Here is a 57671-nt window from a genome sequence, read left to right as displayed (position 1 = left end):
CGCTTAAGGGCTCTCACTATCTGTTGCTCTTGTTTAAAGTAAATCAGGGGAATAGCATAAGCAAAAGCCGAAATATAAACCGACATAACGGCAAAAAATAAGATAACGTTGGCTATTGAAATACTGGCTATCATTTGTTCAAGTGCAATATTAGGATCAATATTTGGTTGTTGCATAATGGCTAAAGCATCACCAAATAATGTGCTTGAAAATAGCGCCATTAAAATGCCCGCTCCTGTTTGATATAACGACAAACGTAGTAAGCCTAATCTATTCCCTTTATTCGTAAAGGGTTTAAGAATATCAACCAGCATAATTTTACCGCCTTGCTGTTTAGTCAGCACAGCTTGATAAAACCCAGCCGTTAGAAAAGGAGCCGCCAGCGCAGCAGCAACCTGTAAAAACGGAAAGAATAGCGACATTAAACCCGCAATACCCATCAACAAATGCATAAATATAAATGTCATTGGCTGGGTTTTAAAAATAAGTAATCCTGCTTTGAACCACTTCAGTCCGGCATCAGCTTTAAAAACGCGTATTGGTGTCGACATAGTCACTCTTTAAATAAAACAAACACGCCAAGTATAACTTGGCGCTAGGGAGGATTAATAGATATTAGGTAATTAAATAAGCTGAAAACTAACTTTTTTTAATTTTTTTAATATCAAGCATGTGCGAGCCATGCTTAATTTTGGTTTCTAAATACGCTTTATTTCCCGCAAGCCCCGCCTTGATATGAGCATGCGTTCCAATCACATCATCAACTTGAATACCCGCATCTTTTAACGCATTTATTTTTTTAGGATTATTGGTCATTAATTTCACATGGCTTACATTAAGTGCACTTAACATTAATACCGCATCAGAAAAATCCCGTAAATCGTCGGCAAATCCTAAATGGTTATTTGCTTCGTAGGTGTTCATGCCTTGAGATTGTAAAACATACGCATCAATTTTGTTATACAAACCAATACCACGACCTTCTTGGCGTAAGTATAATAAAACACCACCTTGTTGATGCATCATTTCAATGCATTCATTTAGTTGCTCACCACAATCACAGCGCGATGAATGAAATACATCGCCTGTTAAACATTCTGAGTGCATACGAATCAACGGCACATCTTGCTCGGTATCCGCATTATTAAACACCATAGCAATATGCTCTTGACCATCTTTTAGGTCACTAAATGAAACTATCTCTGCGGGGATATCACTATTTTTACCAACACTAAGTTGGACTCTTGCTCTTACTTGCGCCACGACAAATCCAAAAATTAAATAACTTCAACACGATAAAGTGATACTATCACAAAAGTTTAACGTTAGGTCGAAGTACAGCTGTAATGCCAACTATATGGCGACGGTTTTCTATTTTTTCAACGATTGCGTGTGCGAATTAACACGACTTATTTAAATTTTCTGTAAAATTTTATCACTTGCCGCTTCAATTAAATCAAGTACCTTTTCAAATCCATCACTGCCACCGTAATAAGGATCAGGGATCGCACTTTGCGTTTGCTCACCATACTGTAAAAAAAGTGCCAGCTTGTAGTGAAAATGAGAGGAGCACAATGTTTTTAAATCTGCAAAATTTTGCTCATCTGCAGCTAAAATCAAATCAAATTCGTCAAAATCATGGCTACATACCTTACGCGAAGTAATACCTTTAAAGCTATACCCTCGCTTTTCTCCTGCAGCCATAGAGCGAGAATCGGGCTGATTACCTTCGTGGTAACCAATAGTACCTGCTGAATCAACAACAATAGCAACGCCTAATATATTCGCTCTGGCTTTTAAAACAGCCTCAGCAGTTGGCGAGCGACAAATATTACCCAAACAAACTATTAATATTTTTTTCATTGTTGATTCCAATTTGCGAAAAACAGCGCTAAAACTGTTTTAAAATATTGTCATTATAATCATCGGCATTAAGCGTAAGATTATATTTACTGGCCACACTATCGAGCTCAGTTTGTTTAATCGCCAAATCATCTAATGTAATTGTATTATCGTCTAACTGCCATAAAAGCCTTGAACCGGCATAACTATAATGAATAGCGAGCAATGCATCGGCATGCCCTTCACGCCCTGCTGCTTTTAATTTTGGCATTTTGCGCGTTATTTTATTAAGCGCTTGCTTTAACTCCCATACATACACAACTTCGGTCATAAAGTCGTGATGACGGTATTTATTTAACAACCACGCAATCGCTAAACTACTTATAACCACCCCGGTTAAGTTCCAATGAAAATGACTACCGCTTTCATCTGGAAATAACAAAATAAACGTTTGTGAAATAGCTAAACTGCCTACGGCAAGACCCGCCGCACAGCCTGCAATAACACGATTTAGATGTTTTCGGTAACGCGCTTTATCAATTTGAATCAGTTGCATAACAGCCTAATAAAATTAAACACTAAAATTTATCAATTAACCATTGTAACTAAAGCGAGGAGTTTGTTCTAGCATAAGCAAGTAACACAAATTTATAACATTTCATCTCATATAATTGTTAATGATAGCTATTTACACTATTATGCCGGCGATTTTACACTCAATATAACTGATGACTTTTTATTTAAGGGATCTCATGAATACAGATAATGCAGAAAACTGCATAGCTAAACCTAAAAACAAAAAGCGTCGGTTATACGATATTCATGCTTGGTTGGGCTTTAATCTTGCTTTTTTAATGACCCTATTACTTGCAACAGGGACTATTGCAACACTTTCTCACGAAATAGATTGGCTAATACAAGACGATATGCGGGTGACTCCCGCAACAATAAAAGTGCCTTGGGGTACATTAGAAAAAAACGTTAAAGCAGCGGCAAACCCTGATGACATGTTAACTATTTTCACTGAAGGTGAAAGTGACTACTTTGCATACCGAGCTACTTTTTTAAGAGCCGATGGCACCCGCTACTTTGTTCATATTAATCAATGGACAGGGAAAGTGACTGGCACCACTGATTTTTTAACTGTTCAGCGTTTTTTTAGAGACTTACATCGCTACTTTTTTATGCCTAGCTTTATTGGTTTACCTATAACCGGCTCACTCGCTATTGTACTTTTAATTTCATTATATTCTGGTTTAAAAACCACGGGCAGACTAAAAAAATCAGCGCTGCGCTTTCGTACAAATCAAGGCGCCAGAGTAGTATTAAGTGATTTACATAAAGTATCTGGTATTTGGGCAACTTGGTTTATTATATTAATGGTTGTGACTGCCATTTGGTACTTAGTGGAGTTTGGCTCTTTAGTTGCTAAAAGTAGTTTTGAGCCTGCGCGCCCAGGTCCTAGCATTGAACGAATACAAGAGTTTGGTGATACTTTAGATATTATTCCAGCCAGTGAATTTATAAAAAATGCAAAAGCCGCTTTCCCAAATTGGGAGCCGGTGCAAATTTTATATCCCACTTCGGTATCTCAAGCAATTACTGTACTTGGTAATACTAACGATATATTGGTCCGCTCACGTGCTAACCGTGTATTTATTGACCCCGAAGACGGCTCAATAATTAAGGTTCAAAAATCAACAGACCTGTCTACGGCTGCCTATATTAATGAAACGGCTGACCCTTTGCATTTTGGTAATTTAGGTAAGCTTACTACTAAAGTTATTTGGTTTATTTTTGGCATTATGCTAACAGGGATGTCAATCACCGGTGTGTTAATGACTTATAAACGCTTAAAAAGCGCTCGTTTATCAACTGCCCAAATTAAAACATTTCCCATTTTAATTTTGGTTATGGTTGCCGGTTTTATCTATGTTAAGAAGGAGAATCACAATCCAGAACCGAGCCAATATTTAGCAAAAAGTAACGCGCTTTTTAACGGATTTACGATGATAGGCACCTTAAAAAAAGGTGAAAGTAGTGATACCTTAAAAGTGAATATTACTCACCCCCATGGTTTTCCAATAATAGAGTCGGTCTATGCTATCGATACACTTGGCAATAGCTTTAAACTAAACCCTAAGACGTTTTCCTCTACCACGATTTTTCAAAAAGTATTGCCAAATGAAAGTAGCATGGACTACGACAACCTAAAATTAAAAGTGACATTTCCCTCGGGTGTCGATCATACATTTAAATTAAATAAACCCCCTACAGCTCAAGAAATAACAGAAGTATTGTAAAAAATTGAATTGATAATGACATTGTTCCGGTCTACGCCAAGAACCTTAATGAAAATAACTATCATTACTAAATAGATTTAAAAATAATTACCTTAAGGAATAACATGAAACATAAAAAAAAGGCTTTTCTATTAACTACGCTAATGTGTAGTTGCCAACTTGCCTATGCTCAAAATGCAACTGATAACCAAGCGCAAAATAATGATATTGAAAGAATAAGTGTAACAGGTACTGCTCAATCTCGTTATGTGATCAAAGAATCATCATCTCTAACTGGCTTCTCAGTTGACTTTTTAGAGCTGCCTCGTGTTGTGAGTATTATTCCTGAACAACTTATTTTGGACCAAAAAATTACCGATTTAGCTGAAGCATTACGAAACACCCCAGGTGTTTCACTCGGTGATGGATTTGGTGGCACGAATGATGATTTTTTAATTCGTGGATTTAGACGTAATACCGTATACCGCGATGGTTTTCGCCGTGCGACCAATTTTAAAACGAACCTATCTAATGTTGAATACACCCAAGTGGTAAAAGGTCCGGCATCAATCACTTACGGCCAAGTAGAGCCTGGTGGACTTGTTGATATTGCAACTAAAAAGCCATTAGCTGAAGAGCGCTTTGCCGGTGAGGCTCGCTTGGGTTCATATAATGACCGTTTCGCTTTGCTTGATTGGTCTACGCCAATTAATGAAAATGCAGCTATTCGTGTTGTAGGCTCTATACAAGATGCTGAATCATTTCGTGATTTTACCGATATTGATCGTGACACACTTTCAATCTCAGGTACCTTTGATTTAGCGCCAACAACGCGCCTAAATTTATCATACGAATACCGTGATGAATCAAGACCACTCGATCGAGGCACAATCACTGTTCCAACATTAGATGGTCGAGTTGTCGTAAATGAGTTACTTGATATCCCTCTATCAACTCGTTTTGGTGAAGACTACGAAGTATTCGAAAGTAACTTCAACTTTTTTGACGCAACAGTAGAGCAAGAATTAAGCGACAATTGGAATATGCGCTTTAGTGCAGCTTATGAAGCCAGCTCTGCTAATGATTTACAAGCAAGACCGTTAGCTGTTGCTGTTTTTGATGCCGATGGCCCAATCAGCGATGATGGTTTTATCGAGTTTCAAAGCCCTGCAGATATTGCTACAAATATAAATGAAGGCTTAACGGGTGTATTTGATGATCCAACAGATCAAGTTTTCTTGATTCGTAGAACAGACGGTAACCAAAATGCTGACGTTGATGTTTTATATTTAAACACCATAGTGACAGGTGAAATACAAACGGGTAACGTTACTCATAAAATAGCCATAGGTGGAAGCTACCGCGATTATGAACGCAAAGATAACTTTGTAGAATCAGTTAATTCAGATGGTTTACCTGCCGCATTTGGTTTTAGTGGTATTCCCTTATTCGATATAAGTAACCCTGTATATGGTAATTTACCAACGGATTTAAATGCGGATGACTTTGCAAGGCGTACTTTCACTTCAGAAGATTACGGATTTTTTATTAATGACTACTTAGTATTAACTGATAAGTTAGGCGTATTAATAGGTGGCCGTTTTGATTCAGTTAAAAGTGGTTATAGTGATGGCATTACTGCATTCACTAATGGTGCAAGTACTGGTGTAGATTTTGATTTAGATGCAACATCTGCTTTCTCTCCTCAATTGGCTATAAACTATAAACTAATGCCAAATGCCTCTATATTCGCTAGTTATTCAGAAGCATTTGCACCTAACGATAGCGCTGCTGATACCGACGTTAGCAATACCGAGCAGTTTGACCCTGAAAATTCTGAACAATTTGAATTAGGCGTTAAGGCGGAGTTTTTTGAAGGCCGCTTACAATCTAGTATTTCTGTTTATGACATTCAAAAAACGAACGTGCTCACTTCAGAAAATGGAGTGGCCGTGCTACGAGATGGCCAAACTTCAGAAGGGATTGAGCTCTCTATTTCAGGACAACCCACTGAAGGCATGAATATCATAGCCGGTTATGCATTTACCGATGCAGAACTAGAAGTAGACGGTGTTAAAGGTAATAAGCCACGTAATGTTGCCGAAAATACATTTAACATATGGGCATCATACGAATTTCAAGGAGGTGCTTTAGAAGGTCTAGGCCTAGGTGGCGGTTACTTCTTTGTTGATGATAGATTTGGTGATGATAGCAATACTTACACATTAGACGGCTATAACCTCGTTGATTTATCGGCTTGGTATACACTTGCCACGCCAGGTTTAGGATCGGATGGCACAGTTAGATTGCAGTTAGCTGTAAAAAATGCGTTTGACGAAGAGTATTATTCGGCAAGTGGTGGTGATTTGAGAATCAATATTGGCACCCCACGAACCGTGGTCGCTTCAGTGTCTTTTGCTTTTTAACAAATAACATTAAATATAAGGTAATTATTCTTTTTTATAAAAAGGATAATTACCTGTTTAACGAGCTCTAACTATAATCATCGCTACCGGTGATAATTGCGCTATTATAGCGCCCCGTTTTATACCCAACTAAATAACCGACCTTGATTATCCCCACATTTTAATGAAATTTGCGTTATACGCTGTTAATCCAAAATTATCGCCATGCATAGAATTTTTATTTCACTCTTACGGTCTATTATTTAATACGGTATATAATTTATAAAATAATAGACCCATTATTTTTGTATTTTAATCATAATCAAGTCATTTTTAAGTATTCAATTTAGGAAATAATATGTTCGACAATTTGTCATTAGGGAAGCGTTTAGGAACATCTTACTTTATTCTTATTGCTATTTTATTAATTATGACGGGCTTTGCAGTAAAAGAAATGCAAATGTTGTCGAGCTTTACACAATTACTATATAAGCATCCTTTTACTGTTAGTGTGTCTATTAGCAAAATTGGTAAAAATGTTATCACCATAGACAACCTAATGAAGGATATCACTTCTAAAAATGCATCAAAGCCTATCAACGAAACAACACAACACATTAATGAAATAGAACAAGAAACCTTACAACTTTTTTCAGTACTTGAAGAACGTTACCTTGGTAATAAATCTGAAATACACGCTATTAAACAACAGTTTATTGCTTGGACTCCAATAAGAAACAAAGTCATTACATTAATAAAGCAAGGTGAATACGACAAAGGCATAAACATATCCCAACAAGAAGGCGATAATTATATAACCCAATTAAACGAACAACTCCTTGCGCTTGAGTTATTTGCTGCCAACAAAGCCAACGAATTTACAAATAAATCATTAACTCAGGGTAAATCGGCAATCTTTAATCTGCTGTGTTTAGTGCTTGTTGGTATTATATTGGCCATTATTCTGACATGGCGTATTTCGCTCTCTATTTTAAAGCCCATTGGAGGAGAGCCTAGCGAAATAGAAACACTGACACATAAAATTGCCGAGGGTGACTTAAGCATGCACTTTAATCAGAAAGAACATGCAACAGGCATTTACTCTGCAATGCAACTTATGGTTAAAAAGTTAAAAGTCATGATGGCAGAAATTTCAACCTCGGCTTCATCTCAAGCCAATGCCTCTGAAGCGCTTGCTTTAATATCCACCCAAACAAAAAATAATTTATTAGAACAAGATAAAGCCACTGAGCAAGTTGCTACGGCTATAAATCAAATGCAAGCAACCACTGCCGATGTTGCACGTAGCACCCATATTGCTGCCAACGCGAGTGAATCAGCTCGCACACTTGTTGATGCAGGTGCGTTAAAAGCAGAGCAATCGTTTACTGGCGCCACCAGTCTATCGGATGACCTTGAAAAGGCATCAGCTATTATTACTGAACTTGCACAAAGCACCCAAGATATAACCGGTATATTGGCTGTTATTAAAGGGATTTCGGAGCAAACCAATTTACTGGCACTCAATGCGGCAATAGAGGCTGCACGTGCCGGAGAATTTGGCCGAGGCTTTTCAGTTGTAGCTGGAGAGGTTAGAAACTTAGCATCGAATACGCAAAAATCAACAGCCGAAATAGAAGAAAGAATCACCAAAGCACAAGCGCAAGCGCAAGCATCCGTTGAGGCAATGCTCACAGGGCGCAAACGCGCTGATAATATCGTTACCCAAACCGTTGATGTACAACAATCATTGTCAGAAATAAAAGAAGCGGTCCATCAAATTATCGATATGAATTCGCAAATTGCTTGTGCCAGTGAGCAACAAAATGCCGTTGCCGCTGATGTAAGTAAGCAAGTTATTGAAATAAAAGAATTGTCTCATCAAACTGGTATTGGTGCAGAAAACATGAATATAGCAACAACCGAACTCGCTCAATTTGCTAGCCAACTTAATGCGTTAGTTGCACGTTTTAAAGTGTAATGTTTAATTACTAAAAGTTATGTTTACATCCCCACATAATAAATAAACCCTACATTATTTGTTTCATTAACCACAAAGCCTGCGATTAAGCAGGCTTTGTGGTTTTTTAAATACGTGTATTTATAATTTATAACACGATAATACTTATAACAAAGTAAGCGATAAACGTCAGTGCACCACCAAATAGTGCATAAGGGAGCTGTGTTTTAACATGAGTAAGTAAATCACACCCCGAGGCAAGCGCCGACACCGCGCTCGTATCAGATATAGGCGAACAATGATCGCCAAAGATACCACCGCCTAAAATGGCGCCAACAACAAGCGAGGGGGGTAGCCCTAAGGTTTGAATAAGAGGTACGCCAATGGGGATCAGTATGGCAAATGTGCCCCACGATGTTCCCGTAGTAAACGACATAACCGCCCCGGTTAAAAACAGTACCGGTACAATTAGGTAAATAGGAAGGTAGTCACCCACTAGCGAGGCTACAAATACACCGGTACCCAGCTCTTTTAAACTTGCACCTAAAGTAAGTGATAGCAACACAATACTCACTAATGGTAATAGCTCACCCATGCCTTTAAAGCCGGTTTCAACTAATTCATGGTGGCTAAACTTACGTGAGCTAATCATTAAACAATACGCTACGACAATGGCCAACACGGTTGCATATAATACTGATTTAGAGCCACTCCCCTGTGCCAATTCACCGTTACCAGTGTAAAACATAAAGCCTACCATACTCACTATAAGCGTTAATAATGGCACTAACATAAAGCGGGCTTTAGAACCTTTTACTTCTTCTTTTAATTCGGTTTTTTGTAGCTCTAGCTTTTGCTCGGCGTCTTTCATTGGGCCATGAACTTTGTCAAACGCAATGGTGTAAAATACAATAACGAGGGTGATTATGGCGTAAAAATTATACCCTACACTCCCCCACAATACCGACACAGCGCTTTCATTTAACTCGTAGTTACCTAGTAAGCCTAATACAAAAGCCCCCCAACCATTAAGTAATATTAAAATACACACTGGCGCACTGGTGCTATCAATAATATAAGCAAGACGTGCACGGCTCATTTTAAACTTGTCGAATAAACCGCGTGATACAATCCCTGAAGTTAAGACACTTAAGTTTGACTCGATAAATACCACGATACCGGTAAACATTGTTAAAAAGCCAACTTGACGCTTACTTTTAGCAACCCCTTTATTCATTAAAAAATTAACAGTGGCCGCCACCCCTCCCGATTCACGAATATAGGCAAGTAATGCACCAATCATTATACTAAAAATTAAAATACGGGTATTGCCCGGTGAGCTTGCCACCGAAATGATACGCTCTATGGTATTTAAAAACGTTGCAAATATAGAATTTCCTTCGCCTTGTATGGCTAATAAAAATTCGGATGAAGCAACTGCCACTAATAGCGCCATTATTACTTCTTTGCGCCAAAATACGATAGCAATAGCAATCAACGGCGGTAAAATAGAATACCAAGACATAAATTAACCTTTATTTTTAGCGAACACGTATCGCTTTATATGCGCTATTACGCTCATTTATTAAGCCTAAATAGCTTAAACTGTTTAGTTTTATAAACCACTTAGCTTAAAGTATTGGCATGCTCAAGTCACCTTTAAAAAAGCCCACTAGATATGATTATTTAAGCTATGTGATAGCTTAATGATTTAATAGTGCTTCGTAGACCAGTGCGATAACCGATCCATACTTTGCTGTTTCGTATTGCTTGGCAATAAATTGATACTGTTTTGCATTGCCCGCAATTTCACTATGACGTGCATTAGTCAGTAAAATAATAGCTAAATCGTAGTAAGGATCAATAACTGTTGCGGTGCCTGTCCAGCCTGTATGGCCATAGGCCTGTGGGCTTGCATAAGGGCCAAAATGCCAACGTCTTAATTGTTGAGTCCCTGCTAAACGAAAACCCAAACCATAGGTTTCGTCGCTCACCTGAGGAGTTAAAAACTGTGATAATACTTGCTCAGAGAGTATCGTTTTATTGTTATACCCCCCTTTATTTAATAGCATCTGAGATAATACGGCTAAATCTTTAGCGTTACTAAATAACCCTGCATGACCTGCCACGCCGCCTAATGAATAATAGGCAAGCTCATCATGCACCTGGGCTTGTATAACCTCCGTGCGTATATTTTCAAACTGTACGCGACCATCTCGCGTATTACCTCTTAATTCTGTGGCGGCACATTGCTGGGCGTTAAATCCATTTTTTAACGGATTAAAAACCGTATGCGTTAATCCAAGTGGGCCATATATTTGTTGTTGTAAGTAATCATCTAATGATTGCCCGGTAATATGCTCAATTAGCATCCCTAGCATGACATAGTTAATATCTGAGTAATGATGCGCAGAGTGGTCACTTTTATACGGTAACTTATTTAAAATAAGCTGTTTAGTAAGCGCACTGTCTTGTGAGTAAAACGACGTACCCAATGGGTTATCTTTTTTATAAAAATGAAATACCGAAGGATAACCACTGGTATGAGTAAGTAAGTTTTTTACCGTGAGTAAATCACGCCCTTGGCCTTTGTATTGGGGTAAATAAAATGCAATCGGCTTATTAATATCTAAACGTTGCTCTGTAACAAGTTTCATTAATGCTAAGTTAGTAGCAAATATTTTAGTATTTGAAGCTAAATCAAATAAGGTATCAACTTGCATTTTTGGCGCGGGTGTTAATAATTCCCCTGGCTGTTGATATTTTTTACTATAACCATAAGCCGTTAATTTTATTAGTTCTCCTTTATGTACTACAGCCAGTACCGCCCCTGGAAATCCAGCCTTAATATCGTTATTAATAAGCGTATCAACGTTAGAAAAATCGATTGTGTTATCGTGCTTATGTGCCAAGTTAGGATAATTAAAATGTAGCGACAATTGTGCACTCACTGGGCTGACATGGGCTATATGGAAATTATTACGCCCATCTTTTGTTAGCGTTGAAATATCATATTGATAAACCTGATTTGGTTTTAATACCTGGTTAAACTGTAACTTTTTACCATTAATAAAAATATCGGCGCTGTTCGCATTTTTATTATCTATTATTACCTGTCCACGCTGAGAATAACCATAAAAGCTACCACGGTTATTTATATATTGTCGATCACTTGGGTGTCGTTGTGGAATATTAACAATAACCTGTGCTTGCGTATCCTCTCGCTTCGAAAGCTCAATTAAGTGACTCGTGTTATCGCTGCTACAACCAAACACGACACTACATAAACCAACAACAATAAGTATTAAAATCGATTTTTTCACCTTCTATCCTTATTGATACAGTAAGTAAGGAGTGCGCTGGTGTTTAAATTGATTCAATCCCGCTTGCCAACTTTGTTTAATTTGAACCTCGTTTTGCCCAGCCATAATCGCTAAGCGAAGTTTATCGGTTCCTGCTAGTTTATCCATAAAGTTAGCTCGCTGAAAAAAGTTAACGTTTTGCTTAGATAACTGTTTATACGCATTAATAAAATAACTTAAATTTAAGCCGCCACTTAATGAATGGCGTAAATCAAGACCATAAACAGTTTGGTCTTTAAACTTTGGATTAGCAGCCGCCCCCTTTATACTACGTACCGAAAAACTAAAATCACCCAATTTTTGTGGTGAAAAACCAATAACTTGAAACGCGAAATCGGTACCACGACCAATGCTCACCGGGGTTGCCTCAAAAAAACAAAGCGAAGGGTAAAGTGCAATTGCTTGATCGTTGGGTAAATTAGGGCTTGGCTTTACAGGTAAACTATAACGACTACGGCGGGTATAGTGAGCGACAGGGATCACCGTTAGTTTTAAATCAAAGGCTTGGTTTATCCACTTTTCACCTTTAATCATAAACGCAAGCTCACCGACGGTCATTCCATGCAGCACAGGTATTGGATGCATGCCAACAAACGATTTAAAGTCTGGCTCTAATATTGGGCCATCTACATAAGCTATATTTGGGTTGGGTCTATCAAGTACCATAAACTCAATACCCTGCTCAGCGGCCCCTTCCATCATATAATGCATAGAACTTATATATGTGTAAAAACGCACCCCTACATCTTGAATATCAAAAATAATGATATCAAGCTTGTTAAGCACATCGGGACTTGGCTTTTTATTTTTTCCATAAATTGAAACAAGCGGAATACCCGTTTTATCATCAATCGCATTACTGACAATAGCCCCAGCATCATGATCGCCTCTAAAACCATGCTCTGGTGCAAATATGGTTGCAACATTAATTCCTTTTGCCAGTAAAGCATCAACTAAATGCATATTATTAACGCGTGATGTTTGATTAACCACCAGCCCAACCCGCTTATTTTTTAATTGCGGTAAATAAAGGGGATATTGCTGTGCACCCATTATTGGTAACTGAGCGTGCACATTGGTGATAAACAACACGCTAATTATTAATGCTAGCCAATAAAGTATTACTTTATACATTCGTTATTCCTTCCACCGCACTGTTTTAAAAGTGCAGTCAATCAGTTATTAATTAGTGACTTAGCATTACAGTGTCGAACAAACCCGTTCCAGGTTCAAAAGCACCATGAACAACGCCACTATAAATAGGGCTATGCAGTTCACTTAATGAAAAAATAATATTATTTTCCCCCTGCGCTTTTAACCCATATTGACTCGCGTTTATTTTCATTCCCGCTGCATCAAAACGGCTATTAATCACATCTACGCCATATTTTGCAGTAACGGTCGAATTAGTAATTTGTACGACGGCATTTTCAACATGAAGAGCAACATCGTTACTTTTAATCACTACATTACTCATTTTTACTAAAGAGTCTGTAATAACAATAGAATGGGCAGATAAATCCTCTATCGTTACGTTACTGCAATTTTTAATAACAACGCGATCGTAATGGCCTGAAAAATACCGCGTGTGCTTATCTTCACAGTATAAGGTTTCGTTTATTAATTGTGAAAAAGGCTGCGCGCTTTTGTCCTGAATTGCCGTGTTATTTAATACACTAAACAAGCTATCCATAAACTTTTCGGTGTTATCTTTCATTGGCACGTGCCCGCTATTAGCTAACACAATCAGTTCGCTGTTTACTAACACATGATTAAGTACTTGGCCTGTTCGTAAAGGTGCGATTGCATCGTTTTTACCCCAAATAATACCGCTAGGCATAGTGACATTTTGCACAACCGTACTAAAGTTTTGTTCCACTAAACTCAGTGCAGCATTCATATTTGGTTTTTCACCCATTAATAACCGCCAAGCTCCATCGCTTTGATGTAGTACTTCGGTTATATAAGAGTTGATAGACGTTTCTTCCACTATGCCAGCGGTAAAGTCGTTGAGTTGGGCTAGTTTATTTTTCAAAAAAGCGGTTTGTAAAAACGTAGGTAAAAATGAACTTGGCTTGGGAATGTGTGTAATTGGTTTTATAAATGCAGTTTTTTGCAAAATACCGGCTGCATCTACCAATACCAATTTTTTTACATACTGGGGATATTTACCCGCTAAATATAAACTAACAGCTCCTCCCATTGAGTGCCCAACAACAGTAATGGGCTTGTTATCGGTTTGCTTAATTAAACTTGCAAGCGTTGCTGCATAATTTTCTGGTGAGTATCGCCCTTTCGGGTAATCTGAATGGCCAAAGCCTGGTAAATCGATAGCCATCACATGATATTGCTGTGTTAACTTGTTAATAATTCCAAACCAATCTTGCATGGCTAATGCCCCCAAACCATGTACCAGCAATAATTTAGGTTTATGGCTGTCACCCGCTTCGAGTATTAACATGTTTGAGTTAAACACCGGCTCGTTAAAGTAACTAAATTGCCAATGTGAAGAAGGGGGGTGGCTAAACGATAACTGCGCTAATTGCTTAGCGTTTAATGGGGTAAGAGTTTGAGCATGAACAGCGTATGATGTTATATAAAATGCTAAACATATTAAAAATAGGTACCGAGTAAAACGCAATTTAAATCCCTTGTCGCTGCAAATATCCCTCTCAGTGTACTTAACAAGGCAATAAAGGTAAATACAGCGTATAACGTACTCCAAAGTAATCAAAAACTTGAGCTAACTGATACATATTGTTAGTCTAAATACTTTATTTTTAAGGGTAATTAAAATAATGCTTTCTTTTAAACAGCAGCACCCTATTCATACTGATATCACTGTTGCATGGGGTGATATGGACGCGCTACAACATGTTAATAATGTCGTGTATTTACGTTATTTTGAAACTGCGCGTATTGATTTTTTATCTAAAATAAACCTGTTTGATACCATTAATGCAAATGGTGTTGGACCGGTTATTAGCGAAAATAACATTCGCTATAAACGCCCGGTCACGTTTCCCGATACACTCACCGTCAGTGTCGCTATTAGTGATATCAAGTCCGATAGGTTTACTATGCAATATCAAGTTTTTAGCCATGCGCAGCAAGCTATCACCACGACTGGGCACTCTACTGTGGTTATGTTTGATTTTAAAACCGCTACAAAAACAACCATCACTGAACCATTATTATCAGCTTTGCAACAACACGCTTGTGATTAAGTTAAGGAATTTTCATGCAATATAATTTATTAGGCAGCAGTGCAGTAAAGGTGTCTCGTGTATGCCTAGGCACGATGACTTGGGGCTTACAAAATACTCAAAGTGATGCCGATGAGCAAATTGCCTATGCATTAGATAAAGGCGTTAACTTTATGGATACAGCCGAAATGTATGCTGTACCTCCATCGCCCGACACCTATGGTAAAACAGAGCAAATTATTGGCGATTGGGTTAGCCGAAATAAGCAAAAACGCCAAGATATTATTTTAGCCACAAAAGTAGCTGGTAATGGCATGCCTTGGGTACGTAACGGTGGTGATCTTAATCGTCAAGCGGTTATCAACGCGGTTGATGATTCTTTAAAACGCTTACAAACCGATTATATTGATTTATACCAATTGCATTGGCCTAATCGCTCTACTCCTCATTTTGCTAAGCATTGGCCGGGGAAATTACGTTTTAGCGATACCAACACCAACGAGCATATCGCTGGTATGCTCGATATTTTAGAAGGCTTAAACGACTGTGTAAAAGCAGGAAAAATTAAACACTGTGGCCTATCAGACGATACACCTTGGGGTATCAGCCAATATATAAGTTTAGCAAAAGAGCATAACTTACCGCGTATGGTTGCTATTCAAAACGAATTTAGTTTAGTACACGCTAAAGACTGGCCTTATTTAATAGAGCAATGTATTCACGAAGATATTGCCTATTTACCTTGGTCTCCCTTAGCTGCGGGATTATTAACGGGTAAGTATTTAAATGGAGCGCGCCCAGAGGGCTCACGTTGGAGTTTTTCACAGCGAAATGGACTGTTTCGTGATACACCGCAAGCACAACAAGCTACCCAAAAATACCTTGATTTAGCACACGGAAATAACATGACTGCAGCTCAACTTGCACTGGCGTGGTGTAATCAAGTAGACGGTGTAACATCAACTATTATTGGTGCCACGAAAATGAGCCAACTAAAAGAGAATATTGACGCATTTGATATCACCTTATCGGCTGAAACATTGGCCGCGATAGATGAGATATTTAAAGCCCATCCAATTCCTTTTTAAACATAAACGCTAATTAAACACTGCATATTACCACTACACAGCTTGCCAATGGTGAGTCAATATGCAGTTATTATCGGCAAATAAGCTAACGCTATAGGTATTTCCTTTTACCACTTCGCCAACGCCTGCGGGTGTGCCTGTCATAATTACATCGTGATCATGTAACTGCATAAACGTATTAATTTCGGCTAATATTTGCTGTGGTTGATGTAACATAAATTGACTATCACCGCGCTGAGTAATGACATCATTAATACGCAATTCAAAGGTGATGGTATTCATGTTATGAGTAATGGCGATAAATGGTGTAAACACCACTGACGCATTAAACGCTTTTGCCCGCTCCCATGGCAAGCCTCTATGCTTTAACCGACTTTGAACCGCACGCTTAGTTAAATCTAAACCTAAGCCAATGCCCGCTAATTGATTATTTTTAACCACAAAACAGAGCTCTGTTTCGTAGTGTAAAGTATCGTCATTATGTACTGCATATAATGTGTCGCTAATTGCACTATTAGGTTTATTAAACAACACCATTTCAGTAGGGGTTTCATTATTTAGCTCGGCAATATGCGCAGTATAATTTCGCCCTACACACACCACTTTTTCGGGAGTCACTGCTTGCGCAGCAAATTTAATTGTTTGCATTAAATAAACCTTAAACTGAAATAAAACACTTAAAATCTAGTATATGCTAAACTCTCGCTGTTTTAACGTTAAATTGACTATATTGTGAGTATATCAACACCTAATTATCAACAACTTGCTGAACAAATTAAGCAATGGGGCATAGAGCTTGGCTTTAGTGAAGTGGGGATCACCGATATTGATCTCTCAAAACACGAAAAGCAATTAAAGCGTTGGCTTGATGCCGGGTACCATGGCTCAATGGATTACATGGCTGCGCATGGTATGAAGCGTGCGCGTCCAGATGAACTTGTCCCCGGTACGCAAAGGGTCATTAGCGTTAAAATGAACTACCTTCCTCCCGATGCGCAGTTTGCAAAAAATTTAAAGCAAACCGAAAAGGCATATATCAGTCGATATGCATTAGGTCGCGACTACCACAAGTTAATGCGTAATCGGTTAAAAAAACTGGGACAAAAAATTGCAGAACACGTTGAAGATTTAGGGTTTCGCCCGTTTGTTGATTCTGCGCCTGTACTTGAACGCCAGCTAGCCGAAAAAGCAGGATTAGGTTGGCAAGGTAAACACAGTTTAATAATTAATAAAGAAGCCGGCTCTTGGTTTTTCTTAGGTGAAGTCTTTGTTGATATTCCACTGCCAGTCGATCAACCCAATACGTTTGAAGGCTGTGGGAAATGTGTGGCATGTATTACTTTGTGCCCTACAGGTGCCATTGTTGAACCGTATGTGGTTGATGCGCGTAAATGTATTTCGTATTTAACGATAGAACACCAAGGCCCAATTCCAATTGAGTATCGCTCACTAATGGGTAACAGAGTATACGGCTGTGATGATTGCCAATTAGTGTGCCCATGGAATCGGTATGGACAGATCACCGATGAGCAAGACTTTCACCCTCGTACACAATTAAAAAATAAAGACTTAGTTGAGTTATTTCAATGGGATGAAGCCACGTTTTTAAAACACACTGAAGGCAGCCCAATTCGTCGTATAGGGCATCAACGCTGGCTACGAAATTTAGCCGTAGGCTTAGGGAATGCGACATTTTCTCCGGCAATAATCAGCACCTTGCAAGCGCGCCTTGCAGATGCTGATGAATTAGTCGCAGAGCATATTCAATGGGCTTTAACACAGCAATACAATAAACAACCCAAACAACTAAGAAAAACAGCACGGCTTATCCGCATTGTTGAAAAAGGGTTGCCCAGAGATGCCTAAAAGCGATTATAAGTGCTTACCAAAAATACTTAAACTATAGGAAGCATCGTCCATAATAGCCACATTAGGTAGTTCACCCCATAGACTAAAATCAAAATGTTCAAATAGCTTAACACTCGGTATATTGTGGCTAAATATAAACCCAAGCAGTACTTTTATGTCGAGTAATGTGGCTTGCTCTTGTGCAAACGTCATCAAGCGTTTACCCAAGCCTTTACCTTGCGCATGGGCAGTAATATAAATGCTTATTTCTACTGTACCATCGTAAGCAGGGCGTCCGTAAAAAGACTTGTAGCTAAGCCAAGCAAGCACTTTATTGTTTTCGCAGTAAACATAAATAGGTCGCTTTGTATTATGGCCATTAAACCATGCTAGTTTTTGTTCTACGCTGACCTCTTCGGTATCTGCCGTGACCATTCTGCCTGCAACCGTTTCATTATAAATGGCTACAATCGCTGGTAAATCTTCAATATTTGCTAAACGAATTGTCATAATAACTATTAAAAAATTAATTCAGTATCATCATATTAGCTTATCGATCTTCGCTTTAAAATGGTTAATATTTAAATCATAAAAATGTAATTAAATAAAAAACTAAACCTGCTAAATTTATTACTGGCACTGAGCAAGTAAAGTTACTAGAATAACCTCTCTAATTGTTTAAAAAAACATCACCAATAAACGGAAAATATTATGACAGTGGCAAGTGCAAGACACATATTAGTAGAAAGTGAAGCGCAATGTTTAGACCTTAAAACAAAAATTGAGCAAGGTGAAGATTTTGCAGAACTTGCAAAAGTACACTCAAACTGCCCGTCTGGACAAGATGGCGGTGCGCTTGGTGAGTTTGGTCCTGGTATGATGGTGCCTGAATTCGATAAAGTTGTTTTTTCAGCTCCTCTTAACGAAGTACAAGGCCCTGTACAAACCCAGTTTGGTTACCACTTACTTGAAGTAACAAGCCGCTCGTAATCGAGCACATTAACGATGTTTATGACTATAAACACCCGATTTAATTTTTAATAAAGCCGCTTTGCGGCTTTATTTATTTAGGAGCTAATAATGCAACTCATTGGGTCTACAACCTCACCTTATGTTCGCCGTATTGCAATGTGGGCACAGGTTAACAATTGTGATTTAACCCGTGTAAATCTAAATATTTTTGGCGATGACGATCGTCCAACAATGATAAAAAACAATCCAGCACGAAAAATACCCATTCTGATCGACGATGAATTTACCATCACCGACTCTAATAATATTATTCGTTACCTATTGGATAAAACTCAAAGCACTCAACTTAGTTGGCCGCAAGAAAATCTACTTACAACGATTAATGCCTGTAACGATTCATTAGTAGAACTATTTTTATGTAAGCGCTCAGGGTTTGACATACAAGCCGATAAACTATTTTTTAATTTACAGCGTGAACGTGTAGAGCAAACTTTAAACTATTTAAATGATCATTTAACAAATGACGAATTTAAAGGCTGTGAATACCTAAACATCAGTTTATACTGCCTGCTTGATTGGATAAGCTTTCGCGAATTGGTTGATTTTAGCCACCTTAACGAGCTTGTGGCATTACATAACTCTTATGAAAACCATCAAGCAGCGATAAGCACGGATCCCAGAGACTAAATTAAAAGGTAAAATAAATGAGCGATATCGAAATTGAATCACAATTAATTAGCTTTGTAGAAAAAGTGAAATTAAACGAACAAGTTTGGGCACTTGGCGCCGAAGATGGCGGTTTTGTTGTCTGTGAGTCAAACCAGTTTGCTGATACCGATGTATTGTTACTATGGGAAAGTGAAAACGCTGCGAAGGCGCAATGTAAAGAAGAATGGGCAGAATACAGCCCAGTAGAAATTGCCTTAGACGCGTTTTTAGACGATTGGGTAGAAGATTTAAACGAAGATGATGCCATTGTCGGCCTTAACTGGAACGATGACCAAGTATGTGTTGAAATTGAACCGGTTGGTTTAGCACGCGCATTAAGTGAGTAAGTTAGTTATTTAAGATTACAAACTCACTGTATTTAAAAGCAGCATAGTATTTATGCTGCTTATTAAAATGTGAGAGTTAATATCAGACCAGCTACTGTAAATTTAACCGCTAAGAATAAACGCTCTCTAGCTTCTCAGGTAGCTTGAGTATAAAATAAAACTTGTTATTATTTTCAAGGTAGTACGTTGAAATCCCATCTTGGTCGCCGCCCTTTTTCTGCTATGGAACTGCATACGTTATTTCATGGTTATATCTATGACGATTTTCGTGTTGCACGCGAGCAGCCTAAGCATTGGCATTTTTGGCTCCCATTAATTGCCTATTATAGCGGCGCTTACAGCGATGAAATTGGCTGTTTAAGCCTCAACGATATAATTACAGTGCAAGGTCAACTTTATTTCGACTTTCATACTCACGGCAAAATTAAATCACGTGTTGTGCCTGTGCATCAATCACTTATTAAAGCTGGATTTAATGACTATTGTCAGTTTGTAAAATCACAAAAACAGCAGCGACTACTATTCGATCTCCCCGCTAAATCGGGCCGATATAGTGAAAAAGTACGCATTTGGTTCTCTGGTGAAGGAGCACGCACTGGTTATTTACAAAAATGTGCTTTACCAAGTGTCGACCAATTAGGGATGAAAACGGCAATCAGTAGCTTACGCCTCAACTTTGAACAACAGGTGCGCATTTACGCATTGCAGCTAGATTGCAAAGATGCATTTAATTACTTATTAGGATTTAACGATTACCCTCACACGACTTTTGATTCCCTCAACCTACTTAACAATGTGGTACAACAAATTAGGGATGTAAATCCATTAATTAGTTGGCAGCGTTTCACCTCTCGCCATAGTCATTAGTTTTATTAAAATTGTTTTACAGACAAATTTTGTTACTAAATTTAGTACCTGCGTTATTTTATTATTAACTTACTCTATTAAAAAAAACTGTTAGGATATCTACGTATTAAGCACATACCGCATAAAGGTCGCTGCTTTAATCTGTTTCTAACAAAAATAATCTAGGGATGATCATGTTTCTTAAAAGTCTTATCACTTTAAGTGTTGCGCTTGGTATGAGTAGTGCCAATGCCAATGAATTTGTTATTGAAAAGCTAGCTAAACCTAGCTCACAAAAAGTGTCGTTAACACTCGACCCAAGCAAAGATACTTTTTCGGGTGTCACAGAAATAGCACTTGAAGTACTAAAGCCAACTAAATACATTGAATTAAACGGTGTTGATTATGCCACCAGCATGGTGCAGTTATTAGGTGATAAAAACTGCGACTTAAGCACTGCTATGCTAAAAACGGGAAAAGTAAAACTCTCGTGTGATGAACAAATTCAAGCGGGTAAGTACACTTTAAAAATTGATTTTTCAGCCCCTTACAATCGTCAAAGTGTAGGGTTATACAAAACCCTTGACCAAGGGACACCTTACTTATTTACACAATTTGAAATGAGTGATGCTCGTCGCGCATTTCCTGTATTTGATGAACCAAGTTATAAAATTCCGTTTCAATTAACAATTACCGCACCTACATCACAAAAAGTGTACGCCAATACGCCAGAACTAAAAACAACAACAAATGGCGATATGACCACTCATTACTTTGATAAAACACCCCCTATCCCTTCGTATTTAGTCGCTATGGCCGTAGGCCCATTTGAAGAGCTAAAAATTGAAGGCATGCCCATCCCTGGCCGTGTAATTACACCACAAGGTAAAATTCACTTAGCCGATTACGCAAAACAAAACATGCCTAAAGTATTAGCCGCACTTGAGGATTACTTTGGTATTGATTATGTTTACAAAAAACTAGACTCGGTAGCCGTACCCGAATTTCCATTCGGTGCAATGGAAAATTCAGGCCTGGTAACGTACCGCGAAGATATTTTACTCGTCGATTTAGATACCGCTACTCGCAGCAAAAAGCAACGTAACGTATCAATTATTGCTCACGAATTAGCACACCAATGGTACGGTAACTTAGTCACCATGAAATGGTGGAACGATTTATGGCTAAACGAAGCATTTGCGAGCTGGATGGCAGCTAAAATCACCAAGCAATTAAACCCAGAATTTGAGTCGCATTTAGACTTACCACAAAACCGTGTTATGCCCTTAGATGCACGTTTAAGTACAAAACCAATTCGTAAACCGATTAAAACCGAAGCCGATATTATGGATGGTTTAGGCCTTGCTTATTCTAAAGGCAGTGCCGTACTTTCTATGGTTGAAAACTGGATTGGCGAAGAGGTATTCCAAAAAGGCATTCGCAGTTATATGAAGAAGTTTTCATTTAAAAATGCCGAAGCTGCCGATTTATGGCAAGCCCTTGGTGAGGCATCAAATAAAGATGTTGCCAGTGTTTTAAAATCATTTATTGAACAATCCTCATACCCATTAATAAAAGTGACGGCACATAATAAACAGCTCATTATTAGCCAAAGCCGTTTTGCGAATGCTGGTGTAGATGCTCCCGAGCAACTATGGAATGTACCGGTGGCAATAAAATACGGTGCTGGCGATAAAGTTAAAACCGTTAATGTATTACTAAGCGAGCAATCACAAACCATCGATTTAGACTTTGAACCACAGTGGATTTATCCAGATCAAGGTGCTTTAGGCTATTACCGCTGGGTACTTGATGATACCCAATTTAGTGCGTTAATCGACAATGCAGCAGCAAAACTAACAGACCGAGAACGTTTAGCCTTGTTATCAGCGACCGATGCACTATTAGATGCCGGTGTTATTTCTGCAGCAAAACTAATGCAAACACTCGAAGTTTTTGCCAGTGATAGCCACCCTCGTGTTGCAAATACGGCGCTGGGCTATTTAGCTTCACAGCAAAACACCTTTAAAGATGAGTCGAATAAAGCTCTATGGCCTGAGTTTATTCGCAGTGCGGTTACGCCAGCGGCTAAACAATATGGACTCGAAGCTAAAGCCGGTGAAGATGGAGCTATATCACAATTAAGAGCAGCGGTAGTAGCACGTTTAGGTTTTGATGGCGAAGATAAAACAATCATAAATAAAGCAAAGCAGCAAACTCAGCTTTATTTAACTAACCCACAAAAAGTAGACCCTTACTTAGCAAGTACCTATTTAAAATTAGCGGCTTTGCATGGTGATAAAGCATTACTAACTCAGTTTACCAATGAGTTTGTTACGACAAAAGATCCACAAGTACGTACTAATATGCTCTCTGCTATGGGTTATTTTGGTAAACCTGCACTACAAAAAGAAGTGCTTGCTTATAGCTTAACTGATGCGGTTACCGCCTCTGATATGCGTACTATTTTAGCGGGGCAAAGCTACACAGAAGAACGCCAAGCACTATTTATTGACTGGATTTACGCAAATTACGATAAAGTAACGGCAAGTTTACCACCGTTTTTCATTCCTAATTTACCGTATTTCACAACGGCTAACTGTAATGCGAAGAGCTTGGCGACCACTCAGCAATTTTTTAATAAAAAGGTTGAAGAGGTTCCCGGTTACGCACGTACACTCAGCAAGCTACAAGAGAGCACGCAAGACTGTATTGCACTTAAAAAACGTGAAATTAAGTCTGTTAATAGCTTCTTAAACGCTAAATAATAGTAACCATAATAAAAAACCGCAGAGTACATACGCTCTGCAGTTTTTTTATTTAACTAATTTAACCTCGAAAAATAGCGACGCCTTAACCCGAGATAATGGTTGTTAATTTTTCTATAAACTCTTTTGCTGCTTGCTGCGAATTAATTTTAAACGCCACGCCATAATGAATGGGTTGAGCGCTTTTATGAATACGTGTAGGAAAACGAGTCATTTCACTACTATGAAAATACCCTGAAACACGTGATACACCGTCTATTGTATTAAAGTCATCACTGAATACTTCAAAAGCAGGGCGAATAACAAGTTTCCCTTTCCCACCTTCGCTGTGACTATAAAACGCCTCTTTCGAGTTCGCTAACATGTACTCTGCAATGTTCTTAATTTTAAAATTACTTCGACATTGTAATTTTATAAGCTGCTCTGTCAGCTCTTCTACAGTATAAGCCACGGTGTGTTCCCTGTTATTTAGTTAAGCGTTACAGTAACGTATACGCGTTATAAAAGCTTGAATTGTTTTAGTTAACATCACAAACAAATGCAAGTTTGTCGTGGTTGTAGCTCATCCGAGTAATTTTCGTTTCACAGTAAGGCGTTAAATCTAGCCATTGCGATACATGCGTTAAGCTAGTTAGTTGGCGTTGATACACACGGTTATCTATTGCATACGCAATTGTATTATCATCTTTTAAAATAAAGTCCTGTACTTCATTCGGTAATCTAAAAAGATCGTCTACTTTTTTATTTTTGGGGTTAAAGCGGGCAACGTACTGTTGATCGTTTTTACTGTAGCTAAATAAAAACTGCGCCATTGTGGCGTTATAAATAAGTGTACGGCCAATGTTCTGTGCAATAACCTGTCCTTTAGCCGCATCAACACTGGTATATTGTAATGTGTGTGGCTGGCCTAAAATAAACATGACCAAATCATTATTTATACCCCAAGCATGATAACCAACAGGTTCAATCCATTGAAAAATTCGACTCGGCTGCACACTTTCACTAGCTAATGGATATTGCCAGAGTTTTTGTTTCCCCTCTTTTTCGACAACAATGGCCGACAAAGCATTTTTTTCAGGCATTAAAGTCGGCGAATATTCACTCACTTCAGTATTCGTTATATTTTTTAACTGCTTTGTTAGCAGATCAAAGTGCATAATATCGGTTTGACTTTGCTCGGCATTAATAACTTCATGAGTAAAATATAAATCGTTCCCCATTAAGTGTGGTTGATTATTATAACTGGTATTTTCGCCTACTAAGCTTACTTGTATACCATAAGGGGTATTTAAATCGGCCAATAAAATTTGGCTTTTAGGCATGCTAGCTTGCGCGTTACTTAGGCTTAGCGCCGTTAATGTGGCTAAACTGAGTAATGGTTTAATAAGTTTCATGCTTTATCTCGTTTTAATTTTAAGCACCTCATGATAACGTTATTTAATGATGTCGTCACTTGACCTACAAAAACACCTATAATTAAGGTCTCATAAAAGAGAACATACATGTCAGCTAAACACCCGATCATTGCAATTACTGGTTCTTCTGGTGCAGGAACAACCACCACAACCAATGCAGTAAAACATATTTTTAGAAGTTTAAATATCGACGCCGCTTTTGTTGAAGGCGACAGTTTTCACCGCTATACACGTCCAGAAATGGATAAAATAATCAGAGAAGCACAACAGGAAAGTAAACATATTAGTTACTTTGGCCGTGAAGCGAATGATTTTGGTGCGCTTGAATCGCTTTTTGATACATACAGTGAAACAGGAGTCGGAAAAATACGCCGCTATTTACATACCTTCGACGAAGCAGTGCCTTATAACCAACTCCCAGGAACATTTACTCCATGGCAAGATCTAAAACAAAACACTGATCTGATGTTTTACGAAGGTTTACATGGTGGGGTGGTCGATCAAGAACATGATGTTGCTAAACATGTAGACTTACTCATTGGTATGGTTCCAATCATTAACCTTGAATGGATCCAAAAACTAATCCGCGATACCTCAGACAGAGGCCACTCTCGTGAAAAGGTAATGGACTCTATTGTGCGCAGTATGGATGATTATATTAACCATATTACGCCTCAGTTTTCACGCACTCATATTAACTTTCAACGAGTACCCACTGTAGATACATCTAATCCGTTTAGCGCAAAAGATATTCCCTCTTTAGATGAAAGCTTTGTCGTTATTCGTTTTCGCGGTATTGAAGATGTAGACTTTCCATACTACTTACGCATGATAGAAGGCAGCTTTATGTCGAGAATCAATACGTTAGTAGTTCCTGGTGGCAAAATGGGATTAGCTATGGAGCTGGTATTAACGCCATTAATTAAAGATATTATTGTTAAAAAGCGCGCTTTAGAAAATTTATCAGCATTAGACATCCCAATTTAAAGCACTTTTTTGTTGCTTAAAACTCACGTACACTGCTGGTTTTGCAAGGAATAATAAATATGTTACCAGCATTAAAAATACTCGTGGGATCTAAAAACCCAGTTAAAATCAGCGCAGCTAAACATGTTTTTGAGCTGTATTTTAACAACCATCAAATCTTGTGTGAGGGCAGCTCAGCCCCATCAAATGTACCCGATCAACCGATAGGTGAAGATGAAACTCGTCATGGTGCAGAAAATCGCGTTAATTACTTAAAAGACCATAACAATGCTGATTATTATGTGGCTATGGAAGGCGGTGCTGAGCAATTTAACTATGGACCTGCAACCTTTGCCTATGTAGTTATAGATAATGGCACTGAACGCGCGACAGGACGAAGCAGCAACCTGCCTTTACCTCAGTCTTTGTATAATGCGCTATTGCAAGGAAAAGAACTTGGCGATGTTATGGATGATGCATTTAACACCACCAATATAAAACAACAAGGGGGGGCAATTGGCTTGTTAACAAACCACAAAGCGACAAGAGAAAGTACCTATACCCAAGCTCTCACGTTAGCAATGGCCCCTTTTTTACACCCTACACTTTATAAACTTTAGGAATGCTATGAAATACAGCTATGTTCTATTTGATGCCGACGAAACTCTGTTTAAATTTGATATTTTGGCTGGTATGCAACAAATGTTTACAAAGTACGGTATTAGCTTTACCACTGCTGATTACCAACATTATCAAACAATTAATAAACCGTTGTGGGTTAAATACCAAAATGGTGAAATTAGTGCGCAGTACCTTCAGGTAACTCGCTTTAATGAATGGTCAGCAAAACTCAATGTTCCAGCAGAAAAACTTAACGAAGAGTTTTTAGATGCGATGGCGGATATTTGTCAGCCTCTTCCAGGGGCGATTTCTTTATTAAATGCGATTAAACCTCATGCCAAGCTGGGGATCATTACTAATGGTTTTGCACGTTTGCAACGCATTCGTTTAGCCCGTACCGGTTTAACTGATATGTTTGAATGGTTGGTGGTTTCAGAGCTGGTGAGTAACCCAAAACCACACCCATCTATATTTGAACATACGTTTGAGCTAATGGGAAACCCTGATAAAAGCCAAATATTAATGGTTGGCGATACGCCTGCAAGTGACATACTCGGAGCTCAGAATGTGGGGATAGATACCTGTTGGTTGCAACACCCTAACGAGACACTGCCACAAGGGATATCACCGACTTATACCGTACAAAATTTAGCGCAATTACAATCGTTATTATTAAATTAGTTAGTAATCCCACTGGGATTATCGATAACGTGTTCATAACGAATAGATATAAAAAATGACGCTAATAAGCGTCATTTTTTAAACTGTATACAAATAACTTATAAACTAAGCTCTAGCAAGCTCTAAACCGGGTGCAGGCATAGTAACAGGCGTTTCAAATGTTGCCCATTCCCATGCTGATTCTGTCGCCATAATTTTGCGTAGTAGCTTGTTATTTAAATCGTGACCCGACTTAAAAGCAGTGACTTTACCTAGTAAGTTATGACCCGTCATAAACATATCGCCTACACAGTCAAGAATTTTGTGCTTCACAAACTCGTCGCTATAACGCAAACCATTTGGATTCAAAACTTTAAATTCGTCAAGAACAACGGCACTATCCATGCTACCACCTAATGCTAGGTTATTCGCATGCATGTACTCAATGTCTTTCATAAAACCAAATGTGCGTGCACGGCTAATTTCTTCAGTAAAGCTTTGTGCAGTTATGTCTAACCCAACGCGTTGACGGCTTTCGTTAATTGCTGGGTGATCAAACGCGATTTCAAAGTCGATATGAAAACCATCGTAAGGTTCTACTTCGGCCCATTTATCGCCCTCTTCAATACGTACTTTTTCTTTAATACGAATAAAGCGTTTAGCGACATTTTGTTCTTCAATACCGCCTTTTTGTAACAAATAAATAAATGGTAATGCACTACCATCCATAATAGGTACTTCTGAACTATCTAATTCGACAATTAAATTATCGATTCCCATTGCAGCAACCGCTGCAATTAGGTGCTCAGTCGTTGATAAGCGAACGCCATCTTTATTAATTAAACAAGTACACAGCTGCGTATCGCCAACGGCTTCAGGTGTTGTTTCAAAATCAACAACCGGATCAAGGTCAACACGGCGAAATACTATCCCAGTATTTGCACACGCAGGTCGGAGAGTTATTGTGACCTTCTCACCTTTATGAAGTCCAATTCCTATGGCTTTGACTACTTCTGCAATCGTACGCTGTTTAATCATAGGTTCGCTCACTTAATAATTTGTTACAGTTAGACGACGGATAGTAACATAAATACTGCCGCCATACAATATCGCTCACTTTTTACACTGCAGTGAAAACGAGATTAATCTGCTTGTTTACGTAAAAATGCAGGAATATCGAAGTAGTCACCACCTTCGCCATTATCTGCTTTGCCTGTACTTTTACTTGTTGTGCTCGCATTGCTGGTTGAGCTTGCAGAACTATTTGTCTCTTTCGTTTCAGTACTTGTGCTAGCAACTTCTTCAGTGCTACCTTGGCTTGCAAAGCTTGGAACGTACATGCTGCTACTAGATTGAGCAACAGAGCTTGGCACATCAGAACCAGCCGCTTTTTTAAAGCCATTATCAACGACACCAAATTGTGGACGTCGCTCACCACCTAAGCCAGTTGCAACAACAGTTACACGTAATTCTTCAGTCATTTCTGGGTCAATAACAGCACCCACAACAACAGTCGCATTTTCAGACGCTAATGCTTTAACATGGTTACCGACAATTTCAAATTCTTCAATCGCAATGTCCATACCCGCGGTAATATTAACTAAAATACCTTTAGCACCAGTTAAATCAACATCTTCAAGCAGTGGACTTGAAATAGCGGCTTCAGCTGCTTCTTGTGCACGATCAGGACCTTTAGCAGAGGCTGTCCCCATCATGGCTGTTCCCATTGCTGACATAACCGTACGTACATCGGCGAAATCCACGTTAATTAAGCCCGCACGAGTAATTAACTCTGCAATACCTTGAACCGCACCAAACAATACATCATTCGCTTTTGCAAAGGCGTCTAAGAGTGTAGTCCCTTTGCCTAAAACTTTAAGTAATTTATTGTTAGGAATTGTAATAAGTGAATCAACCGTTTCTGATAATTCATTAATACCTTGCTCTGCTGCTGCTGCACGCTTTTTGCCTTCAAAATCAAAAGGACGAGTCACAACGGCAACCGTTAGAATCCCTAACTCTTTTGCTATTTTAGCAACAACTGGCGCTGCACCGGTACCGGTACCACCACCCATACCAGCAGCAATAAACACCATGTCGGCGCCTTCTAAACTTGCGCGAATGGTTTCAGCATCTTCCTCTGCTGAATCACGACCCACTTCTGGGTTTGCTCCAGCACCTAACCCTGAGGTTATTTGCGTGCCTAACTGAACAGTTACATCAGCTGCAGAGTTACGTAATGCTTGTGCATCCGTATTTGCAGCAATAAAACGTACCCCTTCAATTTTTTGCTTTACCATGTGCTCAACAGCATTACCGCCGCCGCCGCCCACACCAATTACTTTGATTACAGCTTCTTCGCTGTGTTGTTCCATTATATCAAACATGATTACTCTCCGACTTGAGTATTAAAATTCGCCTTGAAACCATTTTGTAATGCGGTTCCACCAATTATTGCCTTCATCTGCTTTCGATTTGAGTGCATTCACCGATTGCATTGTACGACCGTATTGTAACAAACCAACAGCGGTTGCATATGAAGGATCGTCCACATAATCTGTCAAACCAACTATCCCAACTGGTTTGCCAATTCTGACCGGCATTTGGAAAATGTCTTCTGCCACTTCCATTGCGCCTGTCATTTTCGCTGTCCCGCCTGTGATAACAAGGCCAGCGGCTATTTGATCTTCTAACCCTGAACGGCGAATTTCTTCCATCGCCAGTTCAAATAATTCTCTAAAACGCGGTTCAACCACTTCTGATAAAGTATGACGAGACATTTGTCTTGCTGGTCGACCGCCGACACTCGGTACTTCGATTGTCTCTTCGCTGCTTGCCATTTGGCTGCTAGCGCAAGCATATTGTACTTTGAGTGACTCAGCATGCGATATAGGTGTTCGAAATATTTTTGCAATATCGCCTGTCACTTGATTTCCTGCAACAGGGATCACTGCCGAGTGACGCAGCGCACCATTAATATAAATAGTGATATCCATTGTACCACCACCAATATCTAATACTGCAACACCTAGCTCTTTTTCATCATCGGTCAGTACTGAGTAGCATGAAGCTAATGCAGTAAAAATAAGTTGATCAACTTGCAGACCACAACGCTCAACACATTTTTCGATATTTTTTGCCATATCGTTCGAACAAGTAATTATGTGCGCGCGAGCTTCCATACGCACACCACTCATACCCAGCGGGTTTTTAATCCCCTCTTGCATATCAATACTGTATTCTTGTGGTAATGCATGCAACATTTTACGTTCAGCTGAAATAGGCACTGAGCGGGCTATATGAATGACATTCTCTATGTCTTCATCACTCACTTCGGTATTGTTAATAGCAACAACACCGCTTTCGTTTTGACACTGAATATGCTTACCCGAAATACCTAAGTACACAGAACTAATACGGCAATCAGCCATCAACTCTGCTTCATCAATAGCACGTCTGATAGATTCAGATACAAGGTTTAAATCGTTAACCCCACCTTTATCCATACCGTGAGACACTTGACTACCTACACCCACAATACTGAGTTTATTATCTGCGGTGATTTCACCTACCGTCGCAACCACTTTCGAGGTGCCAACGTCTAATCCTATAACAAGGTTTCTTTCTGCTGACTTTGTCATGCCTTACTCTTATTTTGTAATTGCTCTTCTTGCACTGGCTTATAGCTCACTGCAAGGCCGGTATCATAGCGTAAATCGACTGCATTAATCACGGCATCTTCACGCTTTTCCATGCGCGGGTAAACGTCTATAAAACGCTGCACACGCTTTGCTTTATCTTTTCGCCCTAAATTTAATAACAATCCATTATCTAGCCATAGCTGCCAAGAAAAACGCTCCGACAAAGCCAAGCTACTTAATGTTAAGTTATTTACTTTCAGCATTTCTTCAAATTGCTTAAAGGCAACCCATGCTTCTATTTCACTGCCTTCTGGGCCATACAGCTGTGGTAAAGAGGCACTTAACTTATCACTGCTGGCTTGAAATGCTTCACCACTTCGATTAAGTAATAGGTCGCTATTCCAATACGCCACGGCTTCATGCTCAACCACAAATACTTGTAATGTATCTGGCCATTGTTTTCGTACTGACACCGTTTCAACCCAAGGTAACTCTTTTACCAAAGCTTGCACATGCATAACGTCTAGTTCAAAAAAACTGGTTAAGTCCGCTTTTTTTATTGCTGCAGTAATCGCTTTTTCAGTCGTATATTTTGGTTGCCCTAATACAGTTAAATGCTTAATTTGTGCATCTTTATTTTCCACTAACCACGTTGAAATACCTTGTGTTAGTTGCACTAAACCAAATATTACTGTTAGAAAAAAGCTCACACCAAATATCATCGACCAATTAAATTGCTTTAATTGGTGCTGTAATGTGCGCATTTTCTCTAAAAAAGGATGCATATTAAAGGGTTTGCTCCAAAATGCGAACTACTAATTGTTCAAAGTTAACGCCATTTGCTTTTGCTGCCATAGGAACTAACGACTTTTCTGTCATTCCAGGGACTGTGTTTACTTCTAATAAGTAATATTCACCATCACTGCCTTGCATCGCATCAACTCGGCCCCAGCCGCTAGCACCCACTAAATCAAATGCTGCTAATGCCATTGCTTGAAGCTTTTGCGTATCTTTGTCAGATATTTGAGCTGGGCAATGATATTGCGTGGTATTAGATTGATATTTAGCCTGATAATCATAAAAACCATGTGGTGTGGTCATTTCTATCACCGGCTGTACTTCATCACCGAGTACCGTTATTGTAAATTCACGCCCACTGATCCATTGCTCCACCAGCACTTGGCTGTCAAATTTAAAGGCATTATTTAGCGCTTCATCTAATTGCTGGGCTGTCTGAGCTTGCGCCATGCCAATACTCGAACCTTCATGCGAAGGTTTTACCATTACCTTTTTAAATTCATTAATTATGGCGTTGCTATCAAACCCTTTTTTAGCATCAACAACCGCATAAGGTGCAGTACTTAAACCTGCTGATTTAAATAAATGCTTACAACGAATTTTATCCATGGCCAATGCCGAGCCTAATACATTACTGCCTGTGTAAGGCAAATTCATAAACTCAAGCGCCCCTTGTACAGTGCCATCTTCGCCACCACGCCCGTGTAATGCAATAAATACACGATCAACAGCTAACTCTTTTAGTTGCCATAAACTTTGATCTTTAGGATCGAATGCAATTGCATCAACCCCTTGCTTGATTAGTGCTGCTAAAATAGCTTGCCCAGACTTTAATGACACCTCACGCTCTGCTGAATTACCACCAAGCAGTACCGCTACTTTACCAAACTGCTTATTTTTCTGTGTCATACATCTACCTGTTTAAGTTGCTTTATCATCATATCCGTAGCGGCTAGCTTTTTAACTAATTGGCCTATATTCCCAGCACCTTGAGTAAGTACTAAATCGTTATCTTGTAAATGACTTGCCAATACACCAGCTAACTCTGAATTAGTAGCTATATGTAATGGTTCTTTACCGCGCTGGCGCAAACTACGGCATAAACTTTTACTGTCGGCACCGACAATCGGCTCTTCGCCGGCACTATACACATCAAGCAGTAATAACTGATCGACTTCAGCAAGGACCTTTACAAAATCTTCGTATAAATCGCGTGTACGAGTAAAACGATGTGGTTGATAAATCATTACTAAGCGCTTATCAGGCCACCCTTCACGTACAGCTGCAATGGTTGCAGCAACTTCTGAAGGATGATGGCCATAATCATCGACTAACATTACTTTACCGCGTTCGTTATCAAAATCGCCATAATGTTGAAAACGACGACCTATACCTTCAAATTGTTTTAAAGCCTCTAAAATGGCGTAGTTTGCTATATTTTGATCTTTTGCCACCGCAATCGCAGCCGTCGCATTTAAGGCATTGTGCTTACCAGGCATATTTAAGGTGGCAGTTAAACTTTCACCTTGCTTGGTTGTTACTGTAAAAGTACACGTATTTGCCGACTGGCTAAAATCACTCATACGGTAATCGGCATCACTTGACTCACCATAGGTAATAACTGGACGAGCAAAGCGAGGAATTAATTCACATGCAACCTCTGAATCAATACACACCACAGCTAAACCATAAAATGGTAAGTTATGAATAAAATCAACATATGTGTCTTTCATTTTATCAAGACTACCACCATATGTATCCATATGATCTTCTTCAATATTAGTGATCACCGACACCATTGGTTGTAAATGTAAAAACGACGCGTCACTTTCATCGGCTTCGGCAATTAAAAAATCACTTTTCCCTACCTTGGCATTACTCCCTGCGCTATTTAATAAGCCACCGATAATAAACGTTGGATCAAGTCCTGCTTGAGCGTAAATACTGGCAATTAAGCTTGTTGTAGTTGTTTTTCCATGGGTACCAGCAATGGCAATACCATGGCGAAAACGCATTAATTCAGCTAACATTTCAGCACGACGTACAATTGGAATACGCGCTGCTTTTGCTGCAATAATCTCAGGGTTGGTTTCATCAATTGCACTTGACACCACAACAACATTGGCATCTTTTATGTTATTTTCGTGATGCCCAATAAACACCTCTGCCCCAGCTTGAATTAATCGTTCTGTCATCGCACTATTTGCAATATCAGAACCTGTAATTCTGTAGCCTTCAAAGGCAAGTACCTCAGCAATGCCGCCCATTCCTGCACCACCAATACCAATAAAATGTATTGTCTCAATGCGGCGCATTGCCGGTCGTGCTAGCTTTTCTTGTGGTAATGTCTCTTTCACTTAAACTCTCTTAACTGTTACTTGCTCACAGTGTTTTGCAACACTTGCTGTGGCATCTAAAATGGCTAATTTTTTTGCTTTTTCGGCCATTTCATTAATTAAACTAGGGTTTGCTAAATACGGTGTTAATAGCGCCACTAACGTCTCTTGATTAAACATTGGCTGTGGCATTAACAATGCGCCTTTCGCGTTCACTAAATACTGCGCGTTGGCCGTTTGATGGTCATCAACCGCATGTGGAAATGGTACAAATACAGCCATTTTACCCGCAGCTGCAATTTCGCTCACAGTTAATGCTCCAGCACGACAAATAACAATATCGGCCCATTCATAAGCACCATCCATATCATCAATAAACTCAGCGACTTTAGCAGTTTCGTTCGTGAAACCTTGTTCTGTATAAGCGTTTTGCACTTTATTTAAATGACCACGACCCGTTTGGTGCCATACATTTAATTTGTTATTTTGTGCTAATACATTAAACGCTTCTGGCAATGTTTGATTTAAAACTTGTGCACCTAAAGAACCACCCACCACCAACATATTAATTGGTGAAGATACTGAACGTGTTGCAACATTTGCCACACTTTCACGCACTGGATTACCAACAACCTCAACGTTATTACTTGCAAATGCTGTCGGAAAAGCAGCCAATACTTTGTTGGCAAACTTAGCTAAGTATTTGTTGCTCATCCCCGCAACTGCATTTTGCTCATGGATCACCAGCGGTATAGACAAGCTTTTTGCTGCAATTCCCGTAGGACCTGTAACATAGCCACCCATTGCTAACACCACATCGGGACGCTGTTTTTTGAGTACTTTACGCGCTTGTAAAATCGCATTAATAACCATAAATGGGGCTTTAATTAAACGCTTAATTCCGTTACCACGTACGCCCTTCACATTAATAAAATCAATATCAATATCATGCTTAGGCACAACCGTTGCTTCCATTCTATCGGGGGTACCAATCCAACTGACTTGCCAACCTTGTTGCTTTAAATAATCGGCAACCGCAATACCTGGAAAAATATGTCCGCCAGTGCCACCAGCTACAACGACTAACTTTTTGCTCATCGCTTGGCGCCCCCAGAGGTTGCTTGCTTAGTGGCCATTTTGGTTTCAAAATCTACACGTAATAAAATACTTGTCGCTATTGTCATAATTAATAAACTCGAACCACCGTATGAAATAAACGGTAATGTAAGCCCTTTAGTCGGTAAAATCCCTGCGCTCGCGCCTACATTAACCATGGTTTGAAACGCAAACCAAATACCTATCGCAAAAGCAAAATAACCTTCGTATTCTTTTTGGCACTTTAATGCTTGTTGGCCTATTAATAGGGCTCTAAAAACCAAGGTTGCCAATACCATTAAAATGCTTACAACCCCCACAAGGCCCAGTTCTTCACCAATAACAGCAAAAATAAAATCGTTATGAGCCTCTGGTAAATATTGTAGCTTTTGTACACTGTTTCCTAGGCCTTGGCCAAACCAACCACCTTGGCTGTAAGCCATTAACGATTGCACTAATTGATAACCTTTGCCAAATGGGTCGTCCCAAGGGTCTAAAAATCCAACAACCCTCGCCATTCGATAAGGCTCAACAATAATAAGAAGTACAACCAAGCCAATCCCCGTTAAAATTAATACAAAGAACTGCCATAGTTTTGCACCCGCTAAAAATAATAATCCGACAGTCGTTACAAACATAACAACCACGGTTCCGAGATCAGGTTGGAGTAATACTAATAATGCGTAAACCGCAAACACCGCAATAGGCTTAGCAAAGCCTTTTATATTTTCTTGTACTTCTTCGCGTTTTCTTACTAAATAGCCTGCAATATAACTAAAAAAGAATAACTTAGCCGCCTCAGCCACCTGAAAGCCAATAGGCCCGATGGGGATCCAACGTTTTGCCCCGTTCACTTCTCGGCCAACAATTAATACCGCAACTAATAAAACCATCCCAAACAACAGTAAATAGGGGTTAGATCGCTTCCACCAATCCATTGGCACACTAACTGTTATCCAAAATAAACCTAAGCCCATGAGTAAAAACATGCTATGGCGAATAATAATATGATAAGGATTGTCATACAGTCGCTCAGCAGTGGGCATAGAGGCACTGGTTACCATGATAAAGCCCACACCAATGAGCATTAACATGCAATAAAGCAAAGGCACATCGTATAATTGTGCCGATGGTTTTGGCGTAATAGCTTGTTTTATATCTGCAAAAGCAATCATACTGTTACCTGCCTTACACACTTAACAAAATCATCGCCGCGCTGCATATAATTACTGTACATATCAATACTGGCACATGCCGGTGCGAGTAAAACAATATCATGGGGCTGACTTATCGCAGATGCCAAGTTAACAGCCTCATACATGTTCTGGGTTAAATGCCCTTTAGCCGTTAATGCAACAAGCGCTTTAGCATCTTTACCAAAACAAATAAGCGCTTTAACATGTTTTTCTAAATATGGCGTAAGTACATCTAAATCGGCGCCTTTTGCGTCACCACCGGCAATAACAATTAAGTTTTGAGTATCGCCTGCTAAACTATCAATCGCCGCAATGGTCGCGCCTACATTGGTGGCCTTTGAATCATTAAAATATTTAACCGTATTATATTCACCAACAAACTGACAACGATGCGCTAGGCCATTAAATGTATTTAAGGCGGCTTTATAATGCGCTTTCGTAATATTAAATGGGCTCAATAATGCCATTACCGCTAAGGTATTTAGATAATTATGTTTACCTACTACCGCTAAATCACTGACTGGCAATATAGCGCTCTCTGGTGTCATAAAGTGGTGTTCATTTTCAACGTCAGCTAGATAATAATCGCCATTTTTCTGGGCAAAACTAACTTGCGGTGCATCTAAATTATTAACCGGCTTAGTTTGGCTATCATCAGCATTGTGTACTAATAGTTGTGCACCATTGTATATACTTAATTTTGAATCAATATAGGCTTGGTAGCTGTCGTAGCGATCAAGATGATCTTCAGAAATATTAAGTACTGTTGCACTAATGGGTGTTAAGCTTGTTGTTGTATCAAGCTGAAAACTCGATAATTCAAGTACATAAACATCATATTCGGTGTCGAGTAAATCTAGCACCGGCGTGCCAATATTACCGCCTAATGCGACATTATAACCCGCCGTTTGTAAAACCTGATACGCCAAGGTGACTACGGTAGATTTACCATTTGAGCCTGTTACTGCAACCACCGGCTTGGTATTAATACGTGCAAATAATTCAACATCGCCAATCACTTCAACCCCATCAGCAATCGCAGTCGCAATGCTTGGGATGGTTAAACTTAACCCTGGGCTAATAATGATCATATCGTTTTGCGATAACGAAGCATCAGCTAAATCACCAAAGTGAGTTTTTAGATTAGGTGCATGCTGTTTTAACCATTCACATCCAGGTGGCTGAGCTCGGCTATCAACCACTTTAACCGGTACTCCTTGAGACAATAAAAAACGCACAATGCCCAGACCGGTTACACCGAGTCCGAGCACTGTTATTTGTTTGTTTTTTATCTCGTTAATATATTGCATTTATCTTATCTTTAACGTCGCAAGACCAGCTAACACCAGTACAATTGAAATAATCCAAAAACGCACAATAACTCTTGGCTCTGGCCACCCTTTTAATTCGTAATGGTGATGAATTGGCGCCATTCTAAAAATACGTTGGCCACGTAGTTTATAAGAACCCACTTGTAATATTACCGACAGTGCTTCCATTACAAACACCCCTCCCATAATAATTAACAGCAGCTCTTGGCGAACCAATACAGCAATAATTCCCAGCGCTCCCCCTAAAGCCAGTGAACCGACATCGCCCATAAATACTTGCGCTGGGTAAGTGTTAAACCATAAAAATCCAAGTCCAGCACCGACAATAGCGGTACATACCACCACAAGCTCACTGGCTAATGGTAAATGTGGAATGTGTAAATAAGCCGAAAAGTTAATATTACCCGTTAGATAAGCAATAATTGCTAATGCGGCCGCCACTAAAATTGTCGGTACAATCGCTAGGCCATCCAACCCATCGGTTAAGTTAACGGCGTTAGAAGTACCCACTAAGGCAAAGTAAGTAATTACTATATAAAACAAGCCAAGTTGCGGAAGTACATCTTTAAAGAAAGGCACAACTAATGACGTTTCGTTTGCCTGCGTACTGGTCATAAATAAAGCCGTAGCAACAACCAAAGCGATAACGGATTGCCAAAAATATTTCCATTTCGCAATTAACCCTTTAGGGTCTTTACGTATTACTTTTCTGTAGTCATCAATAAAGCCGACTAAACCAAGTGAACCAATAACAAATAAGGTTGCCCATACATATTTGTTTGATAAATCAGCCCACAATAAAGTGCTGGTAAAAATAGCGGCTAAAATCAGTAAACCGCCCATGGTAGGCGTACCTTTTTTAGATAAATGCGACTCAGGCCCATCGTCACGCACAACTTGGCCAATTTGCATACGTTGCAACGAACGAATTAACTTAGGCCCTAAATATAACGACATCATTAAAGCAGTTAAAATACCTAAAATGGCACGAAGTGTTAAATACGAAAAAACATGAAAGCCACTAAAATATTGGGCTAAATACTCTGCCAGCCAAACTAACATTGCGATACTCCATTAATGGCATGTTGTTGGCCACTTACTAAATCGGTTACTAATAATTCCATACGAGAACTGCGTGATCCTTTCACTAAAACGGTTGTTTTACATAACGAAGCTTGTTGTAGCTCACACATTAATGCCTTACTTAAATCGTTACGTTGACTAAAATGGCGATTAGCTGTGTTAAATACATCACTTGCATAACGACTCAATTCGCCAACGGTATATAAAGCATCAAGACCTTGCTGTAATGCGTACTCACCCACCTCTTCATGGTACGAAGCGGCATCGTCACCTAACTCCCCCATATCACCGAGTACTAAAATACGCTTACCTGGGGTATCGCAAAGTAAATCAATTGCGGCTTTTACCGACTTAACATTGGCATTATAAGTATCATCAATTACTGTAAAATATTGATTAACAGGTATTAAATTAACTCGCCCTGCCACATAAGGCATTGTCTCTAATGCGTTTGCAATATGATTTAACGGTACATCAAATTCGAGAGTAAGTGCGGTAGCAATTAATGCATTAGTAACATTGTGTTTGCCTGGCAAAGCTAACTTAACAGGGACTTTTTGCGCAGCTGTACACAGCATAAAACGAGCTTGGGCAAAATCATCTAACACAATATCTTCGGCCCATACATCAAGCTTTTCGGTATTTGAAAAACGTTTTACTTTATGCTCGTTTAAAGTATTTAACCACATTGAGCTAAATTCACTATCGCAATTAACAACCCCAACACCTTGTGGTTTTAATCCGCTAAAGATTTCGCCTTTTGCTTTTGCTACACCCGCTACACTACCAAAGCCTTCTAAATGAGCTTCACCTACATTACAAACAACGGCGACATCGGGCTTTGTTAACGATGTGGTATAAGCAATTTCACCGATATGATTAGCACCAAGCTCAATCACCGCATAACGATGCTCAGGAGTCAGTCTCAGTAAGGTTAGTGGCACACCGATATCGTTATTAAAGTTACCCTTAGTTGCCAAAACATTGCCATGAGCCGATAAAATCGCTGCGCACATTTCTTTAACTGTAGTTTTACCAACACTCCCAGTAATGGCAATTGTTTTAGGGTTTACCTCAGCTTTAACCGCTGCGGCAATTTCACCAAGTGCAATACGAGTATCGCTGACTAAAAATTGTGGTAAATCAATATTAAGTTTTTCACTTACAATCGCTGCCACTGCACCTTTATCTTTTGCTTGTTGCACAAATTGATGACCATCAAAATTAGGTCCTTGCAGCGCTAAAAACACATCGCCACTGCTTACAGTGCGAGTATCGGTATTAATATTTAGTACTGCTTGATTAGCGCCTTTATAGTCGGTTTTAAGTACCGAGGCTAACCAATCAAAATCCATTGGGATCATTTATTTATCCCTCTTATTATTTTTTAATTGTTGTTGTACAAATTGGCGGTCGCAAAAATCAATGCGCTGATCGCCAATTATTTGATAATCTTCATGCCCTTTGCCAGCAATTAATACAACCTCATCGGCCGCTGCATTATCAATTGCATACGCAATTGCCGCCCCTCTATCTGCTTCTAAATGTGCATGCTGAGGATTGTCTAACCCTTTAACAACATCGGCAATAATATCATCAGGGTTTTCTGAGCGCGGGTTATCGCTAGTAATAATAACTTTGTTCGCAAATTGCTCTGCGGCTTGTGCCATTAATACGCGCTTGCCTTTATCACGGTCACCACCACAGCCAAATACGCAACTAACCCCACCTGGAACATGATGCTGCAGTGCTTGTAAAGCCAGTGCTAATGCTTGTGGGGTATGTGCATAATCAACGACGCACGTCGGCTTATCCGCAGCGCTAAATGCTTGCATTCTTCCTGCAACTGGTTGCAAAAGTTCACACCCAGCAACAAGCTGATCCAAAGAGTAACCAAGCCCTAGCAAAGTGGCGATAGCGGCTGTTAAATTATATAAGTTAAACTCACCAAACAGTGGCGACTTAACTGCAACATTGCCCCAACTGGTTGTTAATTTTGCTGAAATACCCGCATTGCTATAACAAACATCTGAAAAATACACATATTTAGCATTATCTGGGGTTAGGTTTTTGCGCCCATAACAAATTAAGTTATTAAAATCGTGTTGTTCTAACCAAAGTTGAGCTTGATCATCATCTTGATTTAGCACGACTAACTGAGAGTTGTAATCACGAAACAACATCAACTTAGCATCGCTATAATTGGCCATATCACCATGATAGTCGAGGTGATCGCGCGATAAATTGGTAAAGACTGTCGCTTTAAAGTGGCACTGCGAAACTCGTTGCTGCACTAAAGCATGCGACGAGACTTCCATCGCGACTAAGCGTTTATTTTGTGTCTGTAAACTATTTAAAATACGCTGTAAATCGACAGTGGATGGGGTTGTATTAAGTAATGGCGTCAGGGAGTCAATGCTGCCATAACCTAACGTGCCTATAATGGCCGTTGGTGTATCACAATATTGCGCTAACGAAGCAATCATTGCCGTGGTTGTTGATTTACCATTAGTGCCAGTAACACCTATAACATCTAGCAGTTTACTCGGTTGCCCATAAAAATGACTTGCCAATTCTGGCAGTTTTTTATCAAGGTTAGTGACTAAATATAAAGGCTCAAAGTCACTTTCAAAATCGCATAATCTATCAGCAATAACTGCCACGGCACCGTTTTCTATTGCTTGCTTAATAAAATGGCCACCATCTAATTCATGGCCTTTAATTGCCACAAATACATCACCAGGGGTGACTTCTCTACTATCTAAGCGCAAATGGCGTACCGTTTGCGCTTGTGCATCAATTTCTATGTGTTTTAAGCTTGATTGTAAATTACGCATCGTTGTCTTTACCTTCTACGTACGCAACCGATTCCTTATCGGGTGCGACATTTAATATTCTCAATGCGTTAGAGACGATTTCAGCAAATGCAGGGCCAGCAGTGGCACCTCCATAGTACACATCGCCGCCGGGTTCATTTATCATCACTACCACAGCTAAACGTGGGTTACTTGCTGGTGCAACACCGGCAAAATAACCTACATATTCATCACCATAACCACCTACGGCTGCTTTTTTAGAAGTCCCTGTTTTACCTGCAGCACGGTAACCATCTACTTTAACTCGGCTCGCTGTACCGCCTTTTTCAAAGATGCTTTCCATCATATGTACAACCGCTTCCACGTCTTTTTCTTTAAAAATACGCTCACCTGCTGGCGGTGTCTCTTGCTTTAATATTGTCAGTGGACGGTTAATTCCGCCCGCCCCTAACATGGCGTAAAAGCGAGCCATTTGTGCTGTGCTAACAGCAATATTATAACCAAATGATAACGCGGCAATTTCATGATCTGACCAACGTCTATTTGGATAAAATAAACCGCTACTTTCACCGACCATGCCGGTTCCAGAGTCAGAACCAAAGCCTACTTTTTCAAATAATCCAACAAAATAATCTTTAGGGATTAACTGAGTTACCTTTGTTACCCCCATATTTGATGAGTACTTTAATATTTCGCGTAGTGACATTTCACCATGATTACGGGTATCTTTTACTAAGCTACCACCTAAACGCATCCAGCCTGGGTAAGTATCAATCTTGTCATCTGCTTTAATAGCCCCGTAGTCTAATCCAGCTAAAATGGCTAGAGGCTTAACGGTTGAGCCTGGTTCGAACAAATCGGTAATGGCGCGATTACGGCGTTTATGCGGTGCAGCATCTGTTAAGTTATTGGGATTAAACGAAGGACTATTAACCATCGCCAGTACTTCACCGGTTTTAACATCAATAACCATGGCTGAACCAGAGGTGGCTTTATAACTAAGCACTGCAGATTTTACTGCTTTATATGCAATTGCTTGAATACGTTGATCGATGCTTAATTGAATATTATCGGGTTCAACTCGCTGTGTTTCATTTAATACTTCAACTTCACGCCCGCGTGCATCTTTTCGAATCGTACGGCGGCCTTCTTTACCCGTTAACGCGCTTTCGTATAGCTTCTCTACTCCTTCAATACCTTTAGCATCAATGTTAGTAAAGCCGATAACGTGTGCTGTGACTTCGCCAGCAGGGTAATAACGCTTTGATTCATTTAATAAATGAACGCCAGGTAATCGTAGCTTTGAAATGTAATTAGCCACTGCGGGGGTAACTTGGCGTTTTAAATAAACAAATTTACGCTTAGGGACATTTAATAAACGTGCATTTATTTTATTTGGGTCTAAACGCAGCACATCGGCCAGTTCACGCCAACGTACATCGTTTTTATACAAAACCACCGAGCGCTTAATTAGCTCGTCTCTATTTTTAGCCAGCGCTTTAGTATCTTCGCCTGCTTTTTTAGCTTGCTTTAATACTTTAACAATTAAATAATCGTACAATGCATTTGAGTCAGCATAAACACTCACAACGGGTACACTTACAGCTAACTCTTTACCATGGCGGTCAAATATCATACCGCGTTGAACATGTAGTTTTTCAACACGTACCGTTCGTTTATTACTTTCTGATCGCGCTTTATCAGGCTCAATCACTTGTAAATAAGCAGCACGTGAAACTAAAGTAACAAACACTAAAAAAACAACCGTGCACACCAACATAAAGCGCCAAGCAATTAAATTATTTGTTGTCTTTTTATTACGAGGTCTCATTGTAAAATAATTACCTGCTCATTTTGACTGGTAGGTCGTTTCATTTGCAATTGTGTTGTTGCAATGTCTTCAATTCGCGCATGCTGTGAATAAAACTCTTCTTCAACTAGCAAATAACGCCACTGCAAATCGAGTTCATCGCGCTGTTGTAATAATTTATCTTGCTGAATTAGCTGCGCTCTTGCTAAATGTGTTACCTGTACCACAGCAAAACTTGATACGAATATAACAACCAACAAGGCCGAGGTTAGCTTATTAGCTCCTAGGCCTTTAATTACTTCTAAAAATAAATTTGGTTGGCGATAATTCGCTTTTTTATTCATCCCAATCTTTGCGCCACTCTAAGCACAGAACTTCGTGAGCGTGGGTTGCGTTCTATTTCTGCTGCGCTGGGTTTAATCGCTTTACCAATTGCTTTTAAAGTAAGATTTAGATTGATTTGATCATTTGTTAAAGGTAAACCACGAGGAATAGCCTCACCCTTGCTTTGCTTTCTAATAAACTGTTTTACAATACGATCTTCTAAAGAATGAAATGAAATAACCACTAAACGGCCGCCGGGCTTAAGTACCTTAATGGCTGATTGTAATGCTGTTTGAATTTCTTCTAACTCACTATTTATGTAAATACGTATTGCTTGGAAAGTACGCGTTGCTGGATGTTTGTATTTATCTTTAACAGGCACAGCTTCATCAACTAAATCGGCTAATTGCTTTGTGGTTGTAATTGGCGTGTGCTCACGTACCTCAAGTACTTTGTGCGCAATTCGACGACCAAACTTTTCTTCACCATACGTTTTTATTACATGGGTAATGTCTTCTAATTCAGCTTCTGCTAACCATTGCGCTGCGCTGCGGCCACTGGTTGGATCCATACGCATATCTAAAGGGCCATCTTTCATGAAGCTAAAGCCGCGCTCTGCATCATCTAATTGCGGTGAAGAAACCCCTATATCAAGTAAAATACCATCTACTTGGCCTAATAAATCATGTTCTTGGGCAACATCATAAATATTTGAAAAACGAGTATGAGCAATCGAAAAACGCGCATCATCAGCAAATTTTTCAGCCGATTTAATGGCTTGTGGATCTTGATCGATCGCCTGTAACTTTCCGTTTTCACCTAAACGCGCAAGTATTTGACCAGAATGTCCACCACGGCCAAAAGTACCATCCATATAAATTCCGTCTGGCTTAATAGCCAGACCTTCAATGGTTTCTTCCATCAATACTGATACGTGTTCAAATTGCGATGTCATTATTTTTTACAAGCCTTGTTGCTATTTAAAAAGCTAAATTATTGAGTTCTGAAGTCGAATCAAACTCACCCAGTCTTTCAATTTCAGTATCTTGGCGCATTTGTTCATGCCAACGCGCCTCATCCCAAATTTCAAACTTGTTAATTAACCCGACTAACATTATTTTTTTGCCTAATTGAGCATGCCCTCGTAAAGTCGGAGCAAGCAAAATTCGGCCATTTTTATCAAGTTGGTATTCTGTCGCGTTACCTAATAGCATGCGCTGCATGCGACGAGCGCGCGGATCCATCGTTGAAATTTTAGCTAAGCGACTTTCTATTTCGATCCACTCAGCTAAGGGATATAACCATAAACAAGGGTCATGTAATGCCACTGTACAAATTACTGTTCCCTGATCTTCAGACAATAAGGTATCTCGGTACTTCATTGGCACCGCAAACCGTCCTTTATCATCTAAACTCAGTGAACTTGCACCACGAAACATAAAAAGCCTACTTTGTAACCTATATTATTTTTTTGATTAATTTGATCCCAATTAGATCCACTAAAAACCACTTTTCACCACAGTGCTCCAGTTTAGGGCTTGACAAGGCTTTTTGTCAAGTGATCTGCACGGCTTTGCGTTGCTGTAAAGCTAGAAAAAATAAGGGCTAAAGCGAAGCGGTTGAAATAAGTGGGGAAAACTGGATTTAATAGTTTGAAAAATATTTTTATGCAGGAATAAAAACTAAATTGATTAAATTTAAAACAATCGATGAAGGGAAATTATAAATAACCTTTAATATAATTAATGTAGGCATTGCTCAGTATGGATTTTAGGTCACTGATATACTCACACCATACAAAACCCAGCAATATAAAGGCAATAGAATAAAAAGCAAATCACTGATAATAAAGTGTTTTTATAATATTTATTGCCCTTTAAACTTGTCGGCAACATAGGCACCTCGCTCTCCACGCTTTTTAGCGGGGCCAATGGTGCTGTCTTTAGCTGTTTGTTGCTCAGATGATGCGTTTAGTACCGCACCTAGAATTACAATATAAGCACTAATGTATAACCACATTAACATGATCACAACTCCACCTAATGAGCCATAAGTTTCATTATAACTGGCAAAATGTGCCACATAAAATGAAAAACCAATTGATGCAGCAATCCATAAAACAGTCGCAGTGACTGAACCTAATGTGATCCAGCGCCACTTAGCTGGTTTTCGATGAGGTGCATAGCGATATAATAAAACTAAAGCGCTATTAAACGTTAACGCCAAAATGGGCCAAGAAATCGCATTAATGAATATATCTACACTTTCTTTTAACCCAACTAAGTTAAGTATAATGGGAAGAATACCAATAATTAACAATGAAAAAGTTGCCACTACAATCGCCCCTACCGAAAACAAAAAACGCACCATTAATGCTTTAAAAAATGCACGTTTTTCGTATTCGTGATAACTAATATTACATGCCGTTATCAATGCTTGGCTGCCTTTAGAGCTACTCCAAATAGTTAAAATAAGTGTCCCTATGGCACTAAAACTTAAGCTTGCATCTGATCTTTTTGCCAAATTAGATATTTGCGATAAAAGCAATTCACCAGTACTTTGCGGCAACATAGTAACAATGTGAGCTAAATGCTCACTAATATCACTAGGAGAAGAAAAGTACGCATACACAGACACTAAAGCAGCGATGGCAGGAAAAATAGCAAGCAATGCATAAAATGCAACACCTGCGGCAACCAAAGATAAGTTATCTTGGGCTATTTGTTGATAAGTACGTTTAGCAATATCCCACCAACCTAAAAGAGGAATTTGGCTGGGTTGTTGTGCTGTTTGGCCATGATTTGGCTTAGTCATAGTACACACTCAAAAATTTCACTTAAGTGTGAATAGAGCAAAATTTTTGCCAATGTCGGTTAGCAAATAACTGGCATTAAAATTGCGATGAAAAGATATGACCACATAATCAAAATTATCGCCATGCTTTATCACATTAGCGCATTAATCTGCACAACATTAGGTCTTTCAGCAAGTATAAAAGGAGTTAGCACTGAGGTAAATTGGGATTTTTTACACCTGCAAATAATGCAATTATTACAAACAACCGTGCAAATATTACCCAGCTTATTACTTGCATTTTTTGTATTAGCCACCAGCTATTTTATTGCAGCGCCGCTATCGCGTTTACTTATTAAACCTATTTTATATATGAGTGATAGTAAATTATTGCACCTTGTTATTAGGCGTGGGATCAGCATACTCATTTTACTATTAGGGATGTATTTATTTTTACGTCTAGCCGGATTAACTGAATTTGCTGTCGCTGTAATGAGCGGAACTGGGTTGATAGGGTTAATATTGGGTTTTGCCTTTAGAGACATTGCCGAAAATTTTATAGCGAGTTTATTACTCAGTGTACAGCGCCCTTTTAAAATAGACGATGTTATTGAAGTTGATAACCGACTTGGGATAGTTAAGAAAGTGACAGCCAGAGCAACAACTTTAGTCGATTATGATGGTAATCATATTCAAATACCCAACGCCACCGTGTATAAAAATACAATTAAAAACCTCACAGCCAATCCTAAAATGCGCGCTAAAGTTAACATTGGTATTGGTTATGATAACGATATTCGCAACGCCCAAACGCTCGCTTTAGCCATTGCTAATCAACAAAATGCGGTGCTAACCGATCCTCCCGCGCAAGTACTCATTGATAATTTAGGATCATCAACATTAAACCTAACACTCTATTTTTGGGTAAACAGCAACCAACATAGTCCATTAAAAGTAGCATCACAATTAATGCGTAGTTTAGTGAATGAGTTTACAAATCATAGTATTAGCATGCCCGATGATGCTCGAGAACGAATTTTACTTAATCAAAATGAAGAGGTTAATAACAGTATTAAAATTAAAGAACAATCAGCAACGCTAAAAACTAAGCATCATGATGAACAACACACCACTAACCTTGATGATATTAGCAGTGATACTGACGAGATCCGTGAGCAAGCTGAATACTCACGGGATCCCGAACAAGGTAAAAATATTATTTAGCGTTATAACGCTTTATGGGTGAACTTTGCCTAAAACAAAAGCGGTTAATAAACCAATTAACAGCGCTGCGGCAATAGCAACAAATACCCCGCCGAGTACACCATACACCATAACAAAAAACAGCATCGCAATAACCAGTACGACTAAGCTTAACCAGCGACTTAATGTACTGGCTTTTCGCAGTAATAGACTGCTACTAAGTAACAGTAAACACCCTACAATTAAATAAAATGATGTCATACTAGCTCCTGTGCTTTAGCCGGTTTTTGGCTAAGCTCAAAACGATTAGCCACAATACGTTGGCTCAAATAAATAATGCCAACGCCAATGAATAAAAAGCTAATATCAACCACCGTCACTAATAAGTTATTAGCAGTCAATGCATGGCTTGATGACAATAAAATATTTAATGGTAAAACCAAAATACAAGCAAGCCCTGTAATAACCAGCGTTAATTGTAAAAAGCGATGATAATTAATGGGAAAAATAGCTAAAACACACCAAGCCAGCCAAGAGTAAAAGAATAACGGCCCAAAATACCCGTTATGAAATTGCACTGCGACAAAGTGGTTTAAAACTATCTGTATCGGAAATAAAATAGCAGTAGCAAGTACTAACCCACCACAGCTACCAATAATAACGCGATTCCAAGTTTGATAAGCACGTTGTGATAATGTCGGGTTGCTGCCTCGACTACGCTTAGCTAACCACATCATAATACCTGACAGCGGCAATAACGCCGTGGTTAAGCCTAAAAACAGCCAAATCATTTTAACAAATACACCAGCAAAGTTACCAAAGTGCAATGGAAATAACAGCTCAAGCATTTTAATTGCAGGGCCTGGAATATCACCAAAAATACTCATTGATTTACTAAACTCACCACTACCATGATACTGCAAAAGCTGAGAGGCCACGGCATCCCCCCCAATTAGGCGTAAATACACTTCAGCATTTTTATCATTGTGCGCCATAATCGTAACATCAACCACTTTGGCATTCGGGTAACGGGTTTTAGCATCCACTAACACACTATTAATATCAGTAGCTTGATATTGAGAAGAAATAACAGGCTCTGGCATGGCGGTAAATTTTTCAACCAGTTTATCTTGGTCGCCACCAAAGCTCACAAACGCTGCGGCAGGTAATAATATAATTGTGGCCAGTCCTAAAAAGGCACCTGTAAACCCAATTAACCCATGAAATAAGCTTCCCCAAATCCCCATAATTTTATGGGCATCATTGACCACAATATCTAAATTTTTATTGCGCCTAAAAGTAAAAAGCTCTTTTATTAACTGGCGATGGATAAATAATCCTGTAATGGTAGAAACCAGCAACGTTAAACCTAAAAAGCCGGTTAGGATCAAACCTATCGGGCGTCCTAAATGTAAATCAGCATGGAAGTGACCAATAAATGATGGAGCATCCGTTTTACGGTTTTCGTAAAAATAATCAGCCGCGCCATAATATTCATTCACTAGCTCAAAGTTACGTGGATCAAACTGATAAGCATAGGCCGCTTCTTGGTCGTAGTTTTCATCACCATCGTGCGATTCAAATAAAATAGTTAATAAATGTGTGTTGTGGCCGGTGGGCAAATACACATGTATATTTTTACCAAACTCTGGCGGCACTTGCTCATGGTACTGGTTAATCAATGCCGTTACTTTTTCGCTAGGTAAAGCACTTAACTGATGTAATTCTGGATTTGCCCAAATTTTAAGTTCAGGGCGGCTTAATACTGCTATTGCCCCACTAAAGCACACAATAAAAAGTAAAATACCAGTAACAATACCTACCCAGCTATGTAATAAAAATAGCTTTTTTAATGAAATAGACTTCATCCTTGCGCTCCTGATATTGCAAAAAAGCTCAAACCCGCATGACTAATAATAATAGTTAACATAAAGATACAAGGCTGCCATGCTTTTTCAGCCATATAAGCATATATAAACAACCCAGCCCAAATAAATGGAAACAACATAATCGGAATTAATATTTGCTCCTCCATTGCAAAGGGTAAATAAGTTGTCATACCAGGGATCATCACCACCGCAGTAATTAACGCCAACACACACGCCATAAAATGGCGCCTTTTCGTGGCAGAAAAGGTTTGTTTTTTATTCATTATAAATCCTAAAGTGGTTACTAAATAAGTAACCACTTTTCTTTATTAAAACTTAGCTTCAAAGCGCACGCTTGCAGTACGAGGGTCGCCAAGAGTTTGATTACCAAAACCAGCAGGAGCCAACGCAACATATTCAGCATCTAATAAATTATCTACCAATGCATATACGCCATAATTATCCCACTCATAACCAATACGAGAATTAACCAACCAATGCGCGTCATTTTTTGGATCGGCACTGGTTGCAAGACGCTGTGAACTGCCTGTATAACTTGCGTTTATATTAGCAATAAATCCAGCACCATTTGCATAATCAAACCCAAGTAAAGCGGTCCACTGTGGGGCTCCTTCAAATGAAAGGCCACTGTAATCTTGCTCTTCACCATTAAAGCTTGCACTAAATTCATCAAACTCAGTTTTTGAGTACCCAATACCACCGTATACATTGATAGTTGGCGATAAATCATAGCTAATTTCTGTTTCAAAACCTTGTACGTGCGACTCACCAACATTACGTGTTTCACGGTCATATTGGTTTCCTGATAAATAAACTGATACTTGTTGATCAGTCCAATCTAGATAAAATAAGTTAGCATTTACAACTAATGAATCATCAAGCCACACCGAGCGCACTGCCAGTTCGTAATTCCACGTATATTCTGGGTCAAACGTAAAGGCCGTAGCTTGGGCAACATTGGTGCCTACACCACCTGAACGATATCCCTTTTGAATCGTAAAGCTACTCGAAACATCATCATTAAAGCGATACGTTACGCCTAACTTTGGCAACCATGCAGAAAAAGAAGCATCTTCAACGGGCTCATCACCCGATGCACCATCAGCCATGGCATATAGCTGTTGATTTAATCCTGCAATTAATTGCGATAATAGAGGGTCGGCAGCAAAATCAGCCGGATCAGGCAATGCATTTTGCGTTTCATCGGTAATGTATATATCTGCAACCGTTCCATTTGCTTGCTCTTCTTTATCGTATCGAAGACCAGCAAATACATCCCATGCATCATTTATTTCATAAGTAAAATCAGCAAATAATGCTTTTGTTTTTACTTTTTGTGTAAAGTCAGAAGACTGGCCAATAAAAACAGGATCAGCCCCGGCATAAAATTGTAACACCTGATCAGCCAAGGCATCAGGTAAACCTAAGCCACCAAATTCGCTTGGCGCAGTAAGTAATGTACGAACGCCGAGTTGTTCAAAGGTAATACCGCGCTCACCACCACTTGAATCAAAGACATCTAAATCTGAGTAATAAAAACCGATAAGTCCTGATAATTTATCCCCCTCATAAGTAAAACGAAGTTCTTGAGTGCTCGTTTCATCAATACGTGTATCGGTTAAAACAGATTGCGGTTGTATTAAGCTTGCATCACCATCCCATTCATAGCCATATTCAGCATCCGAGTACGTAGTAATTGATGAAAAAGACCACTCATCTGAAATATCATAATCAAGATTTAATATATATAAATCGTTTGCGGTGGTTTCAAATGTAGGCGAGTCTAAATACACATAGCGGTCTTCATAAATGTTATTTATTGGATAAGCAGCATCACCACTTTCCTCCATTACCCAAGGAACCCCTTTTTCATTTTCGCTGTGCATAAAGCTTAGTTGTGCTTCAAACTCAGGTAATGCAGACGGCGTGTAACGAAGCTTAGCGCGGTAAAATTCACTGTTATCATAATCAGATGTTTCACCCGTGCTTACATTAGTATTGTAACCATCAAAGTCACGCTTTTCTGCACTAACACGAAATGAAAGTTCGTCTTCAATTAAACCACCACCAAAGGCAATCGCAGCTTCAGTACGACCATATTCGCCCACACCTACACGTACTTTAAAATCAGGTTCTTGCACAGCATCACGCGTTTTCATAACAACCGCACCAGCAAGCGAATTACGCCCTTGTAATGTAGATTGTGGGCCGCGTAAAATTTCAACCTGACCAATATCCCAAGTTGAAAAAGCACCTTGTTGCATCATTCTATAAGGCACCGGCGCCCCATCAACATAAACACTAGCAAGACCACCAGATCCGCCATCGGTAACACCAAAGGCATCAATACCACGAATATTAAAACCCGCACCATCGCTGCCCGATGCATTCGGTGTGCGTGCTAATACATCAAAAAAATCGTTTAAATTTTCACGCTCTATCGTTTGACTGGTAATAACAGCAACACTTGCGGGGGTTTCTTGTAAAGTACGATCAATTTTTTGACCCTTCACCATAATTTTTTCTATTTCTTTAATATCATCAGCATAAGCAGCATTACTCACCGCTAGACCTGAAAATGCCAATGACACAGCACATGCTAATAATGATTTTGAGGGGTGAAAGACCATAAAAAATTAAACTCCGTATTAATATTGTAAATGATAATTACTATCATTATATTCCCTTTTTCGTTAACAAGAAATATAAAACTAATACCAGGTGTTAATTTTTAGCTGAAATATGTACTTTTAAGGTAAATGAAGGTAAATGAAGATAATTACTTTTAAAACAAGCACAAAAAAGCCCGCAGCGTTAACTGCGGGCTTTTATTGAATGAGTGAGTTAGCCTATAAGCCGGGTTTTGTCCTTTCCGAAGAAAGTGATAATCATTCGTCTAGGCCATAAATCGCTCTATGGCTCAAGCAACCTACCCGGTTCCGATGTGGGCCACACCTTAAGGAACCCTATTTGGTCTTGCTCCGAGTGGAGTTTACCTTGCAACCAACTGTTACCAGTGGCCCGGTGCGCTCTTACCGCACCCTTTCACCCTTACCAACCGAAATTGGCGGTCTTCTCTCTGCTGCACTTGTCGTGGGCTCACGCCCCCCAGCCGTTAGCTGGCACTCTGCCCTATGGAGCCCGGACTTTCCTCCCCCTGATCATTTTCGTCACAGGCAGCGATTATCTTGGCTAACTCGGCGCGCAGTATACATGAGGCTAACGCCAAGCGCAGTAATATTTACTCTTTTTCTTCAATAATTGTTTTATATAAGGCATTTTTTTTCATACCAAAGTACTCCGCAACCACACCGCACGCTTTTTTCATTGGCATTTCATTTTCAAGTAGCGCTAGCATTTTACGCGCCTCAGGTGGTACGTCGTCTACTTTTTTTGGTTTACCCGGTAGCATAAGTACAATTTCACCGCGCTGCTTGGTTGGATCGTCGGTTAAAAATTGCTTTAGATCCTTTACGCTGCCGCTAAAAAATGTTTCGAAGGTTTTAGTGAGTTCCTTAGCAAATACAACTTGCTGCGCTTCACCTAAAGCCTGTGATAAATCCTCAAGGCTTGCCATTATTCGATGTGTGCTTTCATACATAATGCTAGTTATGCCTGAGTTGACGGCTTCAATAAAAAAGTCTTGGCGCGCTTTACTTTTAGCCGGCGTGAAACCAACAAATTGAAAGCGGTCAGTCGGTAAGCCAGAACAACACACCGCTGTGATTGCCGCACATGCTCCTGGAACAGGTGTAACATGCGCACCTTGCTCACGACACAAATTAACAACAGCATAACCTGGATCACTTATTAGCGGAGTTCCTGCATCAGAAACAAGTGCAATATTTAAACCCTGATTAAGCTGATCAATAATTTGTTGCGCTTTTTGTTTTTCGTTATGATCGTGCAGCGCAAACGTTTTTGCCTTAATACCAAAGTGGCTTAATAACTTACCAGTGTGGCGAGTGTCTTCAGCCGCAATTAAGTCTACTTGCGATAATGTCGCAATTGCACGCTGACTTAAGTCGTCAAAGTTGCCAATTGGGGTGGCCACAATATAAAGTGTGCCAATTTTATTTGAATTCTCCTCATTTAACATTGAGGTCTCCTGCATCAGTCAGTAATATAAGCAAATCGCGTTAACGTATTGGGAAATCATTGTGCGACTTAAACTTGTTAGTCTATTAATTATATTGTCAGGGTTATCGGCGTGCAGCACAACCGAAAAACCAATTAAAAGTAGTGATAGTGTGAGTAACACTGTCGATACAGCAAAAAATCAAACATTAAATGCGCAATCATTATATCAGTTGGCGTTAAATCGCCAAGGAGCCGACAAAATACAGCTACTGTACAGTGCGCGCGATGCTGCTATAACACAAAGTGATTGGTCATTATTGGCCACAATTTGTAATGATTTAGAATTGACTCCACAGGTAGATCAGGTTCAAAACCGACTTTATTACGCATATGCACAAAAACAGCTAGGTAAAAACAGCGAAGCATTAAGTATATTAACGTCACTCGATGATACGCTACGCGAGCCGGAGCATTTTGTGTGGCACCAGTATTTAACCGCCGGTATTTATGCATCACAAAATTTACCAAAACGCGCTGTACCTTATTTTTTTCGCGCTTCAGAATCGGCTACTAAAAATAATATCGCCATCGCTGAACTAAATCACGATTTATGGGAAAACTTAAAACAGTTATCAACATACGCGCTAGAGCGCTTTAACCGTGGTACAGTGCAACAACAAGGTTGGGTTAATTTAGCACTTTATTATAAAGTGTATGCCAATTCTGAAATAGAATTAGAGCAAGCAATTAACAATTGGCGTCGAAAATATATTGACCACCCTGCCCATGCTATTTTGCCCAAAAAAACCGACGAGCTAATTGATTTAACACCTTATAATATTCAACGCTTGGTATTTTTAACGCCAGAAACAGGGGCTAATCAACATTTTGGTAATGCATTAAAAGCAGGGGCGTTAGCAGCACTCGATAAAGCAAAAGAAATTGACACCTTATTTATTGATGAAAACTTAACTGTCGAAGAGATTAATAATAAGATTAAAGACTTTGCTCCAGATTTTATTATTGGCCCATTATTAAAAGGTAATATTGATAAGCTGGCCAATGCTCATACCTTTATTAATACCCCGACTTTACATTTAAATAGTATTGACACCGATAGAGAATCATCGCAACATTATTTTTTCGCTTTAAGCCCTGAACACGAAGTACAACAAGCGTTAGAGCACTTTTTAGCAACGGGTTATCAAAAGCCTATGTTGCTTGCACCTAACAATGCAAATGGCCAGCGATTAGTTGAATACTTTCAAACGCAATGGCAGCGCTATAGCGAAATAAAACCGCAAATTGGTTTTTACGATAATAAACAAGATATGCCCAATACAATTACTAATTTATTAGAAGTTGATACCAGTAAAGAACGAATTAACATCATTAAATCATTATTTAAAAAAGAAGTTGAAAGCGAGACCCGTTCTCGCAGTGATATCGATGTCATTTATATACTAGGCGATACCACAGAAACACGGCTAATAAAGCCTTATCTCGATGTAAACGTGAGTACTTTTGCCGATAAAATCCCGTTGTATGCCAGTTCAAAAAGCCACAGTAAGCAAATAGATAAAACCGATAAAGGGGATTTAGACGGGTTATATTTTACCGAGCTACCTTGGATGCTCCCTGATCAAGTTACACTAAAATCGTTACGCTCTGTATATAATTCGTTGTGGCCTGATCAAGCTGATATTAGCCAGCGTTTGTTTGCAATGGCATATGATTCGGTATTAATACTGCCTCAAATAAAGCAGCTAAGCGCTCAACCTGGTAATCAATATAATGGGATCAGTGGTAAGCTAAGCATAAATGACTATGGTTATATTAAGCGAGAGCTTGAATGGGCACAGTATAAAAATAGACAAATTAAAGTCGTTGAATTGAAAACAGCACAGCCCATCCCTTTATTTATGCAATCGGCTGAAAATATTAATACCGTAAATTAATATTACCTAAGGAGAGATTATGTCGTGGTTTAAACAGCTGTGGCATAATAGCCGCGAAAAAGGGCAATATTATGAGCTTGAAGCGCAAAAATACTTAGTTGCACAAGGTTTAATACCCATAGAGCGGAATTATTACTGCCCATTTGGGGAGTTAGATCTGATAATGAAACAAGGCAACACACTTGTTTTTATTGAAGTAAAGTTTAGAAAAAACACCTTTAGAGGTGGTGCAAATTATGCTTTAAGTAAACAAAAACAAGGGCGTTTAAAGCGTACTATTTATCATTACTTAGCAACCAATAATATTAAAAACCAAGCGCTAAGAATCGATTACATTGCAATTACAGGGGAAGCTTCTCCTACCATAAACTGGTTAAAAAACGTATTTTAGTCACATTGATTATTTATTGAATTCGCTAAAAATTGGTAAGTTATGCAAGACACTATAAAAGAAATATTTAAAGAAAGTATTCAGGTTCAAATTGCCGCTGGAGAAGTGCTACCTAGTGCACTTGAATCCGCCGCATTTACCATTGCACAAAGCCTTATTAATGGTAATAAGCTAATTTGCTGCGGCACAGCTAATTGCCACATGCTTGCACAACACATTGCCGGCTTGTTAGTTAATCATTATGAAACCGAACGACCTTGTTTACCGGCTATTGCTCTGTCGCAAGAAAATATTAATCTTGGACAACAGTCACAAAAAAATGATGATGACACCTTTGCCCGCCAAATAAGGGCCTTTGCACAGCCAGGTGACTTGCTTTTAGCTTTTGCTATTAATGGCAACGAAAAACATATCATATCTGCTGTAGAAGCTGCTTTAACGCGTGATATGAACGTAATTGTAATGGTTGGTGATGATGGCGGCGAATTAGTCGGCTTACTGGGCCCTAACGATGTAGAAATAAGAACGCCATCAAAACGCCCTAGCCGTATCATTGAGTCTCATTTAGTTAACTTACATTGTTTAAGTGAGTTAGTAGATTTAACCTTATTCCCGCAGGAAGAAACCTATGTTTAAACGCACAGTTATAGTGTTAGGTACTGTTTTATTATTACAAGGCTGTGCAGCAGCTGTTGTTGCAGGCACAGCGAGTGCGGTCACCGCAGCAAACGACCGTCGCACTCTTGGCTCTCAAATCGACGATAATAATATAGAAATAAAAGCCAGTATTGCATTTAGCGAAGTACACAGTATTAATGAAACGGCTAACGTGGATGTTATTAGTTTTAATGGCATTGTGTTGCTCGTAGGGCAAGTGGCTAACCAGAGCATTAAAGACCAAGCACAAAAGGCTGTTGAGAGCGTTAATGGAATTCGTAAAATTCATAATCAAATTAGGTTAAGTTCTAATATTGGCATAACCACGCAAAGCCACGACACCTGGTTAACTTCAAAGGTAAAAACCAAGCTTCTTACTGCTAAAAATGTCAGTGGTAATAGTATCAAGGTCGTGACTGAAAATGGTGAAGTATTTCTAATGGGGCTGGTATCGCAAGCCGAAGCCGATAATGCCGTTAATATTGCACGTAACATTTCAGGTGTTGAACGCGTTATTAAAGTATTTGAGTATTTGTAACAGCCATAAACACTTTGTCAGCGATCTCATCTGATCGCTGCTGTTTTCGTATGTATCCCCCCTTTGTAAGTCATTATTTAAGCCATTTATACACAAACAAATGACCCGCTTTAAAGGTGTGAGTGATTAGATCGCCTTTTGGCTTTTCATTTACCCTCATTTTCTTCTCTTTATGGGCATTGGCTTTGGTCTTTGGTTTTAAGTGATTAAGACATGTATGCACAAAGAGACGCTGCGCTTTAGAGTAGTGATTCAGTGACTGAAGGTGTTATTCACTTCTCATTTACCCTCATTTTCTTCTCTTTGTGAGCATTGGTTTTTGTCTTTGGTTTTTAAGTAGTTAAGTGATTAAGACATGTATGCACAAAGAGGCGCTTCGCTCTAGAGACGCTGCGCTTTAGAGTAGTAATTTAGTGATTCAGTGATTCAGTGATTC

Annotated in this window: 53 protein-coding genes and 1 other RNA gene (1 of these 54 running past the window's edge); 19 read left to right on the top strand and 35 right to left on the bottom strand. The window is 39.3% G+C overall.

Annotated features, from left to right (window positions below; all coding sequences use genetic code 11):
- The 4 genes from J8L70_RS11605 to J8L70_RS11590 form a co-directional block, all read right to left on the bottom strand.
- Positions 1–551, bottom strand: partial view of a BPSS1780 family membrane protein gene (locus tag J8L70_RS11605; RefSeq protein ID WP_211055751.1) — the 5' portion only. The gene continues 238 nt to the left of window position 1, outside the view; only the first 551 of its 789 coding nucleotides appear in the window; it begins with the start codon at positions 549–551; the stop codon falls past the left edge of the window.
- Positions 552–639: 88 nt separating this feature from the next.
- Positions 640–1263, bottom strand: coding sequence for a GTP cyclohydrolase II (gene ribA / locus J8L70_RS11600; protein WP_211055750.1), 624 nt, complete (start codon positions 1261–1263; stop codon positions 640–642).
- A gap of 150 nt (positions 1264–1413) precedes the next feature.
- Positions 1414–1863: a low molecular weight protein-tyrosine-phosphatase gene (locus J8L70_RS11595; RefSeq protein WP_211055749.1), complete on the bottom strand. Its 450-nt coding sequence runs from the start codon at positions 1861–1863 to the stop codon at positions 1414–1416.
- Positions 1864–1891: 28 nt separating this feature from the next.
- On the bottom strand, positions 1892–2398 hold the full coding sequence (locus tag J8L70_RS11590; protein WP_211055748.1) for a DUF3087 domain-containing protein: 507 nt from the start codon (positions 2396–2398) through the stop codon (positions 1892–1894).
- Between the two features lie 196 nt (positions 2399–2594).
- On the opposite strand from J8L70_RS11590, the gene J8L70_RS11585 reads away from it, so the two are divergent.
- The 3 genes from J8L70_RS11585 to J8L70_RS11575 all read left to right on the top strand — a co-directional run bounded on the left by J8L70_RS11585 (position 2595) and on the right by J8L70_RS11575 (position 8510).
- The gene (locus J8L70_RS11585; protein ID WP_211055747.1) at positions 2595–4145 is read left to right on the top strand and encodes a PepSY-associated TM helix domain-containing protein; all 1551 of its coding nucleotides are present in this window, start codon (positions 2595–2597) and stop codon (positions 4143–4145) included.
- Positions 4146–4249: 104 nt separating this feature from the next.
- A complete protein-coding gene (locus tag J8L70_RS11580) occupies positions 4250–6550 on the top strand; it encodes a TonB-dependent siderophore receptor (RefSeq protein WP_247664795.1) in 2301 nt (766 codons plus the stop codon).
- A 337-nt stretch (positions 6551–6887) separates the two neighbouring features.
- The gene (locus J8L70_RS11575) at positions 6888–8510 is read left to right on the top strand and encodes a methyl-accepting chemotaxis protein (RefSeq protein ID WP_211055746.1); all 1623 of its coding nucleotides are present in this window, start codon (positions 6888–6890) and stop codon (positions 8508–8510) included.
- A gap of 127 nt (positions 8511–8637) precedes the next feature.
- On the opposite strand, the gene J8L70_RS11570 is transcribed toward J8L70_RS11575, so the two are convergent.
- The 4 genes from J8L70_RS11570 to J8L70_RS11555 form a co-directional block, all read right to left on the bottom strand.
- Complete coding sequence (locus J8L70_RS11570) at positions 8638–10014, bottom strand: Na+/H+ antiporter NhaC family protein (protein ID WP_211055745.1); 1377 nt, start codon at positions 10012–10014, stop codon at positions 8638–8640.
- Positions 10015–10192: 178 nt separating this feature from the next.
- On the bottom strand, positions 10193–11812 hold the full coding sequence (pbp4b, locus tag J8L70_RS11565) for a penicillin binding protein PBP4B (RefSeq protein ID WP_211055744.1): 1620 nt from the start codon (positions 11810–11812) through the stop codon (positions 10193–10195).
- 9 nt (positions 11813–11821) lie between these two features.
- Positions 11822–12985, bottom strand: coding sequence for a DUF1343 domain-containing protein (locus tag J8L70_RS11560; protein ID WP_211055743.1), 1164 nt, complete (start codon positions 12983–12985; stop codon positions 11822–11824).
- A 52-nt stretch (positions 12986–13037) separates the two neighbouring features.
- Positions 13038–14492 (bottom strand): alpha/beta hydrolase, encoded by a 1455-nt coding sequence (locus J8L70_RS11555; RefSeq protein ID WP_211055742.1) that lies wholly within the window; start codon positions 14490–14492, stop codon positions 13038–13040.
- Positions 14493–14649: 157 nt separating this feature from the next.
- On the opposite strand from J8L70_RS11555, the gene J8L70_RS11550 reads away from it, so the two are divergent.
- A complete protein-coding gene (locus J8L70_RS11550; protein WP_211055741.1) occupies positions 14650–15078 on the top strand; it encodes an acyl-CoA thioesterase in 429 nt (142 codons plus the stop codon).
- Positions 15079–15092: 14 nt separating this feature from the next.
- A complete protein-coding gene (locus J8L70_RS11545; RefSeq protein WP_211055740.1) occupies positions 15093–16145 on the top strand; it encodes an aldo/keto reductase in 1053 nt (350 codons plus the stop codon).
- A gap of 33 nt (positions 16146–16178) precedes the next feature.
- Here J8L70_RS11545 and J8L70_RS11540 read toward each other — a convergent pair whose 3' ends face one another.
- Complete coding sequence (locus J8L70_RS11540; RefSeq protein ID WP_211055739.1) at positions 16179–16793, bottom strand: fumarylacetoacetate hydrolase family protein; 615 nt, start codon at positions 16791–16793, stop codon at positions 16179–16181.
- A gap of 84 nt (positions 16794–16877) precedes the next feature.
- On the opposite strand from J8L70_RS11540, the gene queG reads away from it, so the two are divergent.
- Positions 16878–18011: a tRNA epoxyqueuosine(34) reductase QueG gene (gene queG / locus J8L70_RS11535; RefSeq protein WP_211055738.1), complete on the top strand. Its 1134-nt coding sequence runs from the start codon at positions 16878–16880 to the stop codon at positions 18009–18011.
- Positions 18012–18017: 6 nt separating this feature from the next.
- On the opposite strand, the gene J8L70_RS11530 is transcribed toward queG, so the two are convergent.
- A complete protein-coding gene (locus J8L70_RS11530) occupies positions 18018–18503 on the bottom strand; it encodes a GNAT family N-acetyltransferase (protein WP_211055737.1) in 486 nt (161 codons plus the stop codon).
- Between the two features lie 201 nt (positions 18504–18704).
- On the opposite strand from J8L70_RS11530, the gene J8L70_RS11525 reads away from it, so the two are divergent.
- From J8L70_RS11525 to J8L70_RS11505, 5 genes are all read left to right on the top strand, one after another.
- Positions 18705–18983 (top strand): peptidylprolyl isomerase, encoded by a 279-nt coding sequence (locus J8L70_RS11525; RefSeq protein WP_211055736.1) that lies wholly within the window; start codon positions 18705–18707, stop codon positions 18981–18983.
- Positions 18984–19073: 90 nt separating this feature from the next.
- Complete coding sequence (locus tag J8L70_RS11520) at positions 19074–19652, top strand: glutathione S-transferase (protein WP_211055735.1); 579 nt, start codon at positions 19074–19076, stop codon at positions 19650–19652.
- A gap of 17 nt (positions 19653–19669) precedes the next feature.
- A complete protein-coding gene (locus J8L70_RS11515) occupies positions 19670–20020 on the top strand; it encodes a DUF2750 domain-containing protein (protein ID WP_211055734.1) in 351 nt (116 codons plus the stop codon).
- A gap of 186 nt (positions 20021–20206) precedes the next feature.
- Positions 20207–20887: a hypothetical protein gene (locus J8L70_RS11510; RefSeq protein WP_211055733.1), complete on the top strand. Its 681-nt coding sequence runs from the start codon at positions 20207–20209 to the stop codon at positions 20885–20887.
- Positions 20888–21060: 173 nt separating this feature from the next.
- Complete coding sequence (locus J8L70_RS11505) at positions 21061–23634, top strand: M1 family metallopeptidase (protein ID WP_211055732.1); 2574 nt, start codon at positions 21061–21063, stop codon at positions 23632–23634.
- Between the two features lie 85 nt (positions 23635–23719).
- On the opposite strand, the gene J8L70_RS11500 is transcribed toward J8L70_RS11505, so the two are convergent.
- Positions 23720–24085, bottom strand: a complete 366-nt coding sequence (locus J8L70_RS11500; RefSeq protein WP_211055731.1) for a hypothetical protein — start codon at positions 24083–24085, stop codon at positions 23720–23722.
- Between the two features lie 67 nt (positions 24086–24152).
- A complete protein-coding gene (locus tag J8L70_RS11495; protein WP_211055730.1) occupies positions 24153–25028 on the bottom strand; it encodes a hypothetical protein in 876 nt (291 codons plus the stop codon).
- A gap of 108 nt (positions 25029–25136) precedes the next feature.
- Between J8L70_RS11495 and J8L70_RS11490 the strand changes: the two genes are divergently transcribed.
- From J8L70_RS11490 to yjjG, 3 genes are read left to right on the top strand one after another with little or no spacing between them, the layout of a single operon-like run.
- On the top strand, positions 25137–26036 hold the full coding sequence (locus J8L70_RS11490; RefSeq protein WP_211055729.1) for a phosphoribulokinase: 900 nt from the start codon (positions 25137–25139) through the stop codon (positions 26034–26036).
- A gap of 59 nt (positions 26037–26095) precedes the next feature.
- Positions 26096–26635, top strand: a complete 540-nt coding sequence (gene yjjX / locus J8L70_RS11485) for an inosine/xanthosine triphosphatase (RefSeq protein ID WP_211055728.1) — start codon at positions 26096–26098, stop codon at positions 26633–26635.
- Positions 26636–26642: 7 nt separating this feature from the next.
- Complete coding sequence (yjjG, locus tag J8L70_RS11480; RefSeq protein WP_211055727.1) at positions 26643–27317, top strand: pyrimidine 5'-nucleotidase; 675 nt, start codon at positions 26643–26645, stop codon at positions 27315–27317.
- A 105-nt stretch (positions 27318–27422) separates the two neighbouring features.
- Here yjjG and lpxC read toward each other — a convergent pair whose 3' ends face one another.
- The 17 genes from lpxC to J8L70_RS11395 form a co-directional block, all read right to left on the bottom strand.
- Positions 27423–28334 (bottom strand): UDP-3-O-acyl-N-acetylglucosamine deacetylase, encoded by a 912-nt coding sequence (gene lpxC / locus J8L70_RS11475; RefSeq protein WP_211055726.1) that lies wholly within the window; start codon positions 28332–28334, stop codon positions 27423–27425.
- A gap of 104 nt (positions 28335–28438) precedes the next feature.
- Positions 28439–29683: a cell division protein FtsZ gene (ftsZ, locus tag J8L70_RS11470; protein WP_211055725.1), complete on the bottom strand. Its 1245-nt coding sequence runs from the start codon at positions 29681–29683 to the stop codon at positions 28439–28441.
- 21 nt (positions 29684–29704) lie between these two features.
- Positions 29705–30937, bottom strand: coding sequence for a cell division protein FtsA (gene ftsA, locus J8L70_RS11465; RefSeq protein ID WP_211055724.1), 1233 nt, complete (start codon positions 30935–30937; stop codon positions 29705–29707).
- Positions 30934–31722, bottom strand: coding sequence for a cell division protein FtsQ/DivIB (locus tag J8L70_RS11460; protein ID WP_211055723.1), 789 nt, complete (start codon positions 31720–31722; stop codon positions 30934–30936). The genes ftsA and J8L70_RS11460 overlap by 4 nt, the downstream gene beginning before the upstream one ends.
- A gap of 1 nt (position 31723) precedes the next feature.
- A complete protein-coding gene (locus tag J8L70_RS11455) occupies positions 31724–32644 on the bottom strand; it encodes a D-alanine--D-alanine ligase (protein WP_211055722.1) in 921 nt (306 codons plus the stop codon).
- Complete coding sequence (gene murC / locus J8L70_RS11450; protein ID WP_247664798.1) at positions 32641–34050, bottom strand: UDP-N-acetylmuramate--L-alanine ligase; 1410 nt, start codon at positions 34048–34050, stop codon at positions 32641–32643. The genes J8L70_RS11455 and murC overlap by 4 nt, the downstream gene beginning before the upstream one ends.
- Positions 34051–34092: 42 nt before the next feature.
- Positions 34093–35169, bottom strand: a complete 1077-nt coding sequence (gene murG, locus J8L70_RS11445; protein WP_211055720.1) for an undecaprenyldiphospho-muramoylpentapeptide beta-N-acetylglucosaminyltransferase — start codon at positions 35167–35169, stop codon at positions 34093–34095.
- Positions 35166–36341, bottom strand: coding sequence for a cell division protein FtsW (gene ftsW, locus J8L70_RS11440; protein WP_211055719.1), 1176 nt, complete (start codon positions 36339–36341; stop codon positions 35166–35168). Before ftsW ends, murG begins: the two co-directional genes overlap by 4 nt.
- Positions 36338–37672: a UDP-N-acetylmuramoyl-L-alanine--D-glutamate ligase gene (gene murD / locus J8L70_RS11435; protein ID WP_211055718.1), complete on the bottom strand. Its 1335-nt coding sequence runs from the start codon at positions 37670–37672 to the stop codon at positions 36338–36340. The genes ftsW and murD overlap by 4 nt, the downstream gene beginning before the upstream one ends.
- Positions 37673–38755 carry a phospho-N-acetylmuramoyl-pentapeptide-transferase gene (gene mraY, locus J8L70_RS11430; protein WP_211055717.1) on the bottom strand — a complete coding sequence of 361 codons (1083 nt, stop codon included), beginning with the start codon at positions 38753–38755 and terminating at the stop codon, positions 37673–37675.
- On the bottom strand, positions 38749–40140 hold the full coding sequence (gene murF / locus J8L70_RS11425; RefSeq protein WP_211055716.1) for a UDP-N-acetylmuramoyl-tripeptide--D-alanyl-D-alanine ligase: 1392 nt from the start codon (positions 40138–40140) through the stop codon (positions 38749–38751). Before murF ends, mraY begins: the two co-directional genes overlap by 7 nt.
- Entirely contained in the window at positions 40141–41613 is a 1473-nt protein-coding gene (locus tag J8L70_RS11420) for a UDP-N-acetylmuramoyl-L-alanyl-D-glutamate--2,6-diaminopimelate ligase (RefSeq protein WP_211055715.1), read from the bottom strand.
- Positions 41606–43423, bottom strand: coding sequence for a penicillin-binding transpeptidase domain-containing protein (locus J8L70_RS11415; RefSeq protein ID WP_211055714.1), 1818 nt, complete (start codon positions 43421–43423; stop codon positions 41606–41608). The genes J8L70_RS11420 and J8L70_RS11415 overlap by 8 nt, the downstream gene beginning before the upstream one ends.
- Positions 43420–43746 carry a cell division protein FtsL gene (gene ftsL / locus J8L70_RS11410; RefSeq protein ID WP_211055713.1) on the bottom strand — a complete coding sequence of 109 codons (327 nt, stop codon included), beginning with the start codon at positions 43744–43746 and terminating at the stop codon, positions 43420–43422. Before ftsL ends, J8L70_RS11415 begins: the two co-directional genes overlap by 4 nt.
- The gene (gene rsmH / locus J8L70_RS11405) at positions 43743–44681 is read right to left on the bottom strand and encodes a 16S rRNA (cytosine(1402)-N(4))-methyltransferase RsmH (protein WP_211055712.1); all 939 of its coding nucleotides are present in this window, start codon (positions 44679–44681) and stop codon (positions 43743–43745) included. Before rsmH ends, ftsL begins: the two co-directional genes overlap by 4 nt.
- A gap of 25 nt (positions 44682–44706) precedes the next feature.
- A complete protein-coding gene (gene mraZ, locus J8L70_RS11400) occupies positions 44707–45165 on the bottom strand; it encodes a division/cell wall cluster transcriptional repressor MraZ (protein WP_211055711.1) in 459 nt (152 codons plus the stop codon).
- 427 nt (positions 45166–45592) lie between these two features.
- On the bottom strand, positions 45593–46540 hold the full coding sequence (locus tag J8L70_RS11395; RefSeq protein WP_211055710.1) for a YihY/virulence factor BrkB family protein: 948 nt from the start codon (positions 46538–46540) through the stop codon (positions 45593–45595).
- Between the two features lie 123 nt (positions 46541–46663).
- Here J8L70_RS11395 and J8L70_RS11390 point away from each other — a divergent pair, with 123 nt between their 5' ends.
- A complete protein-coding gene (locus tag J8L70_RS11390) occupies positions 46664–47743 on the top strand; it encodes a mechanosensitive ion channel domain-containing protein (protein WP_211055794.1) in 1080 nt (359 codons plus the stop codon).
- Between the two features lie 12 nt (positions 47744–47755).
- On the opposite strand, the gene J8L70_RS11385 is transcribed toward J8L70_RS11390, so the two are convergent.
- The 6 genes from J8L70_RS11385 to rsmI all read right to left on the bottom strand — a co-directional run bounded on the left by J8L70_RS11385 (position 47756) and on the right by rsmI (position 53710).
- Positions 47756–47983 carry a hypothetical protein gene (locus J8L70_RS11385; RefSeq protein WP_211055709.1) on the bottom strand — a complete coding sequence of 76 codons (228 nt, stop codon included), beginning with the start codon at positions 47981–47983 and terminating at the stop codon, positions 47756–47758.
- Entirely contained in the window at positions 47980–49590 is a 1611-nt protein-coding gene (locus tag J8L70_RS11380) for a PepSY-associated TM helix domain-containing protein (protein ID WP_211055708.1), read from the bottom strand. Before J8L70_RS11380 ends, J8L70_RS11385 begins: the two co-directional genes overlap by 4 nt.
- Entirely contained in the window at positions 49587–49874 is a 288-nt protein-coding gene (locus J8L70_RS11375) for a hypothetical protein (protein WP_211055707.1), read from the bottom strand. Before J8L70_RS11375 ends, J8L70_RS11380 begins: the two co-directional genes overlap by 4 nt.
- 45 nt (positions 49875–49919) lie before the next feature.
- The gene (locus J8L70_RS11370) at positions 49920–52241 is read right to left on the bottom strand and encodes a TonB-dependent receptor (RefSeq protein WP_211055706.1); all 2322 of its coding nucleotides are present in this window, start codon (positions 52239–52241) and stop codon (positions 49920–49922) included.
- A gap of 206 nt (positions 52242–52447) precedes the next feature.
- An RNA gene (rnpB, locus tag J8L70_RS11365) (RNase P RNA component class A) lies at positions 52448–52811 on the bottom strand.
- A gap of 41 nt (positions 52812–52852) precedes the next feature.
- Positions 52853–53710 carry a 16S rRNA (cytidine(1402)-2'-O)-methyltransferase gene (gene rsmI / locus J8L70_RS11360; RefSeq protein WP_211055705.1) on the bottom strand — a complete coding sequence of 286 codons (858 nt, stop codon included), beginning with the start codon at positions 53708–53710 and terminating at the stop codon, positions 52853–52855.
- Positions 53711–53771: 61 nt separating this feature from the next.
- On the opposite strand from rsmI, the gene J8L70_RS11355 reads away from it, so the two are divergent.
- From J8L70_RS11355 to dolP, 4 genes are read left to right on the top strand one after another with little or no spacing between them, the layout of a single operon-like run.
- On the top strand, positions 53772–55649 hold the full coding sequence (locus J8L70_RS11355; RefSeq protein ID WP_211055704.1) for a penicillin-binding protein activator: 1878 nt from the start codon (positions 53772–53774) through the stop codon (positions 55647–55649).
- 19 nt (positions 55650–55668) lie between these two features.
- Positions 55669–56040 (top strand): YraN family protein, encoded by a 372-nt coding sequence (locus J8L70_RS11350; protein ID WP_211055703.1) that lies wholly within the window; start codon positions 55669–55671, stop codon positions 56038–56040.
- A 42-nt stretch (positions 56041–56082) separates the two neighbouring features.
- The gene (locus tag J8L70_RS11345) at positions 56083–56676 is read left to right on the top strand and encodes an SIS domain-containing protein (RefSeq protein ID WP_211055702.1); all 594 of its coding nucleotides are present in this window, start codon (positions 56083–56085) and stop codon (positions 56674–56676) included.
- On the top strand, positions 56669–57235 hold the full coding sequence (gene dolP / locus J8L70_RS11340) for a division/outer membrane stress-associated lipid-binding lipoprotein (protein WP_211055701.1): 567 nt from the start codon (positions 56669–56671) through the stop codon (positions 57233–57235). The genes J8L70_RS11345 and dolP overlap by 8 nt, the downstream gene beginning before the upstream one ends.
- Positions 57236–57671: the final 436 nt, after the last annotated feature.

The sequence above is a fragment of the Pseudoalteromonas sp. MMG010 genome, assembly GCF_018100905.1.
Taxonomy (GTDB): domain Bacteria; phylum Pseudomonadota; class Gammaproteobacteria; order Enterobacterales; family Alteromonadaceae; genus Pseudoalteromonas.
The sequence above is the reverse complement of the archived record's forward strand: the minus strand, read 5'-3'. Positions and strand labels throughout refer to the sequence as shown.

Bases quoted from the DNA above. Each gene is read 5' to 3' on its own strand.
- J8L70_RS11595 (WP_211055749.1), bottom strand. From the start codon at position 1,863: ATGAAAAAAATATTAATAGTTTGTTTGGGTAATATTTGTCGCTCGCCA.
- J8L70_RS11590 (WP_211055748.1), bottom strand. From the start codon at position 2,398: ATGCAACTGATTCAAATTGATAAAGCGCGTTACCGAAAACATCTAAAT.
- J8L70_RS11585 (WP_211055747.1), top strand. From the start codon at position 2,595: ATGAATACAGATAATGCAGAAAACTGCATAGCTAAACCTAAAAACAAA.
- J8L70_RS11580 (WP_247664795.1), top strand. From the start codon at position 4,250: ATGAAACATAAAAAAAAGGCTTTTCTATTAACTACGCTAATGTGTAGT.
- J8L70_RS11575 (WP_211055746.1), top strand. From the start codon at position 6,888: ATGTTCGACAATTTGTCATTAGGGAAGCGTTTAGGAACATCTTACTTT.
- J8L70_RS11570 (WP_211055745.1), bottom strand. From the start codon at position 10,014: ATGTCTTGGTATTCTATTTTACCGCCGTTGATTGCTATTGCTATCGTA.
- J8L70_RS11560 (WP_211055743.1), bottom strand. From the start codon at position 12,985: ATGTATAAAGTAATACTTTATTGGCTAGCATTAATAATTAGCGTGTTG.
- J8L70_RS11550 (WP_211055741.1), top strand. From the start codon at position 14,650: ATGCTTTCTTTTAAACAGCAGCACCCTATTCATACTGATATCACTGTT.
- J8L70_RS11545 (WP_211055740.1), top strand. From the start codon at position 15,093: ATGCAATATAATTTATTAGGCAGCAGTGCAGTAAAGGTGTCTCGTGTA.
- J8L70_RS11540 (WP_211055739.1), bottom strand. From the start codon at position 16,793: ATGCAAACAATTAAATTTGCTGCGCAAGCAGTGACTCCCGAAAAAGTG.
- J8L70_RS11530 (WP_211055737.1), bottom strand. From the start codon at position 18,503: ATGACAATTCGTTTAGCAAATATTGAAGATTTACCAGCGATTGTAGCC.
- J8L70_RS11525 (WP_211055736.1), top strand. From the start codon at position 18,705: ATGACAGTGGCAAGTGCAAGACACATATTAGTAGAAAGTGAAGCGCAA.
- J8L70_RS11520 (WP_211055735.1), top strand. From the start codon at position 19,074: ATGCAACTCATTGGGTCTACAACCTCACCTTATGTTCGCCGTATTGCA.
- J8L70_RS11515 (WP_211055734.1), top strand. From the start codon at position 19,670: ATGAGCGATATCGAAATTGAATCACAATTAATTAGCTTTGTAGAAAAA.
- J8L70_RS11505 (WP_211055732.1), top strand. From the start codon at position 21,061: ATGTTTCTTAAAAGTCTTATCACTTTAAGTGTTGCGCTTGGTATGAGT.
- J8L70_RS11495 (WP_211055730.1), bottom strand. From the start codon at position 25,028: ATGAAACTTATTAAACCATTACTCAGTTTAGCCACATTAACGGCGCTA.
- J8L70_RS11490 (WP_211055729.1), top strand. From the start codon at position 25,137: ATGTCAGCTAAACACCCGATCATTGCAATTACTGGTTCTTCTGGTGCA.
- yjjX (WP_211055728.1), top strand. From the start codon at position 26,096: ATGTTACCAGCATTAAAAATACTCGTGGGATCTAAAAACCCAGTTAAA.
- yjjG (WP_211055727.1), top strand. From the start codon at position 26,643: ATGAAATACAGCTATGTTCTATTTGATGCCGACGAAACTCTGTTTAAA.
- lpxC (WP_211055726.1), bottom strand. From the start codon at position 28,334: ATGATTAAACAGCGTACGATTGCAGAAGTAGTCAAAGCCATAGGAATT.
- ftsZ (WP_211055725.1), bottom strand. From the start codon at position 29,683: ATGTTTGATATAATGGAACAACACAGCGAAGAAGCTGTAATCAAAGTA.
- ftsA (WP_211055724.1), bottom strand. From the start codon at position 30,937: ATGACAAAGTCAGCAGAAAGAAACCTTGTTATAGGATTAGACGTTGGC.
- J8L70_RS11460 (WP_211055723.1), bottom strand. From the start codon at position 31,722: ATGCATCCTTTTTTAGAGAAAATGCGCACATTACAGCACCAATTAAAG.
- J8L70_RS11455 (WP_211055722.1), bottom strand. From the start codon at position 32,644: ATGACACAGAAAAATAAGCAGTTTGGTAAAGTAGCGGTACTGCTTGGT.
- murC (WP_247664798.1), bottom strand. From the start codon at position 34,050: ATGCGCCGCATTGAGACAATACATTTTATTGGTATTGGTGGTGCAGGA.
- murG (WP_211055720.1), bottom strand. From the start codon at position 35,169: ATGAGCAAAAAGTTAGTCGTTGTAGCTGGTGGCACTGGCGGACATATT.
- ftsW (WP_211055719.1), bottom strand. From the start codon at position 36,341: ATGATTGCTTTTGCAGATATAAAACAAGCTATTACGCCAAAACCATCG.
- murD (WP_211055718.1), bottom strand. From the start codon at position 37,672: ATGCAATATATTAACGAGATAAAAAACAAACAAATAACAGTGCTCGGA.
- mraY (WP_211055717.1), bottom strand. From the start codon at position 38,755: ATGTTAGTTTGGCTGGCAGAGTATTTAGCCCAATATTTTAGTGGCTTT.
- murF (WP_211055716.1), bottom strand. From the start codon at position 40,140: ATGATCCCAATGGATTTTGATTGGTTAGCCTCGGTACTTAAAACCGAC.
- J8L70_RS11420 (WP_211055715.1), bottom strand. From the start codon at position 41,613: ATGCGTAATTTACAATCAAGCTTAAAACACATAGAAATTGATGCACAA.
- J8L70_RS11415 (WP_211055714.1), bottom strand. From the start codon at position 43,423: ATGAGACCTCGTAATAAAAAGACAACAAATAATTTAATTGCTTGGCGC.
- ftsL (WP_211055713.1), bottom strand. From the start codon at position 43,746: ATGAATAAAAAAGCGAATTATCGCCAACCAAATTTATTTTTAGAAGTA.
- rsmH (WP_211055712.1), bottom strand. From the start codon at position 44,681: ATGACATCGCAATTTGAACACGTATCAGTATTGATGGAAGAAACCATT.
- mraZ (WP_211055711.1), bottom strand. From the start codon at position 45,165: ATGTTTCGTGGTGCAAGTTCACTGAGTTTAGATGATAAAGGACGGTTT.
- J8L70_RS11395 (WP_211055710.1), bottom strand. From the start codon at position 46,540: ATGACTAAGCCAAATCATGGCCAAACAGCACAACAACCCAGCCAAATT.
- J8L70_RS11390 (WP_211055794.1), top strand. From the start codon at position 46,664: ATGCTTTATCACATTAGCGCATTAATCTGCACAACATTAGGTCTTTCA.
- J8L70_RS11385 (WP_211055709.1), bottom strand. From the start codon at position 47,983: ATGACATCATTTTATTTAATTGTAGGGTGTTTACTGTTACTTAGTAGC.
- J8L70_RS11380 (WP_211055708.1), bottom strand. From the start codon at position 49,590: ATGAAGTCTATTTCATTAAAAAAGCTATTTTTATTACATAGCTGGGTA.
- J8L70_RS11375 (WP_211055707.1), bottom strand. From the start codon at position 49,874: ATGAATAAAAAACAAACCTTTTCTGCCACGAAAAGGCGCCATTTTATG.
- J8L70_RS11370 (WP_211055706.1), bottom strand. From the start codon at position 52,241: ATGGTCTTTCACCCCTCAAAATCATTATTAGCATGTGCTGTGTCATTG.
- rsmI (WP_211055705.1), bottom strand. From the start codon at position 53,710: ATGTTAAATGAGGAGAATTCAAATAAAATTGGCACACTTTATATTGTG.
- J8L70_RS11350 (WP_211055703.1), top strand. From the start codon at position 55,669: ATGTCGTGGTTTAAACAGCTGTGGCATAATAGCCGCGAAAAAGGGCAA.
- J8L70_RS11345 (WP_211055702.1), top strand. From the start codon at position 56,083: ATGCAAGACACTATAAAAGAAATATTTAAAGAAAGTATTCAGGTTCAA.
- dolP (WP_211055701.1), top strand. From the start codon at position 56,669: ATGTTTAAACGCACAGTTATAGTGTTAGGTACTGTTTTATTATTACAA.